The following is a 56,332-nucleotide window of genomic DNA, read 5'->3' on the forward strand; positions in this document are numbered from 1 at the left end:
CGTCACTTGGTCGAAAATGCCTTTGGGAGAATTAAGCATTATCGAGCTATTTCAAGTAGATATGACAAGCTAGAAAGGAATTATGCCAGCATGTTATCGCTGGCATTCATGTTAATGTGGCTACCGATGTATTGTTGAACGCGAAATGTACAGCAAAGATCAACACGCCCTAGCACTTCTAACATCTCGTTTAGAAGTGCTTTTTTAATCGCTTCGAATGAGACTGCAGTTTATGACTGCTCCTAACTTGTTATTGTCCAAATCCCATTTAGACGCCCAATAATTAAAAAAGGGATTGGTATTTCTACCAATCCCCTCCAAACTCTCTTTCTACTTACAAGCTCTCAATTGCCTTTTGAACCGCAGGGCCAATCTGGCGCTTACGTGAAGTGACACCTTCCAAAGTCAGCATGTCACTTGTTGGTTCAGCGTTGAAAGCCGATTTGATGACTTGATAGTCGCTTTCATCCACCCACAATAAGTTCGCTTCTTTGTTCTTGGTATCTGTGATTGAAAAGAACAGATGGTCTAGCCCGTTCTCTTTTTTGTAAGTCTTCATTGCTGCTAGAAGATCGTCTTTACGGTCAATCAGTTGTTGAGCCATTAGTGTTTCAGCAACACCGATACCCACCTGTTTGCCACCGTACTTAAAGTTTTTGTAATCCAGCGTCAGAATGGTTTCAGATGAAAGGTGGCTAAGATCTGACTTAGCAACCAACATCTGTTGACCGAAGTCTTCGATATCTGAAATGCCTGCAACCTTCGCCAGCTTCTCTGCGTATTCACGATCATGATCTGTTGTAGTTGTTGATTGGAATACCACTGTGTCAGAAAGAATCGCACCCAAGCCAACACAAGCGAGGTGTTTAGGTAATGTCACATCGAGCTTTTCAGCATTGTCAGCCAGTATAGTTGCAGCTGAACCCCAACCTCGGATATCCATCTCGACAATCTGCGGGGTGTTAATTGGAGAGCCACCAATCGCATGATGATCGACCACTGCCACAATGGATGCTTGATCAATAGTTGGTGCTAATTGAGTCACTTGGTTGAAGTCAACCAGCCCCACTCGGTATGAAGAGTAATCTGTCTCTACACGTGGAGATTCTGCATTACAGTAGTTCAAGATAAACGTCGATTCAGGATTAATCGGCTCAGGCACTGTCGCCGTACCACCATAAATATGAGCCGCGAGCATCGCAGACATTACCGTGTCGCTGTCTGGGCTTAGGTGCCCTGTCCATACGAGATCTTCACTGTTTTCATTGGCAGATTGTTGCAAGCTAAAAGCAAAACTTGCTGAACTGAAAGACATAATTACGGCTGCAACGACAGGGGTTAGCTTCACGGGTATTTCCTTATTTAAATGCGATATAGAAGCCCATAAGCTAAACACCAAAAATTTCAGAACCGTGTAACTAATATTTCAGTTTTACTTCAGTAAGTAACTAAATGTAATTGCCCTTAGGCTTTCACTGTTAATCACACCAAAGCTCAACTTGGATTAGGTTAGCTTTTCATTATTTCACAATGAATTTCAATGAACCCTAATGATAAGAAAGCTAAGACACTGATTTATTGACCACATTACATCATCAACCCACATACTGAAAATAAGATAATCTTATTAAAAATGGATTATCGAAAGGCACAAAAAAGGCTGCAAAAGCAGCCTTATCGAGTAAGCATAAATATGCTATTCAATCATCGAGATCGAGGTTTTTTTCCTCCCCTTCCCGTTGCTGGTAAGGGAGCGGAGATGTACACCAAGGGGAGGTTAGGAGGGGATTCTAGTGTTTGTATCGAAAGGTGTTGCTGTCATCAATAATCTCAATTTTGACTTTTACTACGCCTTTCTTAACGTCACCAATTTGAGAAAATGCTTTGTGGGAAAGGTCAATCACTCGGCCTTTTACGTAAGGGCCTCTATCGTTAATTTTGACATCGACTGACTTGTTATTGGCTGTATTGGTCACTCTCACGATAGTCCCAAATGGCAAGGTTTTGTGAGCGGCTGTATAGGCGTTTTTATTATACGTTTCACCACTTGCCGTCAGTTTTCCATGGAATTTATCGCCATACCAAGAAGCCACTCCCACAAGCGCATGTGAATTGGCATAGCCCTTTGTTTTTGAAGTATCGACGGCCGCATGTGACGAGCATCCGGCAAGCAAAGTAATAAGAAAAGCGGCAAAGATAAGGTTTAGTTTTTTCATGCTATTTCAGTAGATCTTCTTCATGTAATGTTTATCTATTTTCATTGTAGTGCGGTTCAGCAGTATTGAACTGAGTATTATGAGTTCTCAGCGAAGGCTATTACTAGTGTGATTCCGCAATGTTTTCATGAAGCACGCTCGCTTCAGTCATATTCATGAAAGGTTTTATCTTCAAAACGTCAACTTTAACAATGCCTTAAAGTTGTTGATTTATTAACCACCACCACATGATGGAGCACTTAAAAAGCACACAAACAAAAAAAGGATTGGTATCTCTACCAATCCTCTTTAGGGGGTGTTTCGGTTTTCTACCTTATGACAGGTAGATAACACTATTACTCGTAGTCAGTCGCGTAAGTGTCTTCGTATGTGTGCGAGTAGAATTCGAACAGGTTGCCAAACGGGTCTTCTAGGTAAACCATTTGTGCTTGTTTTAGTTCGTCTTCTGGGTGGTAAGGCATGATGTCCATACGAACCTTACCGCCAAACTCTTCAACACGCTTAATCGCTGAATGAAACTGCTCTTTTGGAAGTTGCAGACAGAAGTGGAAGATACCTAAGCGAGAGAAATCAACTTCGTGACGCTCTTGACGCTCTTTCATTTCGAACAGCTCAACACCGATGCCATCAGATGTTACTAGGTGAGCAATGTTGAAACCTTTAAAGCCTTCACCAAATACTGCAATACACATGCGGCCGATTGCTGATTCGCGCTCTTCCATCACTTTAGTGTTGTTCATTACGATTCTTAGACCTAGCGCTTTTGTGTAAAACTCGACTGCTTTGTCCATGTCGCCAACCATGATGCCTACGTGATTCATTTTCATAACTTTCTCCAAATTCTCTTTAATTCTGTATTTTTCGAAGACTCGCTTCGGTGTTTCGTTTCGATGGAGAGAGTATATGGAGATACGACGATTAATTGAAATTATCATAATTTATATTAATGATAATTTTATGTTATTTACCAAGTTAAGTGAGATGCCAACACGTCACACAATAAGTTAAAGTTGAGAGCCACATATGTCATGTGGCTCTAGTTAAACATCCTTAGTTCAGCACGAAGAAGCCCGTTACGCTTTACTGGTCTGTACGACGTTCGAAATCTGCTTGGCTTTTGTTTCAGGCACCAAAGACATCAACCCGGTAGTCACAAGCGCGGCAATACCAGACATGGTTACAGGTGACCCAAATATGCTTTGCACTAGCTTGGGTGCTTCTTTCAATAAATCCGGCACTAGCATCACCCCAAGCCCTAAGCCTAGTGAGATGGCAATCGTCATAATTCTGCGGCGATCCAGTTTTTCATTGGCGATGATTTTGATGCCCGCCGCAGCAACCGTACCGAACATCACTAATGTCGCCCCGCCCAATACTGGCTTTGGAATCGTCATTAAAACCGCACCTAAGATGGGAAATAACCCTAACAGAAAAAGAATCGCGGCAATGAAGTAGCCGATGTAGCGACTCGCGATCCCCGTAAAATGGATCACACCGTTGTTCTGGCTGAAAGTCGTGTTCGGAAAAGTATTGAATACCGCTGCGATGAGCGAGTTCACACCGTCACCTAGCACGCCAGCCTTGAGTCGATTGATGTATTTTGGCCCCTTAACTGGCTGCCCTGAGAACATACTGTTGGCGGTAAGGTCACCCGTGGTTTCAATAACGGTAATCAAGTAAATAAAAGCGATAGGCAGGAAGGCTTGCCAATCAAAAGCGAAGCCATATTTAAATGGGACAGGAATACTCAATAGCGGTTGAGAAGCAAAAGAAACCATAGACGCTTTACCCATCAAAATGGCAACGCCCCAGCCAACTACCAACCCAACTAAAATCGACGACAGCCTAACCATATTATTGTTACTCAGGTTAAGCACGACTATGGTTCCGAGGACGATGGCACCCAACATCAGATTGCTTCCAGAGCCAAAATCTTCGGCGCCAACGCCACCCGCAATATCAGTAACACCGACTTTAATCAAAGAGATACCTATCGTCGTGATAACGATTCCAGTCACAACGGGCGTGATAACGACTTTGAGCTTTTCGATAAAGCGCGATAGTACGATTTCAACAAATGCACCAAAGAAGCAGACACCGAAAATGGTAGCGAGCATTTCATCTGGCCCACCTCCATTCGCTTTAACCAGAAAACCTGCACCTAATACAGATCCCAAGAACGCAAAGCTGGTTCCTTGGACACAGATCATCCCTGCGCCAACTGGCCCTATTTTTCTCGCTTGAATGAAGGTACCGACCCCAGACACCATGAGTGCCATGCTGATCAGATAAGGAATGTGCTCACCCAACCCAAGCACACCGCCAATAATGAGTGTGGGCGTGATAATACCAACGAAACTGGCTAATACATGCTGCAACGCTGCGTAACTGGCAGCTCTGACTGATGGTCGATCGTCTAATCCGTAGATCAATTCACTGTTCTGTTCCATGTGACTTCCTTTATGTATTTTTTATTGTATACAATTTACATAAAGACAATAGAGCAACATATATGCCAATGGTTTAACATCATACTTATCAATCAGTTAAGTTTCATCTCTAGCCAATGCTGCACTATAGAGCAACACAGTCGGCTTGTTTTAGTGCAACGAAGAACACACAAAGCACTCGTTTGCTCTAGTTTACTCGTTACCTCTAACCAAATACCGCAGACACAAAAAAGGATTGGTATTTCTACCAATCCTCTTTAGGGGGTGTTTCAGTTTTTCTACCTTATGATAGGTAGGTAGCGCCTATTACTCGTAATCAGTCGCGTACGTATCTTCGTATGAGTGAGAGTAGAATTCGAATAAGTTGCCAAACGGGTCTTCTAGGTAAACCATTTGCGCTTGTTTTAGTTCGTCTTCTGGGTGGTAACGGTGGATATCCATACGTACCTTACCGCCAAACTCTTCAACGCGCTTGATAGCTGAATGAAACTGCTCTTTAGGAAGCTGTAGACAGAAGTGGAAAATGCCCAGGCGAGAGAAATCAACGTTGTGACGCTCTTCACGGTCAACCATTTCGAACATCTCAACACCGATGCCATCAGAAGTGACTAGGTGAGCAATATTGAAGCCTTTAAAACCTTCGCCAAATACAGCGATACACATACGACCGATTGCTGATTCGCGCTCTTCCATCACTTTGGTGTTGTTCATTACGATTCTTAGACCTAGAGCTTTCGTGTAAAACTCGACTGCTTGGTCCATGTCACCCACCATGATGCCTACGTGATTCATTTTCATAACTTGCTCCAAATTCGTTTTAAATTCTGTGCTTTTCGAAGTCTAGCTTCGGTGTTTCGTTTCGATGGAGAGAGTATAGGTACATGCGTTAATTAATTGAAATTATCATAATTTATATTAATGATAATTTTTTGTTATTTACAGTTTGATATAACAACTCAACTCACGCAAAGAAACTATACCGAACCCTACCTACATAGACACATAGATACACACACCAATAGAGATAAGCCCAATGTAGAGAACAACCTAAAGAGCATAGCTACTTAAATTGGGAGTTGTTGATGTTTGATGGCTTTTGTTAATTGTTTTTGTTGATAGCTTTTACCGATAGCCTTTTCCTTTCGAAGATAGGATTCGCCTATTGAATCTATAGAAATGTCCGATTTCACTAATTTTCGGTGGCAATGCAATATATCTACATCGACGCGGGATAGCGTTAAACACTATAAATTAGAAAGAGAGTCAAATCATGATCAACACAGAAATCAAACCATTCAACGCAACAGCATTCAAAAACGGCGAATTCGTAGAAATCACTGAGCAAGACGTTAAAGGCAAGTGGGCTGTATTCTTCTTCTACCCAGCAGACTTCACGTTTGTATGTCCAACTGAGCTAGTTGACCTACAAGACAAATACGCAGAGCTTCAATCTCGCGGCGTAGAAGTTTACTCAGTATCAACTGACACTCACTTCTCTCACAAAGCATGGCACGATACTTCTGACAAAATCGGCACTATCGAATACTTCATGGTAGGCGACCAAACTGGCAACATCACAAATAACTTCAACGTTATGCGTGAAGGTCAAGGCCTTGCAGACCGTGCAACGTTCCTAATCGACCCTGAAGGCGTTATCCAAGCAATGGAAATCACAGCTGAAGGCATCGGCCGTGACGCAGAAGACCTACTACGCAAGGTTAAAGCAGCACAATACGTAGCCGCTAACCCAGGTGAAGTTTGCCCAGCTAAATGGAAAGAAGGCGAAGAGACTCTAGCTCCATCTCTAGACCTAGTAGGCAAGATTTAATCTAAGCCTAGCTAACAAGAATAGCTAAACGGTTCTACAGGCGCGCTTCGGCCCCCCTCCTAAAGGGCAGTCGCGCGCCACCCTTTCAAAACATCAACACCACAATATTTGCCGACTTGCGCCCCCTTTTTATTTTCCTTTTTCAGCAAGAAGGTATTGGTCAATACCAAGACACAGAATTTAAGAGCAGGCACGATTATGTTAGATCAAGCAATGAAGCAGCAGCTAAAAGCATACCTAGAAAACCTAAAAACCAATGTTCAGTTAGTGCTTAGCCTGGATGGCAGCGACACCGCGAACAAACTTCAAGATCTGGCGAATGACATCTCGTCTTTAACCGATAAAATTGAAGTGACTCGCGATGACAGCGCAAGCACTCGCAGCCCTATCATGCAGGTAGTGAACCAAGAGAAAGGCACCGCGATCGGTTTTGCCGGTTTGCCAATGGGTCACGAATTTACGTCACTGGTTCTAGCACTGCTTCATAGTGGTGGTCACCCTATCAAGCTTGAAGCTGACGTAATCGAGCAAATAAAAGAACTAGATCAAGAGCTTAATGTAGAGATTTTTATCTCGCTCTCATGCCAAAACTGTCCAGAAGTGGTTCAAGCCTTCAATATGATGTCGGCGATTAATCCTCTGGTTAAGACAACGATGATCGACGGCGCAGCATTCCAAGATGAAGTGAAGTCTCGCGACATCATGGCAGTACCAAGTGTATTCGTTAATGGTGAGCTATTTGGTCAAGGCCGTATGTCACTGGCTGAAATCCTTAACAAGGTTGATTCAGGCGCAGCGGAAAAGAAAGCAGCAAACCTAAACCAACAAGCACCGTTTGATGTATTGGTTGTCGGCGGCGGCCCTGCAGGTTCTTCAGCGGCAATTTATGCTGCACGTAAAGGCATTCGTACTGGTGTGGTTGCTGACCGATTCGGCGGCCAAGTGATGGACACCATGGCGATTGAGAACTTTATCTCAGTAAAAGCGACAACTGGCCCTAAATTAGTGGCAAGCCTTGAAGAGCACGTAAAAGAGTACGGTGTTGAAGTGATGACTGAGCAGCGCGCTGCAAACATCATTGCAGCAGAAGACACTGAAGACGGCTACATCCACGTTGAGCTAGAGAGCGGCGCAACACTACGAGCTCGCACGGTTATCACCAGTACTGGTGCTCGCTGGCGTGAAATGAACGTTCCGGGTGAGCAAGAGTACCGCAATAAAGGCGTCGCTTACTGCCCACACTGTGACGGTCCTTTATTCAAAGGTAAGAAAACAGCGGTTATTGGTGGTGGTAACTCAGGCATCGAAGCGGCAATTGATTTAGCGGGTATCGTTGAACACGTAACCGTACTTGAATTTGCAGACACATTGCGTGCCGACCAAGTGCTTATCGACAAAGCGAACGCAACACCAAACATCGAAATCATCAAGATGGCACAAACAACGCAAGTGATTGGTGATGGCAACCGTGTAACCGGTCTGGAATACAAAGACCGCAACACCGATGAACTTAAACAGATTGAACTCGCAGGTATCTTTGTTCAAATCGGCCTGATGCCAAACAGCGAATGGTTGAAGGGTTCGAAAGTTGAGCTCTCACCACGCGGTGAAATTGAAATTAACGCTCATGGCGCAACATCAATGAAAGGTGTGTTCGCAGCGGGTGACGTAACAACCGTACCTTACAAACAGATCATCATTGCGATGGGTGAAGGTGCGAAAGCAAGCTTAGGTGCATTTGACCACCTAATCCGTAACTCAGCTCCAGTTAAAGAGGCTGAAACCGCTTAACCTTTACACTGAAAAGCTTAAAGCTTTTAACTCAAGTTCCTTAAATATTTGTTAACTTAATTCTTTACTGTTAACGACTTAGTCGACATTTAGACGCCACTCCTATGGATTTAGGAGTGGTTTTTTTCTTTGTGATTTATGCAGGTTGATAAAGCATGAAGGCAACCACCATCGCTAAGCTTCCACCCAAGCAACGGTTCACAAACATCATCTGTTTTGGTGATTGCAGCAACTTTTTAAGCATGGTGCCGCAATACGCCCACACCAACATGCACGGCACACCAGTAATCACCATGCCCGCGATAATGGTCACGACTTGAATCAAGTAATCGGCATTCGGAGTAATGAACTGTGAAAACACGGTTAATGACGCTATCCAACCTTTAGGGTTTAACACCTGCACCAGCACACCAGACATGAAACCTGAACGATTGTCGGTGGTGCTTTCTTCGATCTGCATGTTCGCAATCGACCACGCCATGAACAGCAAATAAGCCGCACCCGCGTATTTCAAAATGCTGTATAGCTCTGGGTAAAGGGTAAATAGGCTCACCAAACCGACACTAGAACCCGCCAATACGATGATGATGCCAACAGCGTTCCCAGAGATAAAAGGTAAAGTCGCAGCAAATCCATAACGACTTGAAATCCCAAGTAATGCGATATTGCCAGCCCCAGGGGTAATTGCAATTGATGTTGAAAATAGCAAGAACGCCAGCATTAATTGAGAGCTCATTTCCTCTCACTCCTAATAAGTAAAGTATTTATAGGGAGAGAGTTTACAGATTCGACTAGGAATTAAATTGCTATATAGGCTAATATTAATCCAAATATGAGCAAGACTTTTCTAAAATATCCATGAAACAGAAAGAATCCACCAAAGAAGTGTTAGATGACACAGATATCGCCATCTTAGAACATATCCAACAAGACGGACGCATGAGCAACAGCAAGCTCGCAGAGAAGGTCAACCTCAGCGAAACCCCATGCTGGCGTCGTTGGAAACGCATGGAAGAAACTGGCTATATCGATGGTTACGCCGCTAAGCTGAATCGTAAGAAATTAGGCTTTCATGTGGCTGGTTTTACCCTTGTAACACTAGGCAATCATGAAGTTGAAAACACAGAACCGTTCGAAGAGTTTGTCGCGGTAACCGATTGGATTCCAATGTGTCACTGCATTGCAGGCGGCGCCGATTACATGGTGCAAGTGTTGGCGAAAGATTTAGAAGAGTACTTTGAGCGTATTAGCTCGATCAGAAGAGTCAAAGGCGTGAGCGCGATTCAGTCGAACATCTCAGTAAAAGAGTTGAAAAACAGCTATCGATTACCGCTTTCAGATTAGCTCCCTAAAACACATAAAACAAAAAGCCCAGCCGCGATAGATTTCTAAAGTCTAAGGCTCTGGGCTTAACGTTATTATTTACTGGGTTAACTGGCTTAGCTATTCACAAGGATGAGCTAGATGGATCAAGGCTAAACCACCGAGTGATGTTTCACGATATTTCTTGTTCATGTCTTTACCGGTTTGGTACATGGTTGCGATGACCTTATCGAGTGAGATCAAAGACTTGCTGTTTCGCTTCAATGCCATGCGAGATGCATTAATTGCCTTCATCGCACCCATCGCATTTCGCTCGATACACGGCACTTGAACCAAGCCGCCAATTGGGTCACAAGTCATACCCAATGAGTGTTCCATCGCGATTTCCGCCGCAATACAGATCTGCTCATTGCTGCCACCGCGTAGTGCCGTTAATCCCGCAGCCGCCATAGAGGATGATACGCCTACCTCACCTTGGCATCCTACTTCCGCACCAGAGATCGAAGCGTTAGTTTTGTACAGAATACCAATCGCGCCCGATACCGCTAAGAAATCTTTTAACTGCTTAGTATCCAACTCTTTAATGAAGCGATGGTAGTACATCAACACAGCAGGAATAACGCCCGCCGCACCATTGGTTGGTGATGTTACCACTTGGCCACCAGCCGCATTTTCTTCGCTAACCGCAAACGCAAACAAGTTAATCCAATCCATGATTTCCATTGGGTCGTTTTCAACCGCCGCATTCGCTTCTAACTTTTTCAGTAGGTTAGGCGCACGACGAGTTACGTTCAAACCACCATCAAGAATGCCTTCGGTTTCAAAGCCACGCTCCATACAACGACTCATCACTCGCCAGATTTGATCCGCTTTCTCTGAAATAATGTCAGCGCCTTCGAACTCCGCTTCATTTTTTAGAATCATACCACCGAGGCTCATCCCACTATTGTCAGCTTGTTGAAGCATTTCATCGGCGTTTTTGAACGGGAAAGGAACTTCTACCGCTTGGGTTTGAGTACCATTTTGCAGTTCATCAGCAGTTGCGATAAAACCGCCGCCAATCGAATAATAAGTTTCATCGACAATCACGTTGCCACTCTGGTCAAACGCAGTAATCATCATGCCATTTTCATGCAGAGGCAGATTGTCTTTGTGGAACAACATGTCGGTTTCGTAGTTGAAGGCAATGTGCTTGGTGCCCGCTAAATCCATCTCACCACTGTCTACGGCATGACGCATTGCTTGGTTTGCGCTGGTGATTTTGATGGTGTCTGGTTTATTGCCGAGTAGCCCCAATATTGTAGCTCTGTCGGTGTGGTGACCTATGCCAGTCAATGACAAAGAACCGTATAAATCCACCTGAATACGCGTCACTTCTGCGATTTTATCAGCGATTAATTGTGTGAAATGGAAACCCGCAATCATTGGGCCGTTGGTGTGAGAGCTCGATGGCCCAACACCAATTTTGTAGATATCAAAGATCGATAACATAGATATACCAGTAAAAAATCGGTCAATTAAGAAAGAGCGGCATAAAGCCAATCAGGGATAACAGTACAAGCAGCAATCGTCACAACAGCGAACACCAACAAGCCATAATGACTCGCGGTAGGCTTTGCAAACAAATGCTTTTGCTTTTCTATAAATTCATTTTGTTGCTCGGTTACCTCTCCCCAGAAGCGGCTCACAACAACACCTAACACTAAGAAAACCACAGTGCCAATCAAGGCAAACCAAGGCCAAGCTATTCCGCTGTATTTGGCGATGAATACGACGGCCACACTGCCAATACTGCCCGCAATTACGCCTTTCTCGTTTGCTTGTTTGAAGAACAAACCCAAGATGAAAGAGCCAAGGCGAATACCAACAAAAATAGAGGTTAAGCTCGCAATCGTTTTAAGCACTGATTCATTAGAAACAGCCAGTAACGCAGGCACAACAACCGACGCTGCAGCAACCAGGCTCATTTTTCTAGCCACTGATTCATAGTGCGCGTCAGAGGCTTGCTTACGGAAGAAGCGCTTATAAAAATCGAACGTTGCGACCGTCGCCATAGAGTTATAAGTGGAATCCAATGTCGACATTGCCGCTGCCGAAAGTGCTGAGATCACCAAACCAACAATGATTGGGTTGGTATGGTTAAACACAAAATCGAGAATCACTTCGTTGCTGTTTTCAAAACTGCTATCTTGATAAAAGACACTTAACAGCACCCCCATCACAGCAAAGAACAGATAAACAAAAAATGCGCCGTAGCCACAAAGCAACATCGATTTTTGCGCTGTTTTAACACACTTAGTCGCCAATGTTCTTTGAATAATCAGTTGGTTAGTGCCATACACACTCAGGTGCAAGAAGCTCACAGCCACTACGCCGGCCCACAATGTGGTATCGACGCCTAAGTCAAAATCGAGATTGATGATATTCAAATGTTCAGGAGACAACATCTCGCCCGCATCGATTTTCATCAGCAATAAAACAAAGATCGCAATGCTGCCGATAATCAACACTGCTGACTGAAGCATGTCAGTCCAGATTACAGTCGAGATACCACCCGCATAGGTATACAACGCAGTAAATACGCTGATGTAGATGATCGCCTCAGAGATACTCACTGGCAGCACTTGCACTAAGATCAGGGCTACCGCATACAGAATAACCCCTGCCGAAATACACTGAACCACAATGAACACGATGGAATTGATCGTGCGAGCAACAACGCCAAAGCGGTGCTCTAGGTATTCGTAAATCGAGGTTAGGCCGAGCTTGTAAAACACCGGAACAAAGAAAAGCACAGTGAAAAAGATCACTATTGGATAGTTCAAATGTACGCTCATCGCTTCCATGCCTGAGCTATAAACCCAGCCCGGCATGCCAACGAACGTCATTGCGCTGATGTAGGTTGCAAGAATCGACACACCTGCCGTAAACCAACCAAACTGTTTTCCACCAGTCGAAAAGTCGCCACCGACGCTATAGCGCCTATTAACTAAGTAGCTGATAAACAAAGTAGTTAGCACATAAAGAGCAATAACCACAAAACTTGAGTACGTAACCATTTTTAGATTCCGTTTATTGTATGTCGCAATTAATTCGCTGCCAATAGTACTCAAAAATGGATGTTTTCCCTCAAAAACCCACAATAAGTGTGACTATTATCACTAAGATAGACGATTAAACACTCAAACCACCCCACAAAGCACAAAAACTCAGTTAAATGAGATCAAGATCACTAAAACACACAAAATGGGTACGCACTCATTTTAAAATTGACTTTGATCACGGATCTAATAACCACAAAAATTCTATTATCTCTCCCGAAATGAAGACGGTGTGATGAAGCTAAATAATCAACACACAATAATTAAAACCAAAACCACCCTATATAAAATAAAGGTTTATCGGTCATGACCATTAAAAAACACATGAGCGAAGTTCCTATGATTCAAAGGGTAGCCGCATATCTAGCAATTCTAGTAGGTTACTTTTTTTATTGTTATAACTTTGTAATTATTGACTACGTACGCCCATACATTGTGGAAGAATATGCTGGTATTAGCCTTTCTGATACCGCTCAGTTCTACACTTGGCAGTCGGTTGGTGCTCTGATTGGTGCTCTGAGCTGTGCATGGTTCGCAACCAAGTTCGGCAAGAAGTCCACACTAATAGCAATTACGGCATTAAACGGTGGTGCAACCATCATCAACATGATGTTTACCGACTACGCCACTTGGGCTGCAATGCGTTTCATCATTGGACTATCTTTAGGTGGTTACTTCACTGTAGCTGTATCTTTGATGATTGGCCTATTTACACCAACGGTTCGCGGTAAGTTGACTGCTTTTGCTTCTTCAATGTTCTCTGTTGCTTTAGTGGCAATGGGCGCTTACGCAGCCTTCATTACAAGTGTTGATGCACCTTGGCAGAGCCTAATGTGGGTAGGTGGTATTCCACCGCTTGTAGCAGCAGCGTTAATGATCTTTGTATTACCAAGCGACAAAACTGTGATCGCCTACGGTGAAGAAGATCAACAAACCACAACCAATGCAGCTGGTGAAGTAACCGAAGCTAAAAAAGGTTCTTGGGGTGAGATGTTAAGCAAGCCTTACCGCAAAATTACGATTACTTGTTTACTTCTTTCTGGTCTTAACTTCTACGGATTCCAATTCTTCGGTGGCTTTGTAACTACCTACCTGAAAGATGTTCGTATGTTTGATGGTGCAACCATCGGTTTGATCTTCTCTATCTCAGCATTTGGTTCACTCTTCGGTGCTTGGTTCTGGGGATGGGCAGCCGATAAGTACGGTCGTAAGATCAACGCGTTCGGCTTCATCCTCGCAGGTATCATGGTTTCTATCTTCTTTGTCGCACCTGGCGACATGATGATTGGCGGCCTAAACATGCTGGCTCTTCTGGGTCTTATCTACAACTTCGGCCTGTCTGCTTCTGCAGTATGGGGCGGTTACTTCTCTGAATTGTTCCCAGCACGCTTGCGTAGCTATGGTGCAGCTTTATTCCATGGCGGTCGTATTATCGGCATGTGGGCACCAATGGTTCTTATCTTCATCCAAGAGCGTACCGACCTACAAACAGCAATGTGGGGCTCACCAATCGTATGGATTATCGCCGGCCTACTATGGCTAACACTGCCTGAAACTCTAAAAGGTGGCGTCTTCGATAAGAGCAAAAAAGCTGAAGCAGCAAAAGCTTAATTCGACACTCATACGCTGAAGTTCAAATACGAAAAATTTAAAGCCGGCTGATAAATCAGCCGGTAACAAAATCCAAATCGAGTCCTGTTCCGAATGTTGACTCGACAACACAAAGAGAAATTATTATGTCTAAATATCAAGAAGCGAAACGCATTGTTCGTGAATACTTCGATGCAATGGAAAACGCAACTCACGAGAACGTTGCTGAAGTTTTAAAAGCACACACTTCTGAAGATTACTTGTGGCGCGGTGTTTACCCATTCCGTGAGCAAGAAGGCGCACAAGCAGCAGCTGACGTATTCTGGGCACCAATGATGAAGTCAATGACTCGCATGCAGCGTCGTCAAGACATCTTCATCGGTGGTAACAACGAAGTTAACCCAGATGAGATTTGGGTAATGAGCATGGGTCACTTCATGGGTCTATTCGACGCTGAATACCTAGGTATGCGCCCAACTGGCAAGATCATGAACGTTCGCTACGCAGAATTTAACTGTGTTGTTGATGGCAAAATCACTAAGACAGGCCTGTTTCTAGACCTACTAGGCATGATGGATCAAGCGGGTTGCTACCCACTTCCACCATCAACTGGTAAGCACTTCGTATACCCTGGCCCACGTAACCACGACGGTCTGCTATTCGAAGACGCGGCTCCAGAAGAAGGTGTTGCGACACTTGCTCTAGTAAACAAAATGGTTGATGACCTGTCTGCTCTTAACGACAGCGGCGCGATGGGTTGCCCACCAGAAGTACTAGCGAAGAGCTGGTCAAAAGACATGATTTGGTACGGCCCATGTGGTATCGGCGCGTCTTACACAATTCCTCGCTACCAACAACAGCACCAACTTCCTTTCCGTAACAACCTGAAAGACAAGAAGTTCAACGGCCACGTTTGTCGTTTCGCTGAAGGTAACTTCTCTTGTTTCTTCGGTTGGCCAAACCTATCAAACACACCAACAGGTGGCTTCCTAGGTATGACTGGCGGTGAAGTACGTGCAAACATGCAAGTAGTTGACGTTTACTACCGTGACGGTGACAAACTGTCTGAGAACTGGGTTCTTATCGACCTTCCTTACTGGCTACAACAGCAAGGTCTAGATGTGTTCGAACGCACTTCAAGCATCATGAACCCAACGCTGTAATCGATACGCTTTAATCCAAAAGATTGAAACGAAATAGTGGCAACCTAAATAGACATCTGATTTAGGTTGCCACGCTTACTGGGGGACCCTTCTCGCTCCTAGTAAGTGCTCCAACCAATTCATTATTGCTCCACTAATAACTGAATCTACTAGTGCCTCATGGATGGGGTACACCCTGCCAAACCATTACCAATATAACGGGCTTGAAAGCACGGTGGCTTTCTACGGCCTGAATAAAGAGAATTACAATGAAAAAGTCGATTCTTTCAGCAGTGATCCTGACAGCACTTACCTCAGGTTCTGCTTTTGCTGCACACACTTTTACCAATGACGCGGGCGATAGCCTTACTTTAGACGGTCGTTTCGACGTTCGTTACCAAGATAAGGGCGGCGACCACAACGGTGAGTGGAACAGCGGTAGCTCTCGTTTCGGCCTTAAAGGTCAAATGGGACTCGATAACGGCTGGACTGGCTTTGGCCATGCTGAATGGGGTTACAACTCAGGTGCTAACGGCGACAATATTTACGACCGACTTCTATACGCAGGCGTAGAGCACGACAAATACGGCAAGATCGCAGCAGGTACTAAGCAGTGGTCTACTTTTTATGACGTCGCATGGTACACCGACTTAGGTCGTGTCTTCGGTACTCGCGGCTCAGGTGTTTACAACCTTTCTGACTGGGGTATTGCATCTGGTACAGGTCGAGCAGAAAACTCCATTACTTACCGTAACTCAATCAACGACCAAGTAAGCTACGGCTTCACTTACCAAATGACACGTGAAGAAGTGGCACTAGCGAGTAATGCGACAGCTTCATTGAAAAACGGAATGGGTGCGTCAATCACTTACAAACCGGTTGATGGCGTAACACTAGGTGCAGCTTACCACCAAAATGAAATTGCAGACCTAGACTCAGGTGTGGTTGGCGTAGAAAATGGCGACAACATGCGCATCATGCTATTGGGTGCGAACTACAGCAACGGCGGCTTCTACGCAGGTGCCACTTTCCATGTTGGCGAAAACTGGGAAGCTGTAAGCCAAGGCGGTACGGATGTAATGTTCGATACCCTAGGTGGTGAAATCTACACGTACTACCACTTCGACAATGGCCTACGCCCTACGTTGAACTACAACTACATGGAAGATCGTGATGACCAAACAGATGGCTATGAGCGTAACCTGCTTATCCCTGGTGTTGAATACCACTTCCAGAAGAACAAATTCCTAGTTTGGACTGAATACCAATTCGACCTAGGTAAAGATCAGCTCGTTGGCAATAAATTCGAAAACAGAGATGACCAATTCGCTGCAGGTATTCGTTACTACTTCTAACGCCCAGTTAGTCGATTCATAAATTCTTTAAACAAAGCTCTGCTCTTACGCAGAGCTTTTTTGGGTCATACCCAGAATAATATTCAACACTCTCTATTAACCCTTATTTTTCATCCAATCATGGCATATTGTATTTTTGAGTACGTACCTAATTATGTTACTCTATGCACAATCAATTTGGTTCAAAAGTATGGTCTATGAGCTCTCCAAAACACTCCACGGCGTCAAAGCCAACCGTCACCTCTAAAGATGTCGCTAAACTTGCTGGCGTTTCTCAATCAACTGTATCTCGTGTATTTGTCCCGGGCAGTTCAGTGTCTGAAAAGACCAAGCAAAAAGTGTTCGATGCAGCAAAATCGTTGAACTATCGTCCCAATGCCTTTGCCCGCAGTCTGACGACAAATGAGTCCAAATTGATTGGCTTAGTTTTCCCAGATGCCGACTACCCTATCCACATGAAAACTCTGCAGCTTATCTCTACTGAGCTACAAAAGCAGGGTTACTCTGCGGTATTGATTCCTTGGCAAGTTGATGGAAACGACAACCACTCGATTCCTAATATCTTCCAATACCGAGTTGATGGCGTAATTGCTGCTTCGGCGACCTTTAATAAGTCGCTTTATGAAGAGTGTGAAGAGTTCAACATCCCCATTGTTCAGTATGCTCGTGTAGTTGAGGGGACTAAGAGTAGCCATGTAATAAGTGACAACTACGCCGCAGGCCAAGTCGCCGCTCAACATTTACATAGCGTAGGAACAAAGTCAGCGGTTTACCTGACAGGTAACGTGCCAACCTACACCAACGGCGAGCGTGAATCGGGCTTTTGCTCAGAATTCGAAGATCTAACAGGCAAGCAAGCTCGTGTTATTGAAGCTGACTATGACTACCTTGATGCTCTAGATACCATTCGGACTCTGTTTTCAGAACCCACACATCCTCAAGCGATTTTCTGTGCGACAGATAACCTCGCGATGGCAGTAATGGATGTGGCGCGCTTAGAATTTAACCTGCGTATTCCAGAAGATCTTCAAGTGATTGGTTTTGACGATATCCCACAGACTCAATGGTTGAATTACCAACTCACTACCTTCAAGCAAGATTTCAGACGCCTTGCACGTGAATCAGTGAAAATTGTCGTTAGCCAGATTCAAGAGCAAGACACAAGCTTGGTTAAGCTGATGGTGCCAGTGAAGTTCATTGAACGAAACACGACGCTAAAACAGAACCAACGTTAAGACGCTTTCAAACAAAAATCCCGCTCAGTGTGAGCGGGATTTTTTATGATATTTAACTAGTTACCTACACCACCGGTTTTCTCAGCTGGTAAATCTGGTGTCACTGGGGGCCACTCTTGGAAGGTTGCTAGATGTTGTTGTACAGCAGCTTGAGCAGGACCAAATGCCCACATTTTCTGCCCCATCCATTTCAAGTACATGCCGGACTCTTCTGCCGCTCGCTCGTATGGGTCACGACGTAAGTTAAACAGCAATGGTGCGTTTAGCTCTTCTTTCGGACCACTCCAGCCATGGTTTTGGACCACAAAGTGCGCCTTCCAATCGCCAATACGAACCGCTTGTAGCTTGTCTCGTTCGTAGTAGTAGATCTCTTTACGATTCGACTCGCCTTTCTCTGTCAGCATGTCCACTTGGTTGTAACCATCAAGGTGCGCTTTAAAGCCATCGTGACCTTTCAACATTTTCTCTTTTAGATCCGTTGGACCACCAGCCGCAGCGACAAGAGTGGGTAACCAATCCATACCATCAAAGATGCCATTGCCTACAGTACCCGCTGGGATTTTACCCGGCCAGCTAACCAATGCAGGGGCTCTTACGCCACCTTCCCAAGTTGTGCCTTTCTCACCGTGATAAGGTGTCATACCGCCATCTGGCCAAGTCATGATCTCTGGGCCGTTATCGGCGGTGAAAATGATGATGGTGTTGTCAGCAATACCGAGTTCTTCCATCTTCGCCATCATCTCACCGACGTGATCATCAAGATCTTTCATGACCACTTCTTGGAGTCCCCAACCGTTTTGACCGAGCATCGCTTCGTATTCAGGTGACAGGTGCGTCCAAACGTGACCGCGTGATGGACAGTACCAAGTGAAAAATGGCTTATCCGCTTCAACCGCCCTTTCGATGAAGTTGATCGCGTGCTTATTTACTTCATCATCTAGTGTGCGCATACGCTCGATAGTTAGCGCGCCATCGTCTTCAATGGTTTGTCCGCCTTTGCCATCGGATTTCGCGTAAATCACATTGCGAGGCGCAAAAGCATCCAACGAACCGTCTTTTGGCCAGTCTGGATCTTCGGTGTATTCCATTGCATTCAAGTGATACAACCAACCCCAATACTCATCAAAACCGTGCATTGTCGGTAGGAATTCATCTCGATCACCAAGATGGTTTTTACCAAACTGACCCGTAACATAACCCATGGTTTTAAGAATCTCAGGAAGCGTTGGCGTGTCGGCACTTAAACCAACTGGGCCACCTGGCAATCCGACTGAGTGCATGCCTGTTCGAACAGGGAGTTGACCCGTTAAGAATGCAGAACGACCCGCCGTACAAGAGGGTTGAGCGTAATAATCGGTCAGTAGCATGCCCTTTTCAGCAATACTATCGATGTTCGGTGTTTCGCTGCTCATCACACCATTGTGATAAGCACTCAGGTTTGAGATCCCAATATCATCCGTGAAGATAACAAAAATATTCGGTTGCTCTTGGGCTGACCATGCTGATAGCGAAAAGCTGCTCAACACACTCAGAACAACAAGGTGGAAAATCCTTTTCATAGAATGTCCTTATACTGTTTCAGATTGCTCTTTGTGAACCATTTTTATTCCTACCAAACCAAAGCCAAGCTCCAATAGTAGATAAACGACAAGTAGCCAGTGAGGCATGCCATCTATCAACAAGCTAATGACTCGGCCGGCAGCCAAACCCAACATGAAGACCACCAAACTGTAGAGTGCTGGCAGTCGGTATTTCTTTAGTAACGCCCCTGCTATCCAAAACAGAGCCAACGCTAAGTACAACCCCATCACAGCACGAAAGATATGAGTGACATTGATAGGGCTAGCATCAATTCCGAAAAGATAATCAAGGGAGACAACGGGGGCATAACCGTACGACAACGCAATCGGTGTTAAACCCAAAACAGCGACGAACAAAAAAACACTTTGTGGCTTCATATCCTTACTCTTTTAATTTGGCTCTTTTCAAAAAACATAGTCTACAATCAGCAATATACAAGTTGCATATGTGGAAAATGGATAGTTAAAACACACATTTACATTCGTGCTATTTCACATCGAAGATAAGGATATCAATATGGCTAAATGGCATTACCTACTCGCATCAGCATTGGCTGCCAGTTCAACCGTAAATGCTCAGGAAGCAAGCACACAAGCGGATACAAAAAAGTGGCAACATAGCTTCGAAATTTACGCGCTCGCACTCAATATCCGCGGAGACAGTACCATTGGTGATTTGTCTGCTGATGTCGATGTGGATCCTGCATTCATCATGGATCATCTTGATATGACCGCAATGGTGCGTTTAGAGGGTATCTATGACAATCAGTGGGGCTATTACATTGACTACAGCTTCATGAAGTTAAGCGGAAAAACAAACTCAGTTTTAGGTAGCAACCTAGAGGTATTGAAAGGCAATCTTGATATCCGACAAGGTGTTTTAGATGTGAAGGGGTTTAAGCGCTACCAATACGATTTTGGCTCGATTGATTATCTGTTTGGGCTTCGTTGGTGGGATAACGACATTGATACCAAGCTTTACGGTTCAGGTGGTAGGTTAAGTGTCGACCGATCACTTGATGAAGATTGGGTTGACTACCAAGTAGGTGTGAGATGGATAACGCAGATCAATAAGGATTGGAAGTTTCACGCAACCATTGATGCAGGGCTTGGTAGTGACACCAACTTTACCTCATCTCTGTTAACTGGCGTGCGATACCAGATAAACAGTTGGTCTGACTTAAATGTTGCCTACAAATCGACCTGGGTTGATTACGAAAACAAGGGGACCTTTGAATACGATACCGCATCGCAAGGGTTCCTGATTGGTTGGGCTGCTCATTTCTAGTCAAACAATAAGAGGTAAGCCTGATATCATTAGGCTTACCTGACAATGTCAATCTTTCAAGAGTTAATGCCGGTTTTAACTAACGAACAAGCAAAACTACCCATCAACGACCTAGTTATTCACAGTGTTTGGAACTACGCACTCTTTCTTCATGATAGTTAAGCCGGCCTCGAGAGTTTCTGTCCAAGCTTGTTCGACGCTTTCATCGTAGTGAGGGTCATATTTTTTAACTGTATTGAGTAACGAATTGAACCACTCGTTGAGCTCAATCTCGGAAATATCCAGCCCTAGGTCTTTATGCCTTTTACCCAATTTCTTTACTGAGTTACGCACGCTTGGTAGACCAGCAGAGTTATAGATAAGAATGATCGAGGCTTTAAGCATCTTGGTTTGTTGCTCTAACCCTATATTTTCAAAACGTTCTGAAAACCTTGGGTTATGCTCGCAAAAATCAGCCAAAAACGTTTCGAGAAATTCTTGGTCAATCCGGCAGCGCTCAAAACTTTCATAAAACAGTTCGTTCGGTTTCATCTAGCCAGTCCTTTGCAAAATTTTGAGTTATCGGGAAGCTAACAAGTCCAGAGCCGCAACTTAGCCAACTCCGAACCATCAATATGATCTAAGTATACGCCACTGTGGCATAAAATGAACGATGGCATAACGTAAACTACGGCATAAAGTGCGTTGCACAAATCTTGTTTCCATCAGGATCTCGCAAATAAGCCATGTACAAGCGACGCTCGTCAGAACCTCTCGCTCCGGGGCCATTTTCAATGCTGGTACCGCCATTTTCGACGCCAACTCGATGCCACTCATCTACAACTTCAGGAGAAGGCGCAAGAAAACCCACCGTCATGCCGTTGCCGTGCGTTGCTGGCTGACCATCAATCGGTTTGGTTAAGCCCAACACACCCGTTTGGCTAACGTAAACACAGCGCCCTTTAGGATCCACAGAGCCTTCGCTATAACCAAGCACTTTCATGATTGGGTCATAAAAAGCCTTTGCGCGTTCAATATCTTCGGTACCGAGAAAAACATGGCTGAACATAACTAACCTCTTCTTTTATTGAAAGAACCACCTAAACTAGACCTATAATTCGTGTTTGTCTAGGCACGCTATTCGTCACAACTGTTGCTTAACCCATTGAGCAAACACCTGAAACTTAGTTCGCTGCTCCATGCCTTTCGGGAACTCAGTTAGTCTGATCAACGATCCGTTGTGCGCCCTGCCCTTGGTCATGCAGAATATCTTCAGGGTTCAACAAGTGGCATTTCTGCATACTCAAACACCCGCAACCGATACAGCCTGTTAAGTTTTCTTGTAGCGATTTAATCTGCGCCATTTTGCTATCAAGTTGACCCTGCCACTTCTTAGCAACGCGCTCCCAATCTCGCTTAGTCGCGGTATGGTTCATCGGCAGTGTCGATAACTCTTCGGTGATCTCTTCCAGCGTGAAGCCAATCGACTGTGCGACTTGTATCAAAGCAATTCTTCTCAACATCGCCGACTGATAACGGCGCTGATTTCCGTTAGTACGAATTGAAGCAATCAACCCCTTGGTTTCGTAAAAGCGTAAGGCCGAAGGAGCCACGCCACTGCGCTCAGCCAACTGGCCTATGGTGAGGTATACGATGTTTCTCATGATCTTTCACTTCCTGTTTGAATAGCCGTTTCTTCCTGATAATAACCAGTATAATAGAGTTCATTTTAACTTGAAGTTTGCGTTCAAACTTAGGTTTGGGCTAGATTACAAAATACGCGCAACAAAGCAACCTAACGTATTGATTTTTTTGAGCTATGATTTTGTTCGCTGATTACCATACATGTCGTCAAACCCGGGAATGCCTTGCTCCCACACAGGTTTATCTTCACCGACAATGGTTTTCAATGTATCAATGAAGAGCTTGGTTTTTATGGGTGCATCTCGATGTGGGTACACCGCATAGAAAGTGCCAAAGTCATCCAAGTTTAAGTGAGTCATAATAGGCACTAACTCTCCACTGAGCACTTCATCTTCAATCATCTGCGCCGTGACAACCGCGAGAGTACTGCCAGTTAGCGCGCTCTTGGAAATCATCTCAACGTCATTCACTTTATAAGCGGCATTAAGCTGGAAATGCTGCGCTTGCCCCTCTTGATCGACATAAGAAAACTTATCAATCAACAAACCCGGAGCGGCATAGATAGTCGCAGGTAATGACTCTAACTTTTCGATGGTGTTGATCTCGCCATGCTGAACAATGAACTCAGGTGAAGCGACAATCAGCAATCGACTTCTGGCTATCTTACGGCTGATTAGGCTGGAGTTTTTGGGCTTACCAATACGGAAACCAATATCAAACCCTTCTTTAACCATATCGACGATTCGGTCTTCGAGTCTCAATTCAAAATCAACATCTGGATACTGCTTCTGGAAAACCGCAATCGCCTGCTGAACATATTGTCGACCGAACATGGTCGAGCTGGTGATTCTTAATAACCCTCGAGGCTCTGCATGATAATTTTGCGCCAAGCGTCGAGTATCGTTCAACAGTGCACGAAGCTGATGCGCTTGATTGACCATCTCATTGCCTGCAGCTGTCAGAGATAACGAACGAGTGGTTCGATTGAGTAACCGAACATCCAGCTCTTCTTCAAGACGGCTGATCTGTTTAGAGATAACGGAACGGTCGACGTTTCTTTGCTCCGCCACTTTGACAAACGAACCCAGCTCAACCACTTCAAGTAACAATAATAAACGACTCGATATATCCATAACGCCCTTTGTTGCATTTAAGGCACCAATCAAGTGCCAATATGACTATTTTTCTCATCTTATTACAAATCTATAGTAGCTGCACATAACGGAGACAACATTCAGTCCCGACCTAATAGAGGAACACCCCATGACACTACTATCTGTGACTAACCAAAATGGCATCGCAACAGTATCGATCAACAACCCACCAGTGAACGTGCTGACTTTCGACTTGATCAACGAGATCAATGCCTTTGTACTTTCATTGAAAGATGATCGTGATACTAAGGTTGTGGTCTTCAAATCATTACATGAGAGCTTCTTTCTGGCTCACCTAGATCTCAATGTGATCAACGGTACACAAGGTGGACAAGCTGGTTCGATTGAATTCAACCACATGATTGAGAACATTAAAGCGATGAAACAAGTCTCTGTCGCGGTAGTTGATGGCGTAGCTCGTGGGGGCGGTAATGAATTTGTGATGGCGTGTGACCTTGCTTACGGCACTGAAAACTCGGCGTTCGCACAACCAGAAATTCATGTAAACATCCCAACGGGTGGCCAAGGCGCAGTTCAATTTGCAAGACGCATGGGCAAAAACAAAGCGCTACAAGCTTTGCTGCTTGGTAACGATTTTACGGCTCAACAAGCAGAAGAGCGTAACATCATCACGCAGTTTGTACCGAAGGCAGAGCTAGAGGGTTTCTTAGCAGCGACACTCGGTGTAATCAGCCAATTAGAAGTACGTGATATCGTGATGTACAAAGAGATCATCGCTGCCTCAATCAAAGATGAGCAAGCGGGCGCTGAACTAGAACTTCGTTACTTCTTAGAGCGCGCAAAAGAGCAGAAAACCGCAGCAATTATCGGTGCGTTTCTAAAACACGGTGGTCAAACTGAGCGTGAAGCGAAAGACATTCAAGGTATCTTCGTTGACACCGAAGCAGAGTTATCACAATAGATAATGACGCAATTAAATGGCCATCGCTTGATGGCCATTTATGTATGTATCTACTTATTTATCTATTTATCTATTTATCTGTGCACCGATGTAGTAATTCTCTCACTCACTGAAGCAGTTAGATCTGACTCATGATCGATTTCAGGCTCTCGGCCATTTCGGTATTGATGATCTCACCCGTTTCTACATTAAAGTTGTCGTAGAAACTTGGCACCGACATCGACCCCTTCACATCAGCATCAAAGTAAGGTGCGGAATTTACCGCAGACGACAACACAGAGCTTGCGCCACCGGGGCCTGGTGATGTGGAGAGCATAACCACAGGTTTACCTTGATACACTTTCATGTCGATTCGTGATGTCCAATCAAACACATTCTTAAAAGCTGCGGTGCATGAACCGTTGTACTCTGCAAAAGAGATGACCACAGCATCAGCTTCGCCAATCTTGCTGAAAAAGCGCTGCGCGTGTTGATGAACGCCGGACTCTTTTTCTCTGTCTTCACTATAAATAGGCATCTCGAAATCATTAAGATCGAGCACCTCTACTTGCGCGCCCTCAACTAAGCTTGCGGTGTACGCTGCAAGTTGTTGATTAATTGATGTTGTACTGTTGGTCGCGCCAATCGCTAATACTTTCATTGTTGATCCTTGTTCATTTTTCTCACCTTTTTGCACTCATGACTTCAATTACGGAGCTCAAAATTCATAACTGAAGATTCGTAACGTCTGTTTGATAACATCAAAACCTGCACTAGGCGACAAGGTGATAGATTGTGTTTTTAGATTGGGGATGATGATAAAACCTCAAGTTAACTTGAGGTAAAGCGATATTTTCAAAATATAGGAAATAGTTTAAAAACACTTATAAAGCAGTTGATTATGAAAGGTTTAACATAGGTTGGCATTACACAGGAAAAAGTCAGCACACCCAAAATACATTGAGTGTGCTTTATCGAAGTATTATTTACTTAAAGTGATTTAATGGACAGACACCAGAGTAAGCGACACCGGATAGCTCGGCCATTTCGCGATTCCATGTTGCCAAATCATGAGGGTTAAATTGATTCAAATGATCATGCCCACATGCCCTCGCCATCACTTGCATTAATTCTGTTGAGGCTTCAAAGAAGTTCTTAAGCTGGTTCGATGCTTTCTCGACATTCAAACGCTGACGTAAATCGGCTTTTTGAGTTGCAATACCAGCAGGGCAATTATTGGTGTTACACATTCTCGCCGCCACACAACCTATCGACTGCATGGCACTGTTTGAGATAGCGACACCATCAGCACCAAGCGCCATCGCTTTTACGAAATCCATCGGCACGCGCAAGCCGCCCGTGATGATCAATGTGACTCTGTCACTGACCCCTTGTTTATCGAGATACGCTCTAGCGCGAGCGAGTGCTGGAATAGTGGGAACACTGATATGGTCACGGAACATTTCTGGCGCCGCCCCTGTACCGCCACCACGCCCATCTAAGATGATGTAATCGGCACTGGCATCAAGCGCGAACTGAATGTCTTCTTCGATGTGATTGGCACTTAACTTAAAGCCAATCGGGATACCGCCTGTCACCTCTCGAACACGGTCGGCGAACTTTTTAAAATCCTCGACCGTGTTAAGGTCGACAAAGGTGGGTGGAGAAATCGCTGCCGTGCCCGCTTCAATGCCACGCACCTCCGCGATCTTGCCTATGTTCTTCGCGCCCGGTAAGTGCCCGCCCGTTCCGGTTTTGGCACCCTGCCCGCCTTTAAAGTGGAAGGCTTGAACGTTTTTGAGCTTAGCTTCATCGTAACCAAACTGAGCACTGGCTAATTCATAAAAGTAGCGAGAGTTCGCCGCTTGCTCTTCGGGTAACATACCGCCCTCACCGGAGCAGATACCCGTCCCTGCGAGTTCGGCACCTTTCGCCAATGAGACTTTTGCTTCTTCAGATAGCGAGCCAAAACTCATATCAGACACAAACAAAGAGATGTCCAATTTGAGTGGCTTCTTCGCTTTGGGGCCAATAATCAGTTCAGTTCCAACGGGCATATTCTCCAGCAAAGGCTTGGTGGCCATTTGCGCGACCATCACTTGAATATCGTCCCAGTGAGGCAATAGATGTCTTGGAACGCCCATGGAGGTCATTGGCCCATGATGTCCAACCTTGGATAAACCATCACGCGCCAGTTGATGAATAAACTCGACGGTAGGTTCTTCTTTGGTTGCGCTCGCAGCTGGCGACAAATCTGGCGCAGCCGCTTGAATGTGAACCTCCGGGCCTTCTTGCCCAACTTGTTCCGCTGTGAACTGTTTATGAGTGCCATCGCAGAAAGGAAGGTTGTTGGAATACTTACAGCGACAAAGGTAGGCGTCTCCGCTCTCTTCGGCGACAAAGCTTTTCGGTTTGAACCCCGTACCAGCATGAGAACCGTCACAAAACGGTTGGCTTTTCGATTTCCCGCAGGTACAGAAGTAATACTCTTCTCCCTCTGTCAGCTCGATTTTGACGGGTTTGTTATCCGCGATTACTGGACTCTTCATAGTTCGTTCACCTTTTCTTTTTTATGATTTGATGACTGAAGCGATGACTTGCTCGCAAGAATAAAGTAAAGGTGAGATACGCGGCTAATTCAATAAATGAGACTGATAGACAAGGTGAGTAAACCGACTAAAAACAGTCATGACCGACTGAGCTCAAACAAAAATGGCTACCTAGTAGGCAGCCATTATGGGTGAGAGCTTAGTCAAAACTAATGCACTGAGGGTTAATCAAACAATTCGATAACCAATTTATTGTCTTTAATCACTAGATTGGGTTCCGATGACTTAATCAACGACTCTTGAACCTTGTTGCTGTCGAGTTTGTAAACCGGAGACTGGGACAAAGCAAAACCTATCATCGATACAGCTGGTTTGAGTAGTGTCTCTATTTCAGGCGAAAGCTGTTTGCCTTTTTCTTCAAAGCGCTCTAGTCGCAGCGACTTTAGATACACCTCGCCACTCTCCTTGTCGTATTCGGGAATCGCGCTGAACTCTAAGTCTAAATCCAACCCCATATTAGGCATATTGAACACTTGAACTTTTGCATTGGTATTCGCCAACACGGACACGCGTTGTGCATCGGCTCGACCAATTTGCACTTCTAGATCATCCACAGCCACTTGTGCGTACATCACACTTTGTACACCAACCTCTTGTTCTAGCATCACTGAGTCTTCAAGGTACTTCGTCATTTCTTGCTCGGTAATACTGTAGCTAACACAACCACTGAGCATCAGGGCTGTCACAGCTATAATCAAACGGTTCATTAACTTTGTTGTCATTGGAGATAGGCTCTTATTTTTTAAATGCATGGAACGGATGTTACCTCGAGATGATACTGTAAATTGGTTGTCACAATAACAGTGTCGGATAACTGGGCAGAATGATCCACCTAAATGGTGATGTCGTATCAATGAGAATTGACGAAAATAGTAAGGAAAACAATGACTGCATTAACGATATTTTACGATGGAACCTGTCCACTTTGTGCAAAAGAGATGGCAGCACTGACTAAGTCTGATTCCAAAGATCAGATCCAGACCGTCGATATCTACAGTGAAGCGTTTTCAAACTACCCGCAAATAGATGCCGAGGCAGCCAATACAATCTTGCATGCACTGGACGAAAACGGAAAGCTGCAGCTCGGTTTAGACGTGACTTACCAAGCGTGGAAGCTAGTAGGAAAGGGTTGGCTGTATGCCCCGTTACGTTGGGCGATTTTTAAGCCAATGGCAGATTGGTGTTATCTACGGTTTGCCAAAAATCGATATAAGATTTCGTTTTGGCTAACCGGAAAATCACGTTGCAACGGTAACAGCTGCACAAAATAGTGTTGAGTTAAGACATGCCGCTGGCGACTTTGTAGTAAACGATGCCAAATAGGGCTGCGAACACCAATACCGTAACGGCCACTTTCAACCAAATAAATTTCATGCTTTGTCCTTTTAATTCTGTTTACTGTTCCACGCGACAAGTTAGCACAACAAAACATACGGTTGTGTAATGATTGATAGAACTTTGTAGTCATACCAATCACAGTAGGTAAGTGTCAAGAAATAGCGCAGGAAAAAAGCTTGAGAACAAGGCGGCTCTTTTCGACAAGAAGTTTAGATAAGTAGTTATTCTACAATCAAAAAATCTAACGACTTTATCGAGATTTTTAACAAGCTAGGGTGAACAGTTATTTACTACGATTGGTATCAACCCTGATTCCCAGAGAGAACCTTTATGTCGGCAAAAGAGAGAAACCTACCCACACATCGAATTTCTAGATTCAGTAAGTTCGCTTCGTTGGCGACAAGAGTCGCGGGTAACGTGCTAACGGAAGGCACCAAACAAATTGCACAAGGCAACAGGCCCAAAGCAAAAGACTTACTGTTAACGCCACAAAACATTGCTCGCCTGACCGATCAACTCGCACACCTGCGCGGTGCGGCTATGAAGTTAGGACAGATGCTATCAATGGATGCGGGTGATGTCTTAGAACCTGAATTAGCCGATATTCTTTCTCGCCTGCGCTCCGATGCCGATCCACTGCCAACAAAACAGCTCAATCAAGTGTTAGAAAGCTCGCTCGGGAACCATTGGAAAACCGAATTCCTGTCCTTCAATTTTAAACCGATCGCCAGTGCATCTATCGGACAAGTTCACCAAGCCTATAGTGATGCTGGGGACAAACTCGCAGTCAAAGTCCAATACCCCGGCATTAGAAAAAGTATCGACAGTGATGTAGATAACGTGGGCACGCTGCTCAATATTGTTGGCTTGATACCAAAGTCAGTCGATTACAAAGGCTTGTTAGAAGAGGCAAAAAAACAACTACATGATGAAGCCGACTATGCTCGCGAGGCAGAGTATGCGACTCGTTATCACAATGCATTAAAAGAACACTCTTACTTCGTTGTACCTAAAATTCACCCTCAAATGTCTTCAGAATCAGTGCTCGCAATGGACTTCATTGAAGGCGTCTCGATAGAGCAAATAGAAGGTTACGATCAAAGCACCCGTGATTTTGTGATGCACAGCTTGCTCGAGCTTCTGTTCAGAGAGTTATTCGACTTCAAGATGGTGCAAACCGATCCCAACTTCGCCAACTATCTTTACGTTGAAAACACGCGACAGATTGGGCTTTTAGACTTTGGAGCAACCCGAGAATACAGCGGCCGCTTCAGTGATGGCTATCGTTTGGCTTTTACCTCTGTGATTACTCACGATGAACAAGGACTCAACAAGGCGTTAGAGCAGATTGGATTTTTTAGCGAGACCATCCTCCCAGACCAGCGCCAAGCGATTCTCAACTTAGTGAAAATGGCCTGTGAACCCATGCTTGTCGATGAAGATTACGACTTCAAAGCCAGTGGTTTAGCACAAAGGCTTCGTGAAGCAGGAACCATACTCAGCATGGAACAAGAGTATTGGCACACGCCACCAGCCGATGCCCTATTCCTCCACCGAAAAATTGGTGGCATGTATCTATTAGCGGCTCGCCTTGGTGCAAAAGTGAATATCAGTCGCTTGGTCGCTCCATATCTTATCTCAGAGAGCAAAAGCACAACTAAAAGCGCGAGTTAATGAGACAGTAAATAATACGCAAAGTGATCATTTCATCGTGCTCAAGAGTAATAACCATTACGCCAACTAAAATGAGCCAACCCTATGAAATGTTCACTACTTTGCTCAACCGCACTGATTACAAGCCTCACGAGTTCCATCGCCTTTGCAGCGAGCTGTCCCGAAATACTTAATGGCAAACAGCGCTTGTTAAACTCAACCGAAGAAATCGCCTTGTGCGATGAGTTTCAAGGCAAAACTCTATTGGTGGTAAATACAGCGAGCCAATGTGGCTTCACTCCGCAGTTTGAGCAACTCGAGCAACTTCATCAAACCTACAAAGACCAAGGCTTCACGGTTATCGGTTTCCCAAGTAATGATTTTCGCCAAGACAAGGGAAGCGAAGAGAAGGCGGCAAAGGTTTGTTACCTAGACTATGGCGTGACCTTCCCAATGATGGCGCGAGCTTCACTGTCTGGTAGCAACGCCAACCCCGTGTTTACAGAGATACAACAGCAAGCGGGCGTAACGCCTAAATGGAACTTTTACAAATTCTTGATCAGTAAAGAAGGTAAAGTCGTCGCCACCTTCCCTAGCTCCACATCTCCAGTGAGTGCCACGCTCAAAAACGCGATTGAGCAGCAGTTACGAAGGCGGATTACATGGCAACAACTCAAACCCGTAACACCATGGCCAAACTGGGGTACATGGGGTTAATTCCGTTTTTATTCGGTCTTCTCCTTTCGCTCACCGACAGCCAATTTATGGGGATAAGCGGTGAAACGCTGTTCATCACCTACAGCGTGGCAATTTTGAGTTTTCTTTCAGGGATCTTGTGGGCAAATGGCATCGAAAACTTTGAAAGCCAATCAAGTAACAAAGCACTGCTAATAAGCAACGCGATTGTGCTCATCGCTTGGCTGGCAGTATTGCTTGGCGAACAAAAAGAGCTAGTGACAACTCTGATTCTCATCTTTGGTTATATTGCGGTTTGGCGAGCTGAAAGGACGATGAGAGAAGAGAACCAGAGCCAAGGTCCTGATGGCTACTTTGATATGAGGACTCGGCTGACCTCTAGTGTCGTGTTAATGCACGGTATCGTGATGCTAACCTAGAGCTACGAGATTGTCTTTGAAGTGTGAGCCTTTGATTTAGTTAAGCGCCTTTGTTAAAAACCGTTAGCAACAATCTAGATGATGAGCTTCATCACTAACCTCGGCTCATCATCACCAAAGTAGTTGTCTTCTTGCTTGATGGTAACGAACCCCATCGATGCATAAAGCGCACGAGCCGATGTGTTATTTGGGTCTACAGTGAGCAAAAGCCTAGCATCTCGAGGCAACTGCTCAACCGCCTGTTGCATCAGTTTCCGGCCAACTCCCATGCCACGATAATTCTGGTCTACAGCCAATGATAGGACCCAAAACTCATTCTGCTTGTCTGTGGTTGTCGTTAAGGCATAGCCAGCAATCTTTGAGTCTTGCTTAGCAACCAATAAACCTTTTCCCCAGCAATCAAAGGCCTGACGAAAGAAAAACAGCGGATAGGCGTGAGCGCCAAACAAAGCATGTTCAAGCTGGTAGATATCAGCCAGTTCTTGTTTTTCCGCACAAACAACATTCATAGATAGACCTCATTTAAACCGAACCTCAAGTTTAAGCATGCAAACTCAAAGGTGCTATTAATAATATATCAACAGCCTAAAGGCTTACGAAGTACCTTAACGAAGATGCCACTTAACTAACGCCTGAGGAGTAGATTAGGTTACTTATGTTTTACTGTCGAATAACCAACAAATTTGCGCCAGATAACGCAAGAAAAACCGAGCACGCTTTGTTAAAACGTTTTGCCATTTGTGGCTTAGAGAACCAGTTTCTGAGGTATAAGCCAAATGCCGCGTAGATCGATATCGCGAGCATTTCTAACACTAGAAAGGTGCTACCTAAAACAAAGAATTGAGTATTTACGTTCGCTGAAACATCGACAAATTGAGGAAGGAATGCAGTGAAAATGAGTATCGCTTTTGGATTGCCAGCAGCGAGTGCAAATTCTTGTTTAAACAGACCAAACCAATTCTTATTTCGCTCGATATCCGCGACCGGACTGGCGTGTGAGCGCCATAGGTTGAACGCGCTCCACAACAGATACATCGCGCCAAATAGTTTGATCAGGAAAAACAGCGTTTCAGAAGTATAAAGCACAACCGCTAAGCCAGATGCAGCCAAAGCAATCATGCCAGAAAAAGCGAGGATTCTTCCTAGGCCTGCGACAAAGGCGGCCTGAAATCCGTAACAACGGGCGTTGTTCATTGATAACAAATTGTTTGGGCCCGGAGTCATGTTGAGCGCAAAACAAGCGGGGATAAACAGCAGTAACTTCCAGATTTCCATTGGTGCTTCCTAATTGCCAAATGCCGTGATTATAAAATCCTTAAACAAGGTCTTATCGTTTATAACAGCATTTCATATCTTTTGTAACTGCATAAAAAATAAGCACCAAATCTATACAGTAAATTTTCAATCAGTTCTCAAAAAACTGTTCGTACTCGGGTGTCGCTAGATTTTCGGCGACACCAATCTCACCGACGAAATAGATAGCGCTCGCAATTGTATCTATCGTTGGGTTTGATTCTCGCTCTGGGAAGTCGCCAACAGCAGGAACAGATTTTGGCGCAGACACCGAACTACAAACAAGGCTATTACATACCCTGTTTTGATTTTCTAAGGAGATAGCTTCAGGAACGTCAAAGTGCTGAGTGAGTACGCCGTGGTTAGACAATTCAGACGAAGCGTACGATAAGGTTGAGAATAGAGCTGAGAGCACAATCCACTTGTTCATGTATCTTTCCACTGATGGCATTCATTGAATTTATAAATACTATCGGATCTCACACATTATGAACAGTGTTTTATTTTAATTTGCGTGAGACTGCTTACCCAGCATCAACTTGTCGAGCAGAGCTTGCGGGACAACGATCACTGAGTATTTAACAAAGGCCACCAGCGCGATTACACCAACAGCCGATCCAAGAATAAAGTCATGGACATCAACCAACACCAATCCCAGAAGTTGATCACTCGCTATCGCTACTAATGCGATGCTAACTGCGGTTACCCACTTGCTGTGTTCATAAGGTAATTGTTCCATCGCTTGGCTTACAACATACAGAAGCATGAGCCGCACAACATAAGTTGCACAAAGAACCGCGACAACACCCCACACGCCATAAATAGGCGTCACTGTGAAATAACCAATGGCCGCCAAGACCGCACATCCACCTTGAATCCACATTTGAGATTGACTCGAATCGCCACTGAAACAACCAAGGTTAAGATAATCACCTGCATTTTTGATAACGCTAATCGCAAGCAGCGCAACAACAATGGCCCCCGCGTAATGATAACTGCTCGGTAAAATGAGAGAAATAAATCCGGGTACCGTTAGAATCATCAACGAACCTAAAACAATGGCGAGGTTCACTCCGACTAACGCCCTATCGGCACACATCTTACTGCCACCCGGCTGTTGAAGCATCGCCACACGGTTTGGAAACCACCAAAGCGCGTAAGGCTGCAACAACAGACCAAGAATCAACGCGAACTTTCCGCTAACCGCATAAATCGCGAGTTCTTCGACACCGACGAAGCTTGCCATTACCCAGCGGTCGAGCCCCATGATCATATACATTGATGCACCGCCAACCAGAACGGGCAGTCCGAATTTTAAGATCTTCGCCGAGTATTTGAAGCAACCAAAAGATCCCATCTCTTGCCATTGATAACGCACTAAACAAACCATTAGCAACACACTGGATACCGCAGCTGAAATCAACACGCCATCTATACCGTATCCAGCCTCAAGCAAAACAAAAGTCATGATGGCTTGAACACCGGCTTTCAACACATTGAGCATGCAAAAACGTTTCGCCATCGCGTTCATACGCATCAGCGTTAGCGGGATAGAAATCGCCCCATCGAGCATGGTAGGAATAAGCAGAAGCAGTATCTGGTAAGGCTGGAATTCAACTGGCAATATTAAGATTAACAACGGCATACTGAGGGCAATCAAGGCGCCCCCAAGCACGCACACCAGCACGCTCAATGTGAAGCAGTTCGAGACGAGCTTTTGCTTTTCATCACCTTCGGCGACACCCACATAACGATACATGGCATCGACAATACCGAAGCTGAACAATATCGTCCCAATGTCTGCCAGCAAGACAATGGCTTCTAAGGAACCATACTCTGCCAACGTCATATTGTGCGTAATGTACGGGATCATCACCAATGAAATCCCTTTCATCATTAATATACCGATGGCGTAGTAAGCCGACTGCTTTAAAGAACCCATAGTCGTCACCTTTTCCTTACCAAGCTGGCTTTAGGAAACTTTTACAGTCTCCAATTAGGTGTCGCAATGTGCGTTTTTGAGGTGACATGACCAAAGAACGGAAACTGTAGGCAATAGCCTGTCTATTCTGTTGTAAACCTCGATAATAGTCAGCATAACCTTCCAGTATTCTCGCCTTTGCGATTTTGAAGCTAGAAGTGGGTAGATTCCATCGTTGACTGTCATTTTGGTAATGTTGAAGAATAGTCTCTATAGACTGCAAATTTCTCAATTTAAGACTTTCAGTTTGGGTAACAGAGCTCGCTCTCATCAAGTAGCCAACCTGCACCGAGTTCAACACACCGATCTGATGGTTTTCACTCATTCGAAGCCACAGTTCCCAATCTTCCCCATACTTGATGTCAGCATTGAAACTGTCTGTTTGAGAAAACACATCCGCTTTCACCATGACCGTTGATGTTCCAATCACGTTATTTTCTATGATGAACTCCAACGGGTTCTCGATATTGATGAACAGCTCATCTTGATCTTGAAACTGCGACCAGTAACTAAAGCAGTCGACTATTACTTGGTAATCTTCAGTAAGATGCTCGTAGTTAGTAAAGCTCATCGCGAGATCAGGGTAACGTTGATGAAATTCGAGTTGGCGCTCAATTTTTTCAGGAAACCAGAAATCGTCTGCGTCTAAAAAAGCGATGTATTCACCGGTCGCCTTTTCAATCCCTAGGTTTCTCGCTTGAGGCGCACCAACACCCAATGTGGACAACGTAATAATGCGTTCATCGTCTATAGAAGCAAGATACGTCGACGTTCCATCGTTACTGTTATCGTCAATGACAATCAGCTCAACATCTTGATGAGTCTGCTTTAGTACACTACCAATCGCTTTCGGCAGGTAATCCAAACAATTGTAGGTAGGAATAACAACACTTACTTTAGCCATAATGACACCCTCAGATTTATACGTTATATGGCTGACGTTGCATGTTCTATGCCGAGAGTGTCTTACTACAAAATCACCTCTATATCAGTCACCTACGCGTCCATTCTCAAAATGACGACCAAACACAGATGTTCAAAAAAACTGCAACTCCAATTTGATTATCAATTTGAGAAAACGAGCCACCTCTTAAGGGGTAACCTTCGAAAAGCAATCAGAAAGCCCTCCAAAGCTACGATTCGAACTTGGTTCGTATCTTGCTTTATTGGTTATTACCTTGGCTTGATAGCTTTAGTCATATGGATTTGAGGAGTAAGGAATGAAGAAAGTAGCATTTGTGGCGCCAACCTACCCAGTACTCAGTGAGACCTTCATTCAAACAGAAGTCGAATCTGTGAAAGCGTGTGGGCACGATGTGTGTGTAATGACGTTCAAAATTGAAAACAGTGAAAAACAGTTCGACTACGACATTGTCGAAATAGGTAAAAATGTTCGGAAGGGTAAAGTCGCCAGCATTAACTGGATAGGTTTCATCAAGGCTGTCTCATTTATTTCTAAGCAAACCAGCATGCCCAAAAAGTCACTGTTCGCTTATGGGTTTAAATTAGCGCTGCAACTCGCGGAAAACGACGTCGAACACGTTCACGCGCATTTCTGTCAGCACACCACTGCTCACGCCATCGTCGCGGCAAAGCTGCTGAATATCACCTGTTCGTTCGTTGCTCATGGTCATGATGTTTACGAGTTCGCTTATGACATTGAACATAAAATCTCATCGAGTGATTTTGTGGTTGCAGTGTGTAAAGACATGCTTGCTGACTTCAACACCATGGCGAAAGGAAACATTAAGCTCCTGCATTGCGGAGTTAATACCAAACAATTCCAACTCAACCCAAAAATCGAAACGAAGCAACTTCGCTTTGTTTTCCTTGGCCGATTAGTGGAGCAAAAAGGTATCCACCATCTTATTGATGCATTGGCGCCGATTGCCGAACCTCTCGACATTCATCTCGATATCATCGGTACTGGCGATTTAGAGCAACAATTAAAGTTACAGGTCAAAGAGCAAGGGCTCACTCGAAACGTGACCTTTCTTGGCGCTAAGCCTCATGAATGGGTGAAAGAGAAACTATCGAATTATGACAGCCTAATCGCGCCCTTCTGTTTTTCCGAAACCGGGTGTGTGGATACAGGACCACTGGTTTTAAAAGAAGCGATGGCTGTGGGAACGCCAGTCATTACCACCAACATCATGGGATGCAAAGAGATCGTCTCACCAGAGACAGGTTTTGTGGTTAGCGAAAAAAACGTGGAAGAATTAAGAGAAGCGATTGAGCGTTTCGCGCAGCTGAGCAGTAACGATAAAACATCGATGAGTTTAAAGGCACGTGAGAGAGTGAAAGACAGTTTTAATTCGATCAAACAAGCTCAGCAATTATCTCGTTGGATAGAGAACCCAGCTCAATAAGGATTAACTCAGGCAGTAAGCATCACAAGGACTGCTACGCCTCACAAGAACGACTAAGCACCATAAGAAAACGGAGCACCACAAAAACAAAAGAGCGCTACATCAATTTGAAATGTAACGCTCAACTTAGCACTGCCCAATGATCGCGACTTATGCTTTCAGTAGCTTTTCATTAAGAAGCCTAACTAGCCTGCTCGCAGTGCCAAAATAGACTCAATATCGTCGATGTCACGATATTGAGCGAGTTGTTGCTCTTTCGATGAAATAGCCACAATCGACATTCTATCGGCCAATTCGTTACCTTCAATACCAACGTGTCCGTTCACATGGTAGATGGTAATTTTTGAAGCCAGCTCTTGGTAGAGCGCATACGCAGGCTTAATAATATCGAGGTTTTTGATCTCGCCGCCCGACTTAGTCCAGCCCTTTTTCTCCCAACCCGTTGCCCACTTAGTAATACAATCTATCGAGTACTTAGAGTCACAATAGATCGCTACAGACAGACCCGCGTTTAGCTTCTCTTTTGCGAGCAAAAACGCCTGTTTAAGGCCATGCAACTCAGCGGTATTATTGGTACCAACAGGTTGATACAAGCCATACCACAATTCGGTTAATTGGTTGTTTTGGTATACCGCTAACCCCGTCCCTGCTTCACCAGGGTTTGGTTCACACGCACCATCGGTAAAGATCTTGATATCAAAAGGCATATCTGTGATTTGCTGCTCCGAAAGAGGCGGCACCTTAGCTTTCGTCGACTTACTCGCAGAGCTTGGCTTTGTCGCAGTAGAACCTGACGCAGACGACGTTTTACCACCGAAAGCAGACTCAGCCTCGTCTAGTGTTGGAAACGATTTATATCTCGCACCAGCGAAACCATCGACTTGGGATTTACACTCGTTCCAAGTGGTAAAAATACCCGGTGTGCGACCTTTCCAAACCACATAATATTTCTTAGCCAAACTAACTCCTTACCAAAACCTAAACACACAAACAGTGAATCAGTACATTAGATGCCACCACGCTATACGTTGCAAGGTCTATCACTCTAAAACAGGTCTAAAAAAGCTGCGTTCATAACTCACGATGCAATCAACTTCGTCTGCAAATTCAAACGCTTTAATGCACTCAGCATCGCTCAACGACTTAACCCGATATTCTTCGTAGGCAGCCAAACTTTCAAAGGTAAACAGCGCCATGGCAATATTGTTCGCCCCTTCCGACGGTAAGAAATAACCATTGTGTTGACCTCCGAATTTAGCGACCAGAGGAATCCACATTTTTGCGTATGCCTCAAACTCATTTACCTTTTTAGGATCAATCACATATCGAACATAACAAGTAATCATATTTATACAGCCCTTAAAGAATAGGAGAAACACAAAGCCTAAGTTGACGTTGAAGCTCAAGAAAAAAGGAAATCAACCGCGACAAGGTTATAGAACAAAAACACCGCCATGCTGACGCCGATCGTTAGCAACACATTGCCTGTTTTCCAAATCAACAGACCTGTGACCACCGCGCCTATTAAGTATGGGTTTTCAAGGCTTGGCCAAAATGTTTGTTCAGGAGCAAATACAATTGGCCCCCAAATCGCAGTCAGCACCGCTGGGCTTGAATAGCGCAATAGGCGCCTTGCGGTTTGATTGAGTCGAAGCGGGATTGCAGGCTCAAGAAACAAATACCGACTAAAGAAAACAATCGCAGTCATGAGGAATATCGTTAACCAAATCATCTCTATTTCCCCTCCACGATTGTCTTGTTACCGTTGTTTCGCTCTTGGAACGATTCGCTGATAAAGCCCGCTAACATTCCGGCAATCGCTGCAATCATTAGCCCGCCCTCAATATTGTTAACCGACATAGCAACTGAAGTGACCAATGAAACCACCACACATACGACGACAGGCACTGTTCTGATTAATGGAAAAACTAACGCAATAAAGGTTGCTGCGACCGCGAAGTCGAGCCCAATCTCGTTAAGTGATGGAATTTGGCTTCCCGCGACAATGCCAACAAAGCTCGCGATATTCCAAACAAGATAAAAACCGCCGCCTACACCCGCAGCATACCAGCGATTAAATTCATTCTGAGACTGCCCACTACAAATCGCGAACAGCTCATCGGTGAGCCAAAATCCGAGTAATAGACGCCAACGCGCAGGAAGATGGCTAATTTTGTCACGCATCGATACGCTATACAGAAAGTGTCTTGAGGTGATGAACAGTGTGGTCAACAACATAGTGCCTAAACCAATACCCGCTTTGAACATACCCGCAGCGACAAGTTGCGCTGAGCCAGCAAACAAAATAGCCGACATCGCTTGCGCTTGAAGTTGATTCAATCCGGCATCTATCGCATATGAACCGGCTAGAATTCCCCAAGGGATTACCGCAATACTCAAAGGCATTCCCGCTAAAACGCCTTTCCATAACTGTGTTCGTCTATCCATTGTTTCACTATCCATATCATTCTTTTCTCTCTTTACATTCGCTATTCAATGTAAGAAGAGTGGAGTCGGTTCGATTGTACAAACTTGCTCGATTTCGCGAACCAATTAAGGTGTCCGATTTAGAGCATTTTAATGTATTGCCCCGGCGTGTAGCCATTGGCCTTTTTGAAGTGTCGATGAAAATGGCTTTGGTCGTGAAAGCCAGACTCTTGCGCGGTGTCTGAAATGGTATGTCCTTGTTTCAATAACTTACGCGAAAGCCTTAACCGAGATTGGATTTGATACGCATGTGGCGGAAGACCAAACTCTTTTTGAAAAGAACGCACTAAGTGAAACGGACTCAATGCCGCTAACTTAGACAGCTCCTCTAGGGACACATCGGCTTGTGGAAAATCATCTAAGAACTCTTTCACCAAGACAAGCTGGCGCTGAGTTTTTCCGTCGAGTTGAGGGTTAAGCGGCGATTTTCCGTGTCGGCTAATCAGTTTAACCAACATCCCGTACATCAAGGTCTCTCTTAACAAGCGATTGTCAGATTCATCAATCGTGTTAAAGACTAATCTCAATTGATTGGCGAGTTCAGGATCTTCAACAACCGCTCTTGGGAAGTAAGGCGCCCCGTAATTGGGTAGGTTTAGCTCTTGAGTGATCTTGGCAAGTTGATCTGGGAGTGGATACATGGCTCGATACGCCCAACCGCCTTCAGTGGCAGAGTGACCGCTATGGACTTCGTCGGCATTGACCAGAATAATCGCATTTTGTGGCGCAATATGATGTCCGCCCGTTCGATAGAAACGCTGAGCGCCCTGCTCGATGACTCCCAGCGTATAGCCCTCGTGGCTGTGGCGCGAGAAGTTCTGCTTTTCGTATTCAGCATTAAGAATTTCAAGGCCGCCGAGCTCTTCGGTTATCTTATATTCGGCCTTTTCTTTAGAGCGTTTATTGTTCTCCATAACAATTCCTAAGCCTGTTAATTATCGAGCGACTTATCAGTCTACTCTATTGTCTCTTTCAGCTTTTGTACAAAATTGCGCTTTTGCTTGTTAAGACCGTTTTTATCACTGGCTTAATAACGCTTTCTAACTGGGAGGAAAGTCTTGGTCTATAAATAGTTGGCGAAAAATTGACAATAATTTAATCATACATGCCAATACTGTCTTCAAATCATCGGCAACAGACCTGATACAACATGAAAAATACACTGATCCTTTTCTTTTTCCTGAGCCTAGCAGGGTGCACTCATAACCAATCCAAAGCACTGAGCATGAACTCCTCGTCAGTCAATACATATCCTCAATCGATGTCGGACCTGCAACTGTGCGACACCTTGTATTACGGGCGCTCAAGCAACCAGACACTCGCAGCAATTGGCAGTGAATTCAATCGAAGAGGGTTATCAAAAAGTTGGTGTGACACCGAAACTAATAAGCTTTATTTAACCAAGACAATCGATTGGGTTGCTGACCAAGTAGAAGGCAAAGAAGATTCAGAGGAAGAAGCGTCGGCAGTGGTGTTGCCAGCGAATTAGAACGGGTTAGCAATGTTGTTTGCTTATTAGCCGAGCTACCTAGTCAGGACTAGCCGAACTTACTTTATTGTTCAGGCACATCATTGATATGTTGTGACACACGAACTAGCTTACTGGTTTTAAAACCCATGCTCTGCGCCCGTTCAATCAGCGAGTCTAAGTCTTGTTTGGTGAACTCTGCAGTGCGATACAAGATCTGTAAGGTATTTTTGGTAGGACCCACCAACAAAGCCTGAGTGTAATCTTCATTCAAGAAAATTACCTTTCTCTGCTTCTCATAAGGGCTATTCGCTTCGACTGAAAACCACGCTTCGGTTTGAGAGCCCTTAAATGTTGCGGCTTGTTCTTTGGTCTTCCACTCATTCTTTTTCGCGTTGTAGCCTCGAGTTGTCAGCTTAAGATTACCGTCAGATTCAAATAAAAAGCTAAACGACAAAGAACCGAGCTTTGATTGCAATGGATGCGGGATAAAACAAGCGGAATACCATGTACCAGCGAAGCGTTCGGCATCAAAGTCAGAGGCGGGGATTTTAGACGTAGGTTTACTGCCACGAAACGTAAACAACAGCTTAATCATTAGCATCGCCAATATTTTGTATGTCATGTCACTTACTCTTTATTCGATTGTTATTAGACCCACACCTTCGATCGCATAATCAGTCGACGAATTGGTCTGTTTTTACAAGCTTAGCCAACAAGGTCTGTAACTGCTTGGATTCGTCTTCACTCAACGCACTCTGAAACTGCTCGCTGATACTATCGACCATAGGCTCACAATATTCGGCAAGCTTCTTGCCCTCTTCCGTTAAAGAAAGAAGTTTTACCTTTTTGTTCGTTTCACTCTTGCTGGCCTCAATAAGGTTCAGCTTAATCGCGTTATCAACCAAACGCTTGGTCACAGAGCGATTTCGAAGCAAGTAATTGGTTAACTCTTGCTGAGTGATTTTGCCATGCTTATCTAACACTCGAAGCGCACCAAACATCTCTAGAGAAATGCCCGAAGTGGTGCCCATCTCAGCGGTGACTTGAGCTCGAAACTGTTTGTAAGCAAAGCCCATTAAGAACATAGGATTGCTGTCGAGTGCATCAATTCCGGTGATGGATAATGCTGGTTGATTTTCCATATATAATTCCTTGGCAGACCACTAATAATACCAACACGATGGACATTAACTCTGCACGAAAGTAGGTATCTTGCAAACCAAGATCGGTTGCTGAAACATAGAGTTGCAATGGTAGCATAGTTCCTAACATCGCTTCAGTATGCATACCTCGCACGCCACCACGACTGCCGCTGATCCAAATTGCTATCATGGTCACCAAGCTTGTTAGTCCAATGATATACACCCAATTATAGGAGTGTTGCCCCGCTAACAAGGTTACGAAGACCAACGCCAATGCACAACCACCAACGTGGGCTTGTAAACAGTTTTTCACCACCATTTGATAGTTCATGCGTTCACTTTGCGCAGCCGCAATAATCACAGGCATCATACAGAACGTCGCGGCAATCAAATCGACCATCATCAAAAATGCTAAACCAACTCCAAGCATGACCACATATATCACTCGCTGCTGGTACGTCACAGGAACACTTTGCATTGGCAGCGGCGACATCGCTTTGGGCGGCTTTAAGAGCAGCATCACAAATCTCACCACAACCATGGTCGTCACCATGCTCACTGCTATATCGCGAACCCAGTCCGTCATCGGCATTGGGCCATGTTGTGCAAACACAATCACCAAAAACCAATTGAGCAATGGGATGTAGATTTTCCCAAGTTTGGCAGGCGTGTCGGCCCACCTTCTTGCTAAATCAAATACCCATAAACTGATCCCCCAAACCACTGCCGGGTGTGAGGCAAATAACTGATCGACAAGCAGAGCCACACAAGCGACACCCAAGATAGGGAGAAACGCTTTGAGCATACCTCTCACTGAGTAGTCGTTAATCTTGGTCGCCGCCATTACCGGATAAAGAGCGAGGTACGCCGCAACACCTAGCTGTAGCCAAAGTTGAGCCAACATACCCAAAGACACGATAGCGCTGATCCAAGCTACTTCAGACCAGTTAATCGGGCCTCGAACTTCGTTATTCATAATCTGCCTCTTAGGTCGTAAATCGTTATTTCGTCAGTGGGTAGTCAGTTAGTCGATGATTGAAGAGCACAGTTAAACTAGGTAACGAATGCGAGCTAGCACTTCCATCCATGCACTTCCGATCACATCCCAAAACGTCGCTTCAGGCACCACCATCACGCTCACTTTAGAGCCTGAGAACAATGAGTGATCAAGTGACGGCAACGTTACTTGTGTACGCACTTTTTGTTGGTCTCGAATCCAGCGATCATCATTCACGACTTTCGCGAGGCCGCTGTTGTCGCTGCTCGCATCATAGATAGCCAGTTCACGACCTTGAATATTTCCCTCAAACACCTCACCAGGCATTGCATCAAACACCAAACGAACGGTTGTTCCCGCAGTCAGATTTGCACTGCCCTTTTCGTTGAAGTCTGCGTTAATCCAAGCATGCTGGCGATCAACCAAAAACAAAACGGGGCTGCCAGCGCCAACATAGGTTCCTGAGTTAAGGTTGAGATTGCTGATTACGCCATCAACAGGCGCGACGATTGTCGTTTTGTCCAAATCCAATTGCGCCAGTTCAACGCGAGTTCGAGCAACAGCCAAAGCACCGTTGTCGCTGCTTTTCTCAAGCTCAGCTTTTATCTGCTCAATATCGGCTTGCGCAGCTTCGACGGCTTGCTGTCTTACAATCGTGTCCGATCGGCTATCGTCTAGCGTTTCTTGGCTAACAAGTTTTCTCGAAATCAATTGCTGGTTACGCTTCAATTTTCTCTCGGCATTCAGAGCTTCGTGTTGGCGCTGACGTAACGTCGCTTCCGCGCCATGCAAGTGCTGCTTGTTTGCTTCATAGCTTTGCTCTGCTTCAACCAAAGCCGCTTCAGCCTGAGTTAACGCCAATTCAAAACGAGTTGGATCTAAGCGAACTAGCAGTTCCCCTTTTTTTACATCCTGACCATTCTTAACAGCCAACTCCACCACTGGCGCCGACACTTCTGCAGCAATACGGCTGGTTGGAATGTGCAATTGAGCTTGAGTTGTGAACGGCGCAAGGTTGTCACTTGCCACCAAGAAAAGAGCAAACAAGGCACTGGTGCCAAGTGTTAGATAGAGCATCCATTGATACGCTTTATTAGCCATAATGTTTCACCTGCAACAAAATAATGCGCTCATTGTATTGATTTTTGTTTCAGATGCAACATAAATCAAAGGTGAGTATCTTAAAGATCTTGCGAGAAGTACAGCAAGCTACTGTTTATGAAAGATATAAATAGAAATTTAGATAAGAAAAAGTCGTGTAGTTAGTTTGGGAAGCAAGAGTTCCAGAAGTTATCTAATGCCTTTGCTCACAATGATATGCATTAACATTGATATTCTTTAACATTTGATTAACCAACTTATCCATTAAAACTATAAGGAAATAAAAATGAAGTGGATATTTGTTGTATTCGTCAGTGTTTTCTCAGTATTTACTTACGCAAAAGATTGGAAGCAAATCCGATTTACGGTGGAAGGAGCATGCCCACCATTCAGCTGGACAACGCAAGATGGTGAATTAGAGGGGTTTGAAGTCGATTTAGCCAACGCCTTGTGTGTCGAATTAGAAGTAAAATGTATCATCTCAAAAACTGACTGGGACGGGATTATCCCTTCGCTTTTAAGCCGTAAAAACGATGCAATTATAGCGGCTAAGACAATTACCGAAGAACGTGAAAAGAAAGTTAACTTCACGATGCCTTACGCTAAAGTTCCCACTCGTTTTGTCATGGAAAAAGGGCGTGAAATCAATATGGATGACGGCAGCTTAAATGAACTAACAATTGGAGTTCAGCGCGCTACCATTGGTGACAAATACCTTTCCGAGATCTACCCAAATGTAGATACCAAGCGTTATGGATCATTCGACGAAGCCTTTACCGATTTACTCAACGGGCGCCTAGATAGCGTGTTTGGTGATTCTATGGGACTCAATACGGGCTTTCTTGAAACGGAGCAAGGTAAGGACTACCACTTTACGGGTCCTAAATTTACAGAAGAAAAATGGTTCGGGCGTGGTATTGGTGTCGCGGTACGAAAACAAGATAATGAACTCAAAGATCTTAGTGATGACGGTATCCAGCGCTTGATCGACAATGGTCAGCATCAAAAAATCGCAAGTAAGTATTTTTCATACAGCATTTACGAATAGTTTGGTATGCAGTGTGGACTAAACTAATTGCGAACTGTGTTCACTTTAGAAAGCATCAGATAGCAAAAAGCCGCTCATAAAGAGCGGCTTTTTTAAGGGGTGGGAACCCAGCCACATCCCGGCACACAAGTCACTCGCTGCGGCTGCTCCCTTCCAGGCCTGACCGAGTTCACGAGCTATTGTTGCGGGAGGACCAGGCCCCCATAGATTCGTTTTCTAAGAGGCTTGCCTCAAAGAGTGATTGGATTATTAAGCATCACAGCAACCATTGCAAGCCCTTCCACCCTATTTTTGAACAATTGCGGTCTAAGTGCTTATCCTTTATTCAAACCATTAGAAAATCGCAGGTAAATTCACCATTTACCTGCATTTGGAAGGTTTGGATTGCTGGAGTACTAGATATCGATGTCTTCGTTATCTTCTGTGCGAATGATGTAGTCTGTCATCCACGCGGTACCTAATAGACACAACCACACCACAAAGACTGGGCTCGGTACTTCGATGCTTGGAGTAATCACCAGAGCCGCAAAACCGACCGTTGGCAGTGTCCAACACAGTAGTTTATTCCAGCGGAAGGTTTTCAAGCGCGTCAGCGTTTCCATCGATGCCATGATGCCCGTTACACACAAGGCAACCAAAGCGGCATAAGGTAAATCGGCTATCCATAATGGAAGTATTAAGCCTAATGACCACCAGCTGTGTCGGCTGGCAGGCTTAAGATGATTTGCCGCCCACCAAATCACGATGATTGATAAGGTTTGAAGTGTGGTAACCCACGGGACACCTTCAAGCTTGCCTGCTGATTGTGTCACCATGATCCCGACCTGCAAAGTAGTCACAATCAAGCCGGAAATAATCACGACCGACAAACTACTGCGTCTTGAGAAGACCACCATCAATAACGGGAATAGTACCCACGCACTGACAGACAGCGTGATAGGCTGCAAAGGAAGGGTTAGACCATAAGTGGTCATGGAAACAAGCAAAGCTAATCCTGCTATGCCCCCCTGCGGTAAAATCCATAAAGCAGGAATTACCATTGCAAGCACCGGGATATCTCCCTCACTTAAACTGATTGCTCTCGCGCAAACAACCGCTAATAATGTGGTGATCAAGAACTGAAACGTTGTAAATACCATAGCCCTCTCCTTCTACCGATCCGTGGTACCATACCAATCGTAGTAATTAACTGGTCACCCTAGCTTGTTAAAAAACTCGATAACCTCGTTAGATTTTTTGATTGTAGAATAACTACTTATCAAAACTTCTTATCAAAAAGAGCGGCCTTGCTCTCAAGCTTTTTCCCTGCGCTATTTTTGAACACTTACTTACTGTGATTGGTATTTATGAACTAGGAACATTTAGTATGGACCAATTTTTGAGCCAAATCTTTGCTGTGATTCACCAAATTCCATATGGAAAAGTAACAACTTATGGAGACATAGCACGTTTTTCAGGATTTCCGGGCTATGCGCGCCATGTTGGTAAAGCGCTGGGTAACCTGCCAGAAGGTAGCAAACTGCCTTGGTATCGAGTGATAAACAGCAAGGGTGAAATCTCTTTAAAGGGTGATTCGTTCGACCGACAAAAGCAGCATTTGGTTAAAGAAGGGATTGAGGTGAGTGATGCAGGAAAGATCAAACTCAGAATATACAAATGGCAGCCCTAGAGCTGCCACTAATCGCTGATTCAACTGGCTAAGTTAAGCCAATCAAGATGCCTTAACAGTGGCATCGACTTCTGATTAACGAACACCAACCAAACGTAGGTCTGCTTGCTGTGTATTTTCTACATCAGTAATTACTGACTTAATCGTGTCAGTAGTGAAACGCAGTTTGCCGTCAACATGAATCGATGCGCGCATGTTGTAACGGTGGTTAGCTTTAATTTTGTCGTTGTCGTAGCTCAGCTCGAATGCGAACGGTACTTGCTTACCGTCTGTGGTGAACTCTTGAGTTGCGATAACCGTCGATGGTGCATCAGCCAGTGAGATATCTTCTAGCGTAACGGTAACCACTGCATTCTCTGGCAATGCAATTCTTTCACGGTAGCTTACTGTTCCTGAAATCACTTGAGTGTTCTCTGCAACCACTTCCTGAGAAGCGCTCGTTTCTGATGTTGCTTGGCAACCAACAAGTAGGCCAAACGATACTAAAGACGTAATAAGAATTAGAGCCTTTTTCATATTCAATTTCTCTCAACATGTTTGCCGGACTCGGCAAATCTACTCACCAATTATAAGAGAGCTTTCATATTCTGTCTTGAAACCCTATGATTTATTGACAGATATCTGACTAAGCTAAATGATTAACACCATAATCTGACACCCATTTTACGAAGAGGAATGCTGGCGATGAGTCAACCTTTACAAGAATTACTAAGTTTACTTCAGCTAGAAAAACTGGAAGAAGGTTTATTCCGTGGGCAAAGTGAGAACCTAGGCCTACCACAGGTATACGGCGGTCAGGTATTGGGACAAGCGCTTTCTGCTGCTCGTTATACCGTTCAAGACGACCGTAGTGTTCACTCGTTCCACAGTTATTTTCTGTTTCCCGGCGATCCTGAAAAGCCAATCATTTACGATGTTGAGAACCTACGAGATGGACGCAGCTTTAGCACACGCCGTGTAAAAGCGATTCAAAATGGCCGCCCTATTTTCTATCTCACTGCTTCTTATCATGGCGATGCGCCAGGGTTTGAGCACCAGATTTCAATGCCTGATATTCCGGGACCAGAGAACTTTGCCTCAGAAACTGAATTAGCGAGCCACATTGCGGAATTCTTACCAGAGAAACTGCGCAAAACCTTCTGTGGCGAAAAGCCGATTGAGATGCGTCCGGTGACGGTGGTAAACCCACTGAAACCTAAGAAGACGGAAGCGAAACAATACCTTTGGGTAAGAGCGAATGGCGCGATGCCAGACAACCACTTGATCCACCAATACCTGCTTGCCTACGCATCGGATTGGGGATTCTTAGTGACGGCGCTTCACCCACATGAAGTCTCTATCATGACGCCAAATTTTCAAGTGGCGACGATTGACCACTCAATCTGGTTCCACCGCCCATTCAAAATGGACGAATGGCTGCTTTATGCGATTGAAAGCCCAACGGCAGCGAACACTCGCGGCCTAGTGCGCGGCGAGATCTTCAACCAGAAAGGTGAGCTGGTAGCGACAGCAGTACAAGAAGGTGTGATGCGCTTTACTAAATAGCACTCAAATAAATAGCGGATAAACGCTTCTTACAAGCCCCAAATACGCACAAACAAAAAGAGGCTAGGTTTAATACCTAGCCTCTTTCTTTAATGACGCTTAAGAAAACTCGTCACGCAAAAATCAATAAAACCTACTCAACTTCTAACGTTGGCTCAAACTCGCCTTGAACTCGCGTTTTAATGCCATCACCTGCGTCTCGTAGAAGGTTAAATGGCGATAACACTACGCCTTTCACCGCGCCCTCAGCGGCTCCCTGAGCGAGTTCCTTACTCTTATCAGCTAACAAATTAGCTTGTGCCAAAATACCTGGGACTTCCGCTCGTAGCATTTCAGATTCCGTGACGATGACAGGAATAGTCTGTTCGCGGTAAGACTTACTTTCAGCGAGCATTGGTGGCATTACGTCTACGCGGTATCTCTTTAATTCAGTTAATGTTGGTGGAATAACATCGGTTCTTACCTGCTCGACTTCCGTTCGAACATTTTTCACTTCATCTAATATCGCAGGGATTTTGTTGTCGACCGAGGCTACGGTTTGATTCACGTCATCGATCGTCTTTCTGACCTCTTCGACTGTGTTCAGAACTTGAGGAGCAAGCTCACTAACATGTTCAGCAAATGCTAGCAGCTCTTCCACTTTTAGCCCTTTCGTGAGACCGGATAAATCTTCGATAACCTGCGGATAAGTATCGACGATCTCCCCTACTTTATTAGTAAACGAATAGATGGTGTAGCCCAAGTAAAAAATGGCGACCGCTAATACCAATTGGATCGCGGTAGATACTTTTGCAAACATGAATAATCCTTTTCTTTTATCGCAGAGGCGAGATCTAAACTGAGAAGATAGTTAAACTGAAACGATAGGTAGCCTAAGATTAGGTTGAGCTTAAAGCGGCAGTGCTGTCGTGTACTTCAATGGTTCCATCGCAAATGTCGAGGTCACATTAGAGATACCGTCAATGCTATTCACCAAGCGCTTGTAGAAATCATCAAAGCACTTCATGTCTTTAACCTGAACCTTCATCATATAGTCATATTCGCCAGCCATACGATAAAACTCCATCACTTCTGGAAATTCCGACACAGTATTCACAAAACGACCATACCATTCGTGAGAATGATCACTGGTTTTAATCAATACGAACGCGGTAAAAGAAAGATCGAGCTTTTCTGGGTTCAGCAGCGCGACTCTTTTCTCAATAATGCCGTTCTCTTCGAGGCGCTTAAGCCTTTTCCAGCAAGGCGTTGTGGTGAGATTGACCGCTTCAGAAATGTCATTCAATGACAGGGTGCTATCTTCTTGCAGTAATCCTAATATTTTTTTATCTACGGCATCTATCACATTTTCACCAAATTGCATTTAAAGAGAATTATTTTCTACAATTTAAGCAAAACAAAGCAAATATGGCAAAGTTTTTCTCTCTGATTGTAGCTAAATTAGAACCATACCAATTACAAAGAATTCCTACACTCGATCAGGAGAACGCTTATGTGCACTGACCATCAATGGATTAACAACGCGATTCGTAAAATTGAAGCGGACTACCAACGCTCAGCGGATACGCACCTTATCAAGCTCGAACTACCAAGTATCGAAGGCATTGATGTTTACCTTAAAGATGAAAGCACACACCCAACGGGCTCTTTGAAGCACCGCTTAGCGCGTTCTCTGTTCTTATACGCTATCTGTAACGGTTGGGTTGGCCCAGAAACAACGATCATTGAATCTTCATCGGGTAGCACTGCGGTATCTGAAGCGTACTTTGCTCGCCTACTAGGTCTTCCGTTTATCGCAGTGATGCCAAAGTGCACAGCGAAGAAGAAAATTGAGCAGATTGAATTCTACGGCGGCCAAGCACATCTTGTTGACCGCTCAGATGAAATTTACGATGAGTCACGTCGTTTAGCAGAAGAGCTGAATGGCCATTACATGGACCAATTTACTTACGCTGAGCGCGCAACCGACTGGCGTGGTAACAACAACATAGCGAACTCGATTTTCAATCAAATGCAGATGGAAGATCACCCAGTTCCAGCTTGGGTAGTAATGAGCCCAGGTACTGGCGGTACTTCAGCGACGATTGGCCGTTTCATTCGCTACCAACAACATGAAACTAAGCTTTGTGTTGTGGACCCTGAGAACTCTGTATTCCACGAATACTTCCAAACAGGCAATGCGAACGTGAAAGGTAGTACATTCAGCAAGATTGAAGGCATTGGTCGCCCACGAGCAGAACCAAGCTTCATTCCTGGTGTGGTTGACGAAATGCGTAAAATCCCAGACGCAGCAAGTATCGCAACGACACATTGGTTATCTGACATTCTTGGTCGCAAGGTCGGCGCATCAACCGGGACTAACATGTACGGTGTGCTTCAGTTAGCCAGTGAAATGAAAGCACGTGGCGAAAAAGGTTCTATCGTGACTTTGCTATGTGACAGCGGTGAGCGTTACCTAGATACTTACTTCAATGACGAGTGGGTAAATCTGAATATCGGTGACCTACAACCTTATGCAGCGAAGTTAGAAGCTTTCTCGCAAACGGGTGAGTTGGCTTAAGTTCAAAACCGATAGTTCGAAATAGAAAAGAGCCCTTGATGGGCTCTTTTTGTTTATTCATTCTATTAGTCAGCCACTAACGAGAACAAATTACTCTGGCTTCTGCTTCGCTTCAAATGCCGCGAGTTGTTCAGGCGTCGCTTTTGGTTGATGGTTTTGTTTCCACTCATCGTAAGTCATGCCGTATACACGCTCACGAGCGTCATCGATATCCAAGTCTAAGCCTTGTTGCTCTGCTTCCGCTTTGTACCATTTACTGAAACAGTTTCGGCAGAAGCCAGCCAAGATCATCAGATCGATGTTCTGCACATCTTTATTGTTATCTAGGTGTGCTAGCAGGCGACGAAAGGTTGCTGCATCCAGCTTATCTTGTTCTTCTTGAGAAAGATCTTTGTATTTAAATTCAGCCACTTTACTTTCCTTTATTCGATCTATTGTATTAATTCGTTGAGCTCTGTTTGTTATACAAAAAAAGCCTGCAATTCGCTAGGAGCAAACGCAGGCTTTTCAATATTGTTACACTATTCCGTGTTCATTAATCGTGCGTGTTCATTAACCGTGAGAGGTTCTTCCCACGTTGTCATGGCTAAGCTCTTTATTAAGTTCCGCTTCCACGTGACCCGGAGAGCGTGTTGATCCTGAAATCAGTCGGTACATCGCAGGGATAACGAACAGAGTTACCAATGTCGCGAAGCCCATACCGAAGAAGATAACCGTACCCACAGCCACTCGGCTTTCATAGCCTGCGCCCGTTGAAGTAATCAATGGAATTGCACCAGCCAGCGTCGTGAATGCCGTCATCATGATTGGACGTAAGCGTCGAGCAGAAGCATCAATGATCGCCTTTTCAAACTCAATACCACGGTCACGAAGTTGGTTAGCAAACTCTACGATCAAGATACCGTTTTTGGTTACCATACCGATCAACATGATCATACCAATCTGGCTGTAGACGTTGAGCCCTTGACTCATCAGCACCAAGCCTAAGAAGCCACCGAAGATACCCATAGGTACGGTGAACATCACCACCAGCGGGTTAATGAAGCTTTCAAACTGCGCGGCCAGTACCAAGTATGCGACCAGCATCGCTAGCGCAAACACCACTAGGATACTTGATTGGTTCTCTTTAAAGTCTTTTGACTCGCCAGAGTAGCTCACTGAAATATCACCCGGTAGCTGTTCAATCGCTTGTTCATCAAGGAAATCGAGCGCGTCACCCAGCGTGTAACCTTCCATTAGGTTCGCTTTAATGGTCACCGATTTCTGCTTGTTGTAGTGCGACAAACGAATCGATGAAGCCACTTCTTCAATGTGCGTCAGCGTATCAAGTGTAACCAGCTCACCAGACTGAGTTCGCATGTAGATTTGGCTTAGATCGTTCGCGTTGTTGAAGCTGTTTTCATCACCACGCAGATACACGTCGTACTCTTCACCACGGTCAACGAAGGTCGTTTCACTGCGGCCGCCAAGCATGATTTCTAACGTATCTGAAATGTCTGAAACGCTAACACCTAGCTCTGCTGCACGCTGCTTATCTACGGTTACCAATAGCTCTGGTGTTTTCTCAGAGTAATCGATGTCCGCGCCTTCCATCATTGGAGAATCTTCAGCCGCTTGCTTTAAGAGCTCTGCCCACTTCTGAAGTTCAGAGTAATCAGAACCGCCAAGTACGAATTGAACAGGCTCACTTGAACCACCTTTGAAGCCCGGCATGAACGGGAATACACGCACATCTGGAATGCCGTTCAACGATTTACGAACTTCGTTCAACGCTTCTTGTGCGGTAACGTCACGCTCATCCCAGTCTTCTAGGATCATGATTACGAAGCCCGTTTGGTCACCCGCATTACCACCAAACGCTGGTGATTGAATACTGAATGACTTCAAGAAGCCCTGACCAAGCAATGGCATTAAGCGTTCTTCAACGATGTCCATGTTGGCAGACATACGGTTGTAACTGGTTGCATCGGCACCACGAACAAACGCAAAGATAACCCCACGGTCTTCTTGTGGCGTCAGTTGCGACGGCACTTGTTGCATCAAGCCATAACTACCGCCCATACACGCGATAATGATGATTGGAGCAGCCCAACGCCAGTTAAGAGCACGGCGCAATACCGCGCGGTATCCAGACTCAAGCTTGCCAAATACGCGCTCGACAAACAAATTGAAACGGTTTGGTTTAACGTTCGCTTTAAGGATCTTACTGCCTAGCACTGGCGTTAGCGTTAATGCGACTAGCGACGAGAAGATCACCGACATCGCAAGCAATACAGAAAACTCGGTAAACAATAGGCCAACCATGCCGTCCATGAACGAGATTGGTAGGAATACCATTACCAATACAAGCGTTGTTGCGATTACCGCGAAGCCTACTTCACGAGTACCTTTATAGGCAGCAAGCAGCGGTGACTCACCACGTTCAATATGGTGGAAAATGTTCTCAACCACCACGATCGCATCATCTACCACCAAACCAATCGACAGGATAAGTGCCATCAAGGTAATCAGGTTGATGGAGAAACCGAAGTAGTACGCGGCAATAAACGACGAGATCAGAGATACAGGTACGGTTACCGCTGGAATAAGTGTTGCACGTGCTTGACCAATAAAGATATAAAGCACAAGGATAACCAAGCCGCCCGTGATAAAGAGCGTGCTGTAAACCTCAGAGATTGAGCGGTCGATAAAGACAGTTGAGTCATAGTCGACAGCCAAACGAGTACCGTCTGGCAAGAACTTTTGAATTGCTTCGACTTCTTTATGGACTAAGTCAGCCACCTCAAGTGGGTTCGCATCTGACTGAGGCACGATACCCATACTTACGTTAACAACGCCGTCACTCTTAAAGGTCGAGTTCTCGTTTTCTGCGCCAATGTAAACATCCGCTACGTCTTTCAAGTAGATAGGTGTGTTATCAGAGGCACGTTTAACGACTAGGTATTCGAAATCTTCAGCTTCAGTGTAAGAACGAGCAGTACGAACCGACATCACAATCGCATCGTTACGTACTTCACCACCCGGGCTTTCAATGTTCTCACTGTTCAACGCAGATGTGATGTCGGAGGTAGTAACACCACGACCCGCCATCTGCGCAGGTTTCAGCTTGACGTACATTACTTTGTACAAGCCACCTGAGATATCCACCGAGCTCACGCCAGAAATCAAACTAAAGCGGTCAATCAACACACGTTCGGTGTAGTCGGTTAACTGCGTTCGGTCCATCTCTGTCGAACTTAAGTTGATGTAGACCGAAGCTTCACCACTACCATTGTTCTTATAAACAATTGGGTCGTCGGCTTCATCGGGCAATGAACGCTGCGCACGAGCTACAGCATCACGAACATCACTCACACCGGTATTGAGGTCGTAACCAAGCTCAAAAGTAATCGTGATACGCGACATACCGTTACGCGTTGTGGATTCGATCTCATCGATACCACTGATGCCGGATAACTGGTCTTCAAGGTTGGAGGTTATTTGGCTTTCAATGATGGTGGCAGACGCACCCTCATAACGAGTACTGATCGATACTACCGGGCTTTCAATATCTGGCATCTCACGAACCGCGAGCTTATTGAAAGAGACAATACCAAACACAACCAATAGTAGGCTCAATACGACGGCCGCTACTGGTCTCTTTACAGAAACATCAGATAACAACATTAGTTAGCGCCTTCTTGTGCTTTTTTATCACTTGCTGCATCAGCTGGGCGATTAACGGCAAGCTCTTGAACCAAGACGCCGTCACGCATGTTCACGATACCTTGCACCACGATCTTCTGGCCAATTTCGATGCCTTTGTCGATCACGACTTCGTTATCGATACGTGCCCCAAGGAAAACTTCTGTACGAGTTGCTTTATTATCTTCGTCGATAACATAAACGAAACGCTTCGTACCTGAATACTCAAGCGCTTGAACTGGAATGATTGGCGCTTCCACTGGTGGGAAGTCCATATCCGCCGCCACTAACATACCTGGCTTTAGATAATCATTATTGTTGTCGAAGTGGATTCGAACTCGAAGGTTCAAGGTTTCAGCGTTAATACGAGAATCAATGCCTACCACTGTGCCAGTGAACTGAGTGTCGCCCCATGCGCTAGTGCGAGCCGTTACTTTCATACCTTTAGACAGTTTAGAAAGGTAGCGCTCCGGGATCTGCAGATCTAATTGCATTACCGATAGGTCATCTAAGGTCACGAGTTCAGTACCTGCTGTCACCATTTTACCGCGGCTAAAGTCGATAAAACCAACAGTGCCCGAGAATGGCGCGCTGATGTGAAGATCTTTCAGATTGGCATTTGCAGCAGCTAAACGAGCGTTGGCAATCTCTACGTTCGTTTTCTGAGCGTCAATTTCAGTTTGCGTGATCGCGTTGCGTTTCACTAGTCGTTGGAATTCCGCTAGCTTACGTTGCTCGTCTTTTAGGTACGCTTGCGCTTCTGCAACTGCAGCTTTTGCTTTGTCGTCATCTAATTGAACCAACATCTGCCCTTTGGTGACATCTTGATTGGCTTTGATGTTGATAGAGTCAACTCTGCCCGCTACTTCAGAGGTAATGATCACAGATTGTTCTGCTTCTAACTTACCTACCAAAGAAAGAGATTGGCTAACTTGGTGAATATCAACTTGCTCAGTAACAACAGTGACAGTGCTAGGGCCCATGCGTTTAGCTAGTGCGGCTGGAGACGCCATAAGAATAGACAAGCTAAGCAGGGTTAAAACAGATTTATGCTTCATAATAATGGTCTGCAAGTAAGGTTTATACCAATCACAGTGAGTAAGTGGTCAGAAATAGCGTAGGGAAAAGGCTTGAGAACAAGGTAGCTCTTTTCAACAGATAGTTTCGATAAGTAGTTATTCTACAATCAAAATTTCTGACGCTGTTCTCGAGCATTTTAACAGGCTAGGATGACATGTTATTTACTACGATTGGTATTAATATCTATAAATGAAATTAACCGTATTCTATCAACTGATGAATGCTGTAACGTCAAGAAGTGTAAATCTAGATTAAATTCCATTTACGTTTCTTGGCGAATTGCACAAACCAAACACAATGTAGAAAGCGAGTTACCTCAAGGTGTTACCTATCACTACGTAAACCTTAGTATAGATGTTCACTTCCCGAGCAATATGCGTACTTTTCGCCATCTTTGCCCAAAAAGGCAGCATTCAACACAAAACCATAAGAAAAACTCTTTACAGGTTTAACGTGTTTGCTATGATGCGCTCCGCACTTGAGAGATGCGTTGGGAAAAACATCTCTTTAGCCTATCCATTATGAGTTAGGAAAAACACCCTGGAGGGGTTCCCGAGTGGCCAAAGGGAGCAGACTGTAAATCTGCCGGCACTGCCTTCGATGGTTCGAATCC

At 44.8% G+C, this 56,332-nt stretch carries 56 protein-coding genes, 1 other RNA gene and 2 pseudogenes; 20 read left to right on the forward strand and 39 right to left on the reverse strand.

Annotated features, from left to right (window positions below; translation table 11 throughout):
• Positions 1-138, forward strand: a pseudogene (locus AB4371_RS04430) (IS5/IS1182 family transposase); the annotation flags it as partial.
• A gap of 196 nt (positions 139-334) precedes the next feature.
• Here the strand turns inward: AB4371_RS04430 and AB4371_RS04435 are convergent.
• The 5 genes from AB4371_RS04435 to AB4371_RS04455 form a co-directional block, all read right to left on the reverse strand.
• Positions 335-1,348: a manganese-dependent inorganic pyrophosphatase gene (locus AB4371_RS04435; RefSeq protein ID WP_017062680.1), complete on the reverse strand. Its 1,014-nt coding sequence runs from the start codon at positions 1,346-1,348 to the stop codon at positions 335-337.
• Between the two features lie 442 nt (positions 1,349-1,790).
• Entirely contained in the window at positions 1,791-2,216 is a 426-nt protein-coding gene (locus tag AB4371_RS04440) for a septal ring lytic transglycosylase RlpA family protein (protein WP_017068116.1), read from the reverse strand.
• A gap of 335 nt (positions 2,217-2,551) precedes the next feature.
• The gene (locus AB4371_RS04445) at positions 2,552-3,043 is read right to left on the reverse strand and encodes a VOC family protein (protein ID WP_102393691.1); all 492 of its coding nucleotides are present in this window, start codon (positions 3,041-3,043) and stop codon (positions 2,552-2,554) included.
• Between the two features lie 246 nt (positions 3,044-3,289).
• On the reverse strand, positions 3,290-4,666 hold the full coding sequence (locus AB4371_RS04450; protein WP_017071678.1) for a uracil-xanthine permease family protein: 1,377 nt from the start codon (positions 4,664-4,666) through the stop codon (positions 3,290-3,292).
• Positions 4,667-4,972: 306 nt separating this feature from the next.
• Positions 4,973-5,464: a VOC family protein gene (locus tag AB4371_RS04455; protein WP_102393690.1), complete on the reverse strand. Its 492-nt coding sequence runs from the start codon at positions 5,462-5,464 to the stop codon at positions 4,973-4,975.
• A 472-nt stretch (positions 5,465-5,936) separates the two neighbouring features.
• Here AB4371_RS04455 and ahpC point away from each other — a divergent pair, with 472 nt between their 5' ends.
• Both ahpC and ahpF read left to right on the forward strand, forming a co-directional pair.
• A complete protein-coding gene (ahpC, locus tag AB4371_RS04460; protein WP_016798107.1) occupies positions 5,937-6,494 on the forward strand; it encodes an alkyl hydroperoxide reductase subunit C in 558 nt (185 codons plus the stop codon).
• A gap of 198 nt (positions 6,495-6,692) precedes the next feature.
• On the forward strand, positions 6,693-8,285 hold the full coding sequence (ahpF, locus tag AB4371_RS04465) for an alkyl hydroperoxide reductase subunit F (RefSeq protein ID WP_017065983.1): 1,593 nt from the start codon (positions 6,693-6,695) through the stop codon (positions 8,283-8,285).
• Positions 8,286-8,421: 136 nt separating this feature from the next.
• Here the strand turns inward: ahpF and AB4371_RS04470 are convergent, their stop codons facing one another.
• Positions 8,422-9,021, reverse strand: a complete 600-nt coding sequence (locus AB4371_RS04470) for a LysE family translocator (RefSeq protein WP_017065259.1) — start codon at positions 9,019-9,021, stop codon at positions 8,422-8,424.
• 122 nt (positions 9,022-9,143) lie between these two features.
• On the opposite strand from AB4371_RS04470, the gene AB4371_RS04475 reads away from it, so the two are divergent.
• Entirely contained in the window at positions 9,144-9,629 is a 486-nt protein-coding gene (locus AB4371_RS04475; RefSeq protein ID WP_017065258.1) for an Lrp/AsnC family transcriptional regulator, read from the forward strand.
• Positions 9,630-9,728: 99 nt separating this feature from the next.
• Here AB4371_RS04475 and AB4371_RS04480 read toward each other — a convergent pair whose 3' ends face one another.
• Together AB4371_RS04480 and AB4371_RS04485 are read right to left on the reverse strand one after the other, a co-directional pair.
• The gene (locus AB4371_RS04480) at positions 9,729-11,099 is read right to left on the reverse strand and encodes an L-serine ammonia-lyase (RefSeq protein ID WP_017065257.1); all 1,371 of its coding nucleotides are present in this window, start codon (positions 11,097-11,099) and stop codon (positions 9,729-9,731) included.
• Between the two features lie 26 nt (positions 11,100-11,125).
• On the reverse strand, positions 11,126-12,667 hold the full coding sequence (locus AB4371_RS04485) for a sodium:solute symporter family transporter (protein ID WP_017065256.1): 1,542 nt from the start codon (positions 12,665-12,667) through the stop codon (positions 11,126-11,128).
• A gap of 348 nt (positions 12,668-13,015) precedes the next feature.
• Between AB4371_RS04485 and AB4371_RS04490 the strand changes: the two genes are divergently transcribed.
• The 4 genes from AB4371_RS04490 (at position 13,016) to AB4371_RS04505 (ending at position 18,031) form a co-directional block, all read left to right on the forward strand.
• Positions 13,016-14,320, forward strand: coding sequence for an MFS transporter (locus AB4371_RS04490; protein WP_050622077.1), 1,305 nt, complete (start codon positions 13,016-13,018; stop codon positions 14,318-14,320).
• Positions 14,321-14,445: 125 nt separating this feature from the next.
• Entirely contained in the window at positions 14,446-15,462 is a 1,017-nt protein-coding gene (locus tag AB4371_RS04495; protein ID WP_017065254.1) for a nuclear transport factor 2 family protein, read from the forward strand.
• A gap of 248 nt (positions 15,463-15,710) precedes the next feature.
• The gene (locus tag AB4371_RS04500; protein WP_372149112.1) at positions 15,711-16,796 is read left to right on the forward strand and encodes a porin; all 1,086 of its coding nucleotides are present in this window, start codon (positions 15,711-15,713) and stop codon (positions 16,794-16,796) included.
• Between the two features lie 197 nt (positions 16,797-16,993).
• Entirely contained in the window at positions 16,994-18,031 is a 1,038-nt protein-coding gene (locus AB4371_RS04505) for a LacI family DNA-binding transcriptional regulator (protein WP_017065252.1), read from the forward strand.
• Positions 18,032-18,087: 56 nt separating this feature from the next.
• On the opposite strand, the gene AB4371_RS04510 is transcribed toward AB4371_RS04505, so the two are convergent.
• Positions 18,088-19,590, reverse strand: coding sequence for an arylsulfatase (locus tag AB4371_RS04510; protein ID WP_372149115.1), 1,503 nt, complete (start codon positions 19,588-19,590; stop codon positions 18,088-18,090).
• A 9-nt stretch (positions 19,591-19,599) separates the two neighbouring features.
• Positions 19,600-19,989 (reverse strand): DUF4345 domain-containing protein, encoded by a 390-nt coding sequence (locus tag AB4371_RS04515; protein ID WP_017062182.1) that lies wholly within the window; start codon positions 19,987-19,989, stop codon positions 19,600-19,602.
• Between the two features lie 139 nt (positions 19,990-20,128).
• On the opposite strand from AB4371_RS04515, the gene AB4371_RS04520 reads away from it, so the two are divergent.
• On the forward strand, positions 20,129-20,899 hold the full coding sequence (locus AB4371_RS04520; protein ID WP_372149118.1) for a DUF481 domain-containing protein: 771 nt from the start codon (positions 20,129-20,131) through the stop codon (positions 20,897-20,899).
• A 111-nt stretch (positions 20,900-21,010) separates the two neighbouring features.
• On the opposite strand, the gene AB4371_RS04525 is transcribed toward AB4371_RS04520, so the two are convergent.
• The 4 genes from AB4371_RS04525 to AB4371_RS04540 all read right to left on the reverse strand — a co-directional run bounded on the left by AB4371_RS04525 (position 21,011) and on the right by AB4371_RS04540 (position 23,655).
• Positions 21,011-21,430 carry a globin gene (locus AB4371_RS04525; protein ID WP_017071826.1) on the reverse strand — a complete coding sequence of 140 codons (420 nt, stop codon included), beginning with the start codon at positions 21,428-21,430 and terminating at the stop codon, positions 21,011-21,013.
• Between the two features lie 136 nt (positions 21,431-21,566).
• Positions 21,567-21,947 (reverse strand): VOC family protein, encoded by a 381-nt coding sequence (locus AB4371_RS04530; RefSeq protein WP_017071825.1) that lies wholly within the window; start codon positions 21,945-21,947, stop codon positions 21,567-21,569.
• 145 nt (positions 21,948-22,092) lie between these two features.
• Entirely contained in the window at positions 22,093-22,542 is a 450-nt protein-coding gene (soxR, locus tag AB4371_RS04535) for a redox-sensitive transcriptional activator SoxR (protein ID WP_102320544.1), read from the reverse strand.
• A 153-nt stretch (positions 22,543-22,695) separates the two neighbouring features.
• Positions 22,696-23,655: a LysR family transcriptional regulator gene (locus AB4371_RS04540; RefSeq protein WP_372149121.1), complete on the reverse strand. Its 960-nt coding sequence runs from the start codon at positions 23,653-23,655 to the stop codon at positions 22,696-22,698.
• Positions 23,656-23,785: 130 nt separating this feature from the next.
• Between AB4371_RS04540 and AB4371_RS04545 the strand changes: the two genes are divergently transcribed.
• The gene (locus AB4371_RS04545) at positions 23,786-24,598 is read left to right on the forward strand and encodes an enoyl-CoA hydratase/isomerase family protein (protein ID WP_102393685.1); all 813 of its coding nucleotides are present in this window, start codon (positions 23,786-23,788) and stop codon (positions 24,596-24,598) included.
• 118 nt (positions 24,599-24,716) lie between these two features.
• On the opposite strand, the gene AB4371_RS04550 is transcribed toward AB4371_RS04545, so the two are convergent.
• The 3 genes from AB4371_RS04550 to AB4371_RS04560 form a co-directional block, all read right to left on the reverse strand.
• On the reverse strand, positions 24,717-25,238 hold the full coding sequence (locus AB4371_RS04550; RefSeq protein WP_372128105.1) for an NADPH-dependent FMN reductase: 522 nt from the start codon (positions 25,236-25,238) through the stop codon (positions 24,717-24,719).
• A gap of 325 nt (positions 25,239-25,563) precedes the next feature.
• On the reverse strand, positions 25,564-27,126 hold the full coding sequence (locus tag AB4371_RS04555; protein ID WP_372149124.1) for a glutamate synthase-related protein: 1,563 nt from the start codon (positions 27,124-27,126) through the stop codon (positions 25,564-25,566).
• 224 nt (positions 27,127-27,350) lie between these two features.
• On the reverse strand, positions 27,351-27,908 hold the full coding sequence (locus AB4371_RS04560; RefSeq protein WP_017065247.1) for a DUF1439 domain-containing protein: 558 nt from the start codon (positions 27,906-27,908) through the stop codon (positions 27,351-27,353).
• 162 nt (positions 27,909-28,070) lie between these two features.
• Here AB4371_RS04560 and AB4371_RS04565 point away from each other — a divergent pair, with 162 nt between their 5' ends.
• The 4 genes and pseudogenes from AB4371_RS04565 to AB4371_RS04580 all read left to right on the forward strand — a co-directional run bounded on the left by AB4371_RS04565 (position 28,071) and on the right by AB4371_RS04580 (position 31,292).
• Positions 28,071-28,457 (forward strand): thiol-disulfide oxidoreductase DCC family protein, encoded by a 387-nt coding sequence (locus AB4371_RS04565; RefSeq protein WP_372128107.1) that lies wholly within the window; start codon positions 28,071-28,073, stop codon positions 28,455-28,457.
• Positions 28,458-28,854: 397 nt separating this feature from the next.
• Complete coding sequence (locus AB4371_RS04570; RefSeq protein WP_372149126.1) at positions 28,855-30,198, forward strand: ABC1 kinase family protein; 1,344 nt, start codon at positions 28,855-28,857, stop codon at positions 30,196-30,198.
• A gap of 84 nt (positions 30,199-30,282) precedes the next feature.
• A pseudogene (locus AB4371_RS04575) lies at positions 30,283-30,825 on the forward strand (glutathione peroxidase); the annotation flags it as partial.
• A 14-nt stretch (positions 30,826-30,839) separates the two neighbouring features.
• A complete protein-coding gene (locus tag AB4371_RS04580; RefSeq protein WP_372149127.1) occupies positions 30,840-31,292 on the forward strand; it encodes a DUF3429 domain-containing protein in 453 nt (150 codons plus the stop codon).
• 74 nt (positions 31,293-31,366) lie between these two features.
• Here the strand turns inward: AB4371_RS04580 and AB4371_RS04585 are convergent, their stop codons facing one another.
• From AB4371_RS04585 to AB4371_RS04605, 5 genes are all read right to left on the reverse strand, one after another.
• Positions 31,367-31,801 (reverse strand): N-acetyltransferase, encoded by a 435-nt coding sequence (locus tag AB4371_RS04585; RefSeq protein ID WP_017062214.1) that lies wholly within the window; start codon positions 31,799-31,801, stop codon positions 31,367-31,369.
• A gap of 151 nt (positions 31,802-31,952) precedes the next feature.
• On the reverse strand, positions 31,953-32,567 hold the full coding sequence (locus AB4371_RS04590; protein WP_372149130.1) for a LysE family translocator: 615 nt from the start codon (positions 32,565-32,567) through the stop codon (positions 31,953-31,955).
• A gap of 130 nt (positions 32,568-32,697) precedes the next feature.
• On the reverse strand, positions 32,698-33,015 hold the full coding sequence (locus tag AB4371_RS04595; RefSeq protein WP_372149133.1) for a hypothetical protein: 318 nt from the start codon (positions 33,013-33,015) through the stop codon (positions 32,698-32,700).
• A 75-nt stretch (positions 33,016-33,090) separates the two neighbouring features.
• Positions 33,091-34,527 carry a lipopolysaccharide biosynthesis protein gene (locus AB4371_RS04600; RefSeq protein WP_372149136.1) on the reverse strand — a complete coding sequence of 479 codons (1,437 nt, stop codon included), beginning with the start codon at positions 34,525-34,527 and terminating at the stop codon, positions 33,091-33,093.
• Positions 34,528-34,543: 16 nt separating this feature from the next.
• Positions 34,544-35,470, reverse strand: coding sequence for a glycosyltransferase (locus AB4371_RS04605; protein ID WP_017062218.1), 927 nt, complete (start codon positions 35,468-35,470; stop codon positions 34,544-34,546).
• 316 nt (positions 35,471-35,786) lie between these two features.
• On the opposite strand from AB4371_RS04605, the gene AB4371_RS04610 reads away from it, so the two are divergent.
• Complete coding sequence (locus tag AB4371_RS04610; RefSeq protein ID WP_372149139.1) at positions 35,787-36,935, forward strand: glycosyltransferase family 4 protein; 1,149 nt, start codon at positions 35,787-35,789, stop codon at positions 36,933-36,935.
• A 185-nt stretch (positions 36,936-37,120) separates the two neighbouring features.
• Here the strand turns inward: AB4371_RS04610 and AB4371_RS04615 are convergent, their stop codons facing one another.
• From AB4371_RS04615 to AB4371_RS04635, 5 genes are all read right to left on the reverse strand, one after another.
• A complete protein-coding gene (locus tag AB4371_RS04615) occupies positions 37,121-37,894 on the reverse strand; it encodes a viroplasmin family protein (RefSeq protein ID WP_372149142.1) in 774 nt (257 codons plus the stop codon).
• An 81-nt stretch (positions 37,895-37,975) separates the two neighbouring features.
• Positions 37,976-38,281, reverse strand: a complete 306-nt coding sequence (locus AB4371_RS04620) for an NIPSNAP family protein (protein WP_017062221.1) — start codon at positions 38,279-38,281, stop codon at positions 37,976-37,978.
• A 56-nt stretch (positions 38,282-38,337) separates the two neighbouring features.
• Positions 38,338-38,667 (reverse strand): AzlD domain-containing protein, encoded by a 330-nt coding sequence (locus AB4371_RS04625; protein WP_029235696.1) that lies wholly within the window; start codon positions 38,665-38,667, stop codon positions 38,338-38,340.
• Positions 38,668-38,669: 2 nt separating this feature from the next.
• Positions 38,670-39,398: an AzlC family ABC transporter permease gene (locus AB4371_RS04630; protein ID WP_372132922.1), complete on the reverse strand. Its 729-nt coding sequence runs from the start codon at positions 39,396-39,398 to the stop codon at positions 38,670-38,672.
• A 104-nt stretch (positions 39,399-39,502) separates the two neighbouring features.
• Positions 39,503-40,336, reverse strand: a complete 834-nt coding sequence (locus AB4371_RS04635; RefSeq protein WP_102320559.1) for an AraC family transcriptional regulator — start codon at positions 40,334-40,336, stop codon at positions 39,503-39,505.
• A gap of 236 nt (positions 40,337-40,572) precedes the next feature.
• Between AB4371_RS04635 and AB4371_RS04640 the strand changes: the two genes are divergently transcribed.
• Positions 40,573-40,911 (forward strand): hypothetical protein, encoded by a 339-nt coding sequence (locus AB4371_RS04640; protein WP_081324485.1) that lies wholly within the window; start codon positions 40,573-40,575, stop codon positions 40,909-40,911.
• 64 nt (positions 40,912-40,975) lie between these two features.
• On the opposite strand, the gene AB4371_RS04645 is transcribed toward AB4371_RS04640, so the two are convergent.
• From AB4371_RS04645 to AB4371_RS04660, 4 genes are all read right to left on the reverse strand, one after another.
• Complete coding sequence (locus AB4371_RS04645) at positions 40,976-41,515, reverse strand: lipocalin family protein (RefSeq protein ID WP_017062226.1); 540 nt, start codon at positions 41,513-41,515, stop codon at positions 40,976-40,978.
• 52 nt (positions 41,516-41,567) lie between these two features.
• A complete protein-coding gene (locus AB4371_RS04650) occupies positions 41,568-42,035 on the reverse strand; it encodes a MarR family winged helix-turn-helix transcriptional regulator (protein ID WP_017062227.1) in 468 nt (155 codons plus the stop codon).
• Positions 41,998-43,011, reverse strand: coding sequence for a DUF2955 domain-containing protein (locus AB4371_RS04655; protein WP_102320560.1), 1,014 nt, complete (start codon positions 43,009-43,011; stop codon positions 41,998-42,000). The genes AB4371_RS04650 and AB4371_RS04655 overlap by 38 nt, the downstream gene beginning before the upstream one ends.
• A gap of 72 nt (positions 43,012-43,083) precedes the next feature.
• Positions 43,084-44,133, reverse strand: coding sequence for an HlyD family secretion protein (locus AB4371_RS04660; RefSeq protein ID WP_017062229.1), 1,050 nt, complete (start codon positions 44,131-44,133; stop codon positions 43,084-43,086).
• 286 nt (positions 44,134-44,419) lie between these two features.
• Between AB4371_RS04660 and AB4371_RS04665 the strand changes: the two genes are divergently transcribed.
• The gene (locus AB4371_RS04665) at positions 44,420-45,181 is read left to right on the forward strand and encodes a transporter substrate-binding domain-containing protein (RefSeq protein WP_372149146.1); all 762 of its coding nucleotides are present in this window, start codon (positions 44,420-44,422) and stop codon (positions 45,179-45,181) included.
• Between the two features lie 102 nt (positions 45,182-45,283).
• On the opposite strand, the gene ffs is transcribed toward AB4371_RS04665, so the two are convergent.
• Both ffs and AB4371_RS04675 read right to left on the reverse strand, forming a co-directional pair.
• Positions 45,284-45,380, reverse strand: an RNA gene (gene ffs / locus AB4371_RS04670) — signal recognition particle sRNA small type.
• 196 nt (positions 45,381-45,576) lie between these two features.
• On the reverse strand, positions 45,577-46,320 hold the full coding sequence (locus AB4371_RS04675; RefSeq protein ID WP_017064066.1) for a hypothetical protein: 744 nt from the start codon (positions 46,318-46,320) through the stop codon (positions 45,577-45,579).
• A 227-nt stretch (positions 46,321-46,547) separates the two neighbouring features.
• On the opposite strand from AB4371_RS04675, the gene AB4371_RS04680 reads away from it, so the two are divergent.
• The gene (locus AB4371_RS04680; protein ID WP_048609271.1) at positions 46,548-46,850 is read left to right on the forward strand and encodes an MGMT family protein; all 303 of its coding nucleotides are present in this window, start codon (positions 46,548-46,550) and stop codon (positions 46,848-46,850) included.
• A 75-nt stretch (positions 46,851-46,925) separates the two neighbouring features.
• On the opposite strand, the gene AB4371_RS04685 is transcribed toward AB4371_RS04680, so the two are convergent.
• Entirely contained in the window at positions 46,926-47,366 is a 441-nt protein-coding gene (locus tag AB4371_RS04685) for a YbaY family lipoprotein (RefSeq protein WP_102319976.1), read from the reverse strand.
• A gap of 168 nt (positions 47,367-47,534) precedes the next feature.
• On the opposite strand from AB4371_RS04685, the gene tesB reads away from it, so the two are divergent.
• Entirely contained in the window at positions 47,535-48,395 is an 861-nt protein-coding gene (tesB, locus tag AB4371_RS04690; RefSeq protein ID WP_029235187.1) for an acyl-CoA thioesterase II, read from the forward strand.
• Between the two features lie 133 nt (positions 48,396-48,528).
• Here tesB and AB4371_RS04695 read toward each other — a convergent pair whose 3' ends face one another.
• A complete protein-coding gene (locus AB4371_RS04695) occupies positions 48,529-49,194 on the reverse strand; it encodes a hypothetical protein (protein WP_372149148.1) in 666 nt (221 codons plus the stop codon).
• Positions 49,195-49,284: 90 nt separating this feature from the next.
• Positions 49,285-49,758 (reverse strand): Lrp/AsnC family transcriptional regulator, encoded by a 474-nt coding sequence (locus AB4371_RS04700; protein WP_017099910.1) that lies wholly within the window; start codon positions 49,756-49,758, stop codon positions 49,285-49,287.
• 129 nt (positions 49,759-49,887) lie between these two features.
• Here AB4371_RS04700 and AB4371_RS04705 point away from each other — a divergent pair, with 129 nt between their 5' ends.
• Positions 49,888-50,955, forward strand: a complete 1,068-nt coding sequence (locus tag AB4371_RS04705; protein WP_102462568.1) for a PLP-dependent cysteine synthase family protein — start codon at positions 49,888-49,890, stop codon at positions 50,953-50,955.
• 90 nt (positions 50,956-51,045) lie between these two features.
• Here the strand turns inward: AB4371_RS04705 and AB4371_RS04710 are convergent, their stop codons facing one another.
• The 3 genes from AB4371_RS04710 to AB4371_RS04720 all read right to left on the reverse strand — a co-directional run bounded on the left by AB4371_RS04710 (position 51,046) and on the right by AB4371_RS04720 (position 55,697).
• Positions 51,046-51,366 (reverse strand): DUF1244 domain-containing protein, encoded by a 321-nt coding sequence (locus AB4371_RS04710; protein ID WP_004736423.1) that lies wholly within the window; start codon positions 51,364-51,366, stop codon positions 51,046-51,048.
• Positions 51,367-51,507: 141 nt separating this feature from the next.
• Complete coding sequence (gene vexH / locus AB4371_RS04715; protein WP_017062023.1) at positions 51,508-54,621, reverse strand: vibriobactin export RND transporter permease subunit VexH; 3,114 nt, start codon at positions 54,619-54,621, stop codon at positions 51,508-51,510.
• A complete protein-coding gene (locus AB4371_RS04720) occupies positions 54,621-55,697 on the reverse strand; it encodes an efflux RND transporter periplasmic adaptor subunit (protein WP_017064071.1) in 1,077 nt (358 codons plus the stop codon). The genes vexH and AB4371_RS04720 overlap by 1 nt, the downstream gene beginning before the upstream one ends.
• Between the last annotated feature and the right edge of the window lie 635 nt (positions 55,698-56,332).

This window comes from Vibrio sp. 10N.261.51.A3, assembly GCF_041471965.1.
GTDB lineage: Bacteria > Pseudomonadota > Gammaproteobacteria > Enterobacterales > Vibrionaceae > Vibrio > Vibrio crassostreae_C.

What these genes read in the sequence shown, in the direction of transcription:
- AB4371_RS04440 (WP_017068116.1), bottom strand. Translation starts at nt 2,216, where the DNA reads ATGAAAAAACTAAACCTTATCTTTGCCGCTTTTCTTATTACTTTGCTT.
- AB4371_RS04445 (WP_102393691.1), bottom strand. Translation starts at nt 3,043, where the DNA reads ATGAAAATGAATCACGTAGGCATCATGGTTGGCGACATGGACAAAGCA.
- AB4371_RS04450 (WP_017071678.1), bottom strand. Translation starts at nt 4,666, where the DNA reads ATGGAACAGAACAGTGAATTGATCTACGGATTAGACGATCGACCATCA.
- AB4371_RS04455 (WP_102393690.1), bottom strand. Translation starts at nt 5,464, where the DNA reads ATGAAAATGAATCACGTAGGCATCATGGTGGGTGACATGGACCAAGCA.
- ahpC (WP_016798107.1), top strand. Translation starts at nt 5,937, where the DNA reads ATGATCAACACAGAAATCAAACCATTCAACGCAACAGCATTCAAAAAC.
- ahpF (WP_017065983.1), top strand. Translation starts at nt 6,693, where the DNA reads ATGTTAGATCAAGCAATGAAGCAGCAGCTAAAAGCATACCTAGAAAAC.
- AB4371_RS04470 (WP_017065259.1), bottom strand. Translation starts at nt 9,021, where the DNA reads ATGAGCTCTCAATTAATGCTGGCGTTCTTGCTATTTTCAACATCAATT.
- AB4371_RS04475 (WP_017065258.1), top strand. Translation starts at nt 9,144, where the DNA reads ATGAAACAGAAAGAATCCACCAAAGAAGTGTTAGATGACACAGATATC.
- AB4371_RS04480 (WP_017065257.1), bottom strand. Translation starts at nt 11,099, where the DNA reads ATGTTATCGATCTTTGATATCTACAAAATTGGTGTTGGGCCATCGAGC.
- AB4371_RS04485 (WP_017065256.1), bottom strand. Translation starts at nt 12,667, where the DNA reads ATGGTTACGTACTCAAGTTTTGTGGTTATTGCTCTTTATGTGCTAACT.
- AB4371_RS04490 (WP_050622077.1), top strand. Translation starts at nt 13,016, where the DNA reads ATGACCATTAAAAAACACATGAGCGAAGTTCCTATGATTCAAAGGGTA.
- AB4371_RS04495 (WP_017065254.1), top strand. Translation starts at nt 14,446, where the DNA reads ATGTCTAAATATCAAGAAGCGAAACGCATTGTTCGTGAATACTTCGAT.
- AB4371_RS04500 (WP_372149112.1), top strand. Translation starts at nt 15,711, where the DNA reads ATGAAAAAGTCGATTCTTTCAGCAGTGATCCTGACAGCACTTACCTCA.
- AB4371_RS04505 (WP_017065252.1), top strand. Translation starts at nt 16,994, where the DNA reads ATGAGCTCTCCAAAACACTCCACGGCGTCAAAGCCAACCGTCACCTCT.
- AB4371_RS04510 (WP_372149115.1), bottom strand. Translation starts at nt 19,590, where the DNA reads ATGAAAAGGATTTTCCACCTTGTTGTTCTGAGTGTGTTGAGCAGCTTT.
- AB4371_RS04515 (WP_017062182.1), bottom strand. Translation starts at nt 19,989, where the DNA reads ATGAAGCCACAAAGTGTTTTTTTGTTCGTCGCTGTTTTGGGTTTAACA.
- AB4371_RS04520 (WP_372149118.1), top strand. Translation starts at nt 20,129, where the DNA reads ATGGCTAAATGGCATTACCTACTCGCATCAGCATTGGCTGCCAGTTCA.
- AB4371_RS04525 (WP_017071826.1), bottom strand. Translation starts at nt 21,430, where the DNA reads ATGAAACCGAACGAACTGTTTTATGAAAGTTTTGAGCGCTGCCGGATT.
- AB4371_RS04530 (WP_017071825.1), bottom strand. Translation starts at nt 21,947, where the DNA reads ATGTTCAGCCATGTTTTTCTCGGTACCGAAGATATTGAACGCGCAAAG.
- soxR (WP_102320544.1), bottom strand. Translation starts at nt 22,542, where the DNA reads ATGAGAAACATCGTATACCTCACCATAGGCCAGTTGGCTGAGCGCAGT.
- AB4371_RS04540 (WP_372149121.1), bottom strand. Translation starts at nt 23,655, where the DNA reads ATGGATATATCGAGTCGTTTATTATTGTTACTTGAAGTGGTTGAGCTG.
- AB4371_RS04545 (WP_102393685.1), top strand. Translation starts at nt 23,786, where the DNA reads ATGACACTACTATCTGTGACTAACCAAAATGGCATCGCAACAGTATCG.
- AB4371_RS04550 (WP_372128105.1), bottom strand. Translation starts at nt 25,238, where the DNA reads ATGAAAGTATTAGCGATTGGCGCGACCAACAGTACAACATCAATTAAT.
- AB4371_RS04555 (WP_372149124.1), bottom strand. Translation starts at nt 27,126, where the DNA reads ATGAAGAGTCCAGTAATCGCGGATAACAAACCCGTCAAAATCGAGCTG.
- AB4371_RS04560 (WP_017065247.1), bottom strand. Translation starts at nt 27,908, where the DNA reads ATGACAACAAAGTTAATGAACCGTTTGATTATAGCTGTGACAGCCCTG.
- AB4371_RS04565 (WP_372128107.1), top strand. Translation starts at nt 28,071, where the DNA reads ATGACTGCATTAACGATATTTTACGATGGAACCTGTCCACTTTGTGCA.
- AB4371_RS04570 (WP_372149126.1), top strand. Translation starts at nt 28,855, where the DNA reads ATGTCGGCAAAAGAGAGAAACCTACCCACACATCGAATTTCTAGATTC.
- AB4371_RS04580 (WP_372149127.1), top strand. Translation starts at nt 30,840, where the DNA reads ATGGCAACAACTCAAACCCGTAACACCATGGCCAAACTGGGGTACATG.
- AB4371_RS04585 (WP_017062214.1), bottom strand. Translation starts at nt 31,801, where the DNA reads ATGAATGTTGTTTGTGCGGAAAAACAAGAACTGGCTGATATCTACCAG.
- AB4371_RS04590 (WP_372149130.1), bottom strand. Translation starts at nt 32,567, where the DNA reads ATGGAAATCTGGAAGTTACTGCTGTTTATCCCCGCTTGTTTTGCGCTC.
- AB4371_RS04595 (WP_372149133.1), bottom strand. Translation starts at nt 33,015, where the DNA reads ATGAACAAGTGGATTGTGCTCTCAGCTCTATTCTCAACCTTATCGTAC.
- AB4371_RS04600 (WP_372149136.1), bottom strand. Translation starts at nt 34,527, where the DNA reads ATGGGTTCTTTAAAGCAGTCGGCTTACTACGCCATCGGTATATTAATG.
- AB4371_RS04605 (WP_017062218.1), bottom strand. Translation starts at nt 35,470, where the DNA reads ATGGCTAAAGTAAGTGTTGTTATTCCTACCTACAATTGTTTGGATTAC.
- AB4371_RS04610 (WP_372149139.1), top strand. Translation starts at nt 35,787, where the DNA reads ATGAAGAAAGTAGCATTTGTGGCGCCAACCTACCCAGTACTCAGTGAG.
- AB4371_RS04620 (WP_017062221.1), bottom strand. Translation starts at nt 38,281, where the DNA reads ATGATTACTTGTTATGTTCGATATGTGATTGATCCTAAAAAGGTAAAT.
- AB4371_RS04625 (WP_029235696.1), bottom strand. Translation starts at nt 38,667, where the DNA reads ATGATTTGGTTAACGATATTCCTCATGACTGCGATTGTTTTCTTTAGT.
- AB4371_RS04630 (WP_372132922.1), bottom strand. Translation starts at nt 39,398, where the DNA reads ATGGATAGTGAAACAATGGATAGACGAACACAGTTATGGAAAGGCGTT.
- AB4371_RS04635 (WP_102320559.1), bottom strand. Translation starts at nt 40,336, where the DNA reads ATGGAGAACAATAAACGCTCTAAAGAAAAGGCCGAATATAAGATAACC.
- AB4371_RS04640 (WP_081324485.1), top strand. Translation starts at nt 40,573, where the DNA reads ATGAAAAATACACTGATCCTTTTCTTTTTCCTGAGCCTAGCAGGGTGC.
- AB4371_RS04645 (WP_017062226.1), bottom strand. Translation starts at nt 41,515, where the DNA reads ATGACATACAAAATATTGGCGATGCTAATGATTAAGCTGTTGTTTACG.
- AB4371_RS04650 (WP_017062227.1), bottom strand. Translation starts at nt 42,035, where the DNA reads ATGGAAAATCAACCAGCATTATCCATCACCGGAATTGATGCACTCGAC.
- AB4371_RS04655 (WP_102320560.1), bottom strand. Translation starts at nt 43,011, where the DNA reads ATGAATAACGAAGTTCGAGGCCCGATTAACTGGTCTGAAGTAGCTTGG.
- AB4371_RS04660 (WP_017062229.1), bottom strand. Translation starts at nt 44,133, where the DNA reads ATGGCTAATAAAGCGTATCAATGGATGCTCTATCTAACACTTGGCACC.
- AB4371_RS04665 (WP_372149146.1), top strand. Translation starts at nt 44,420, where the DNA reads ATGAAGTGGATATTTGTTGTATTCGTCAGTGTTTTCTCAGTATTTACT.
- AB4371_RS04675 (WP_017064066.1), bottom strand. Translation starts at nt 46,320, where the DNA reads ATGGTATTTACAACGTTTCAGTTCTTGATCACCACATTATTAGCGGTT.
- AB4371_RS04680 (WP_048609271.1), top strand. Translation starts at nt 46,548, where the DNA reads ATGGACCAATTTTTGAGCCAAATCTTTGCTGTGATTCACCAAATTCCA.
- AB4371_RS04685 (WP_102319976.1), bottom strand. Translation starts at nt 47,366, where the DNA reads ATGAAAAAGGCTCTAATTCTTATTACGTCTTTAGTATCGTTTGGCCTA.
- tesB (WP_029235187.1), top strand. Translation starts at nt 47,535, where the DNA reads ATGAGTCAACCTTTACAAGAATTACTAAGTTTACTTCAGCTAGAAAAA.
- AB4371_RS04695 (WP_372149148.1), bottom strand. Translation starts at nt 49,194, where the DNA reads ATGTTTGCAAAAGTATCTACCGCGATCCAATTGGTATTAGCGGTCGCC.
- AB4371_RS04700 (WP_017099910.1), bottom strand. Translation starts at nt 49,758, where the DNA reads ATGCAATTTGGTGAAAATGTGATAGATGCCGTAGATAAAAAAATATTA.
- AB4371_RS04705 (WP_102462568.1), top strand. Translation starts at nt 49,888, where the DNA reads ATGTGCACTGACCATCAATGGATTAACAACGCGATTCGTAAAATTGAA.
- vexH (WP_017062023.1), bottom strand. Translation starts at nt 54,621, where the DNA reads ATGTTGTTATCTGATGTTTCTGTAAAGAGACCAGTAGCGGCCGTCGTA.
- AB4371_RS04720 (WP_017064071.1), bottom strand. Translation starts at nt 55,697, where the DNA reads ATGAAGCATAAATCTGTTTTAACCCTGCTTAGCTTGTCTATTCTTATG.